Origin of the sequence: Streptomyces sp. 2A115, assembly GCF_052245575.1 — a bacterium.
Taxonomy (GTDB): domain Bacteria; phylum Actinomycetota; class Actinomycetes; order Streptomycetales; family Streptomycetaceae; genus Streptomyces.
Genome location: NZ_JBQQCG010000015.1, coordinates 1 through 57,085 on the forward strand (window position 1 = coordinate 1; position 57,085 = coordinate 57,085).

Below are 57,085 nucleotides of genomic sequence, written 5' to 3' on the forward strand. Positions count from 1 at the left end.
GAGCCCGTCCTCCGCGGCCTCGCGCACGGCCGCGGAGAGTTCCTCGACGGAGGCCGGCGTGACCTCCCGGGCCGGCCGGGCGGTGACGTTCCCCGCCCAGTTACGCCACGTGCCGCTCTTCCCGCTCTTCCCGATCACCACTGCCGTCGCCATCTGTCGAGTCCTTCCTGGATCCATCCGGTCTGATCCGGTCTTCACAAGCTGGGTACGGGAGACCGCACAAGGTGGGCATGGGAGGCCGCACAAGGTGGGTGTGGGAGGCCGCCGCAAGACGCAGGCGATGATGGACGATGGCGGGCCTGGCCTGCGGTCTCAGAGGAAGGCGTGTCCTTCGCCTCGGTAGGTCGGGACCTGCTCGACGATCCGCGAGCCGGACACGAGGTGCAGGACGTTCACGCGCTCGCACAGTTCACCGGCCTTGGCGTGCCGGAACCACACGTGATCGCCGAGCCGCAGCCCGTGCGCCGCCGCGCCGAGCACCGGGGTCTGCACCTCCCCCGCCCCTTCCAAGGGGTTCATCCGCAGGCCCTGGGGCCAGCTCAGGGTGGGCAGACGGTCGGTGCCGGCCGGGCCGGAGGCGACCCATCCGCCTCCGAGGACGGTGGCGATTCTCGCGGTCGGGCGGCGTACTACGGACATCACGAAGTACGCGGCGGGCCGGGGCCGGAAGCGGCGGTAGTAGTCGAAGAGCCCGGGCCCGTACAGGCCTGATCCGGCGCCGATCTCGGTGATGACGCGCTCGGACGCGGTCTGCTCGATCGAGCCCGTCCCGCCGCCGTTGACGAACTCCAGCGGTGCGACGGCTTCGACGGCGGCGATGGCCGCGGCGCGGCGCTCGGCGAGTTCGCGGGCGGAGAGCCGCTGCATCGCACGGACTGCCATGCGTTTGAGGGGAGAGCCGGGCTGGTTGTCGCCCACGCCCGCGATCTGCCCTTCGTAGGACATGACGCCGACCAGTACGAACCCGGCTCGGGCCACGATCGCCCGGGCGAGTGCCGCGGCTTGGAACGGGGTGTGGACGGGAGAGCGGTACGGGCCCAAGTGGAGGCGGCCGCCGGCCAGTTCCAGGGACGCGTCCAGGTCGATGCAGAGGCGGATGTCGGGCCGGGAGGGACCCGTGACCTCGTCGATGAAGTCCAACTGGGCGACCGAGTCGATCATGAGCGTGATACGTGAGACCGCACGGTCGTCCGCCACGAGCCGCTTGAGCGCGGTGCGGTCCGTCGTCGGGTATCCGATGACGACGTCCGCGTGCTCCTCGGCCAGCCACAGGGCTTCGGGCAGGGTGAAGGCGAGAATGCCGTGGTATCCCGGCAGTTGGGCCGCGCGTTTGATCAGGTCGCGGCTGCGGACCGACTTGCTGGCCAGCCGGACGGTGGCCCGTCCGCCCGCTCTGCGCGCCAGGTCGGTGGCGTTGGAGTCGAAGGCATCCAGGTCCACCACGGCGAACGGCGGATCCAACTGCTTGGTGGCGTCGGCGAGTTGGGCCATACGCGCCTCGCTCAGACCCGTGATGGCGGAGGCAGCCGATTTCACGTCCGACCGTGACGCCGTATGTGTGCTCACACCCGCACCCTTTCCGGGCTGCCGCAGAGGTCGGGAAGCTGATCGGTCCGCGCTCCGGGACTCCGGGACGCATGGCTTGTCTCCGCGCTTCGGCTCATGGCCACAACCTTTCGGCTCATGGCCACAACACTCTCTCGGTCGCACGTCCAGGTCAATCGTCCGACACCAGATTGAACCCGACTGTTACCGGCGGTTGCCCAGCCGAAACACGGTGCCCCGCCTCGGTCCGTGGTTCGGCCGACCTCAACAGCTGCCGGGTCGAAGACTGGAACGCTGCCTGAACGAGGGCCCGGGCGGTCGACCTCTGTTGACCACGACCTCGTGGTGGGTTTGCATGAGGCCCATGACGCTTGGACCACGTGGACCACGGAGTCCGGAGAATCCGATCCTGGCCGTCGCCTCGCAGGACGCGTGGACGGCATGGCTGGGCGAGAACCACGCCGAGGTGCCGGGGATCTGGCTGAAGATCGCCAAGGTTGATTCCGGACTGACCGGCGTCAGCTATGCCGAGGCTCTCGAATCGGCGCTCCGCTACGGCTGGATCGACGGGCAGAAGAAGAAACTCGACGACCGCCACTGGCTCCAGCGCTTCACTCCGCGGCGGCCGGGCAGCAAGTGGTCGAAGATCAACCGGCAGAAGGCCACGGAACTCATCGAGCAGGGCCTCATGCACGCGGCCGGCCTGCGCGAGGTGGAGAGGGCCAGGGCGGACGGCCGCTGGGAGGCGGCGTACGCCGGCCAGCGCACGGCGTCGGTACCCGATGACCTTCAGGCCGCCCTGGACGACAACCCGGAGGCCCGCGACTTCTTCGCCACGCTCGACAGCCGCAACCGGTACGCGATCCTCTATCGGATCCAGGACGCGAAGAAGGCGGAGACGCGGGCCGCCCGCATCGCGAAGTTCGTGGCGATGCTCGCCGAGCGGAAGACGATCCACTAGGGCCCGGGCCCGGGCCCGGATCACACTCCCCCAGTATCGTGTGAGCGTTCGTCTTCGCGCTCGTAAGCAGGTCGCTCGTGACCAGCAGTGCGCTGCCCGGCCCCTCGGGGAGCAGCGGCAGGACCTGCGCGGGCTGGTCCACGTCGTCGGCGAGCACCAGCACCCTGAGGTGGGCGGTCTTCGTGCGGAACACGGCCGTACGCTCCGCGAGCGTCACCGGGATGTCCGACTCCTTGGTTCCCAGCGCCCGCAGAGCCCTCGCCACCGCTTCGGAGACGTCACCGCCCGTCTGGTCCGGGACCAGACGTCACCGCCCGTCTGGTCCCGGAGCTCGGCGAAGTCGATGCAGATCTGCCCGTCCGGGAACAGGTGGTCGGTCAGCTCCGCACACCGCCGGGCAGTCGTGGTCGTGCCGATGCCCCGCATCCCCTGGCTCTGCACGAGGACGACACCCCGGGATCCGCTCCCACCTGGATGCTGTGCCCGTAGACGGCCCCGGACAGGTCATTGACGGCAGCGGCATCGGACGGCCCCCCGGGAGAACCACCGCGCCCGCGCTCGGGCTCCGCCAACTCGCCTTCCACGCCTCCCCCTTGTGCCCCGGAATGCGCACTCACCGTGCCCAGCGCAGATCAACGCATCACCGGCGACGTGGAGTTGCGAGGAGCCTCGGGGCAAGTCCCCCTGAGCGGCGGGCCCCACCGACTCCTCTAACCTGTCGGCCATGAACGTACCGGGTCACATGGTCGACGGGCGGTTCGAGCTGATCGCGCGGCTCGGGAGCGGAGGCATGGGGACCGTGTGGCGGGCACGCGACAGCGTGCTGCACCGAGAGGTCGCACTGAAGGCCGTACGGCCCGACGCGGCGGCATCCGACGCCGTACGCGAGCGGGTGTTGCGGGAGGCCCGGGCACTCGCCCGGCTGTCCCACCCCAACGTGGTGACGATCCATCACATCGTGGACGACGACCCGCATCCATGGCTCGTGATGGAGCTGGTGGACGGCGTCTCGCTCCAGGAGCGGCTCGACGACGGCCCGTTGCCCCCCGCGCAGGCGGCCCGCGTCGGCCGTCAGGTGCTCGCCGCGCTGCGCGCCGCCGACGCGGCCGGCGTCCAGCACCGGGACGTCAAGCCCGCCAACATCCTGCTGCGCGCCGACGGCACCGCCGTGCTCACCGACTTCGGCATCGCCGCCCTCCAGGGATCGACCTCGCTGACGGCCACCGGCGAACTCATCGGCTCCCCCGAGTACATCGCCCCCGAACGGATCCGCGGCAACGACGACGACCCGGCGTCCGACCTCTGGTCCCTGGGGCTCGTCCTGTACGTCTGCGTCGAGGGCGTCAGCCCGCTGCGCCGCGGGACCACGCTGGGCACCCTGGCCGCGGTCCTCGACGAGTCCGTGCCGCCGCCGGTACGCTCCGGCCCGCTCTCCCCCGTACTCCAGGCCCTGCTCGTACGGGATCCCGCGGCCCGCCCCGACGCGGCACGACTGGACGGGATGCTGGCACAGGTCGAGTCGGGTACGGCACCGCTCTGGACGCTGCCGCCGACAACGGCGACTCCACCGCCCGGCCCCACGACGACTCCCACGCATGTCCTGCGCGCGCCACCGCCCGCGTCCGCGCCCGTACCCACCCGGTTGGACGGCGGCGACCACCCGACGCACGTGCGGAGCAACCGCGGCGACCGGGACAACGGCCCGCGTAACAGCAGGCCCATGGCTGTCGTCGTCACCATCGCCGTCGTCGCGGTCGCCGTCGCGGTGACCACGGCGACGGCTCTCGTCCTGACCCTGCGCGCCTCGCCCGACGACGACACGAAGGCCGGCGGAGACAGGGGCGGCCCGCCGACGGGCGCATCGTCCGCCCCGGCCACAGCACCGGCGCAGACGCCTACGTCTACGCCCTCGGCGTCCGCCCCGACCCCCACCGCGTCCCCTTCGAAGGCGACCAACCCGGCCCCCGCCCCAGGGGGCCAGGGCCGCTGGATCGCCCAGCTCTTCTCCGAACCGGTCGGCTCCGGCACGGCCGCGCGGGACAAACGACTCGGCACCATCCGCCAGTCCGTCCCCGAGGCGGTCTATGTCCGCAGCGACGACTTCGCGTCACTGCGCCCGGGCTTCTGGGTCATCTACGCTCCGGGACCGTTCGCCAACGGCCGCGCCGCCCTGGCCTTCTGCGGCGAACGCGGCCTCACCACGCCCACCACCTGCATCGGCCGCTACCTCAGCACGACCGCGTCCGACTACGGCCTCCAGTGCCGCCCCCCGGCCGCCAACCCGACGGGCCGCTGCACCCGCCCGTGATGACCTGGCCCGGGGCCCGCCCCTGACCGCACCCTTGACCGGTCAGCGGTAGACGCGAAGGTAGTCGGCGGCGAAAGTGACCGGACCCGGGCCGGAGGGGGCCGGGTGGTACTGGCCGGCGCTCAGCGACAGGTTCAGGATCAGGTACGCCGACCAGTCGGCGCCCACGCCGGTGCCGTCGGAGAAGACCCGCTCGCCGTTGACGTACCAGTCGACGCAATGCTCGCCGTAGCAGTTGCCGATGGTCACCCACTCGTCCGGGGCGACCGCGTCGGCATCAGTGTGGTACGTACAGGCGTCGTCGACGTGGTTGGACAGCTCCAGCAGGTTCGGGTTGTCCGGGTGGTACTCGAAGGAGTCGACCTCGTTGCCGCCGTCCTTCCAGGTCCACAGCGCCGGCCAGGCGCCCGTCCCGGAGGGCAGTCTGACGCGGGTCTCGATGTAGTCGCCGGTCCTCACCTGGAAGCCCTCGGCGGAGTACTCGGTGGTGAGCAGGCCGGTGTGCCAGGCCTGCCGGCCGTTCTCGAGGGTGTGGCCGGCCGGGGTGGCGGTGAAGGTGACCACGCCGCCGGAGACGGTCACACAGCCGGGGATGAGCCAGTCGAGCTTGTTGTCGTCCGGGTTGTGGTTGCCGTAGCGGTAGGCACTGGTTCTGTCGCCGACCCACTTGGAGCCCCAGGCGATCGGGGTGTCGAACTCCTCCGACCAGGTGAGCGACTTGCCGGTGACGACGGCAGGAGGCGCGGTCGGGGCGAACTTGGCGCTGTCGGCGGTCATGGCGGTGATGGTAGGGCTGTGGAGCGGCCGGCCGGCCAAGGTTCCGGCTGACATGCCGAAATTCCTCTTTCGGATTACCCATGCAATAGAAGCCGGACGCACCATACGATCAATCGATTCACCGACCAGATGTGAATCCTTCTGCCGGCACCCGCACGCAAGGCATTTTTCACTCCCCCGACCTTCATGCGTATGGAGTAACGCGTCGCTTTTACAGAGGGCATGGACTGCTAAGTTCTCCAGCCGTCGGATCAGAGATAATTTTCAACCGAGGTGAATCATGAAGAAGGCAATTTTCACCACTGCGGCGTTGGCCATCGGCGCGGGTCTCGTGGGTGGCTCCGCCGCCGCGGCGTCGGCGGCCGCGGCACCGGCCCCGGCCCCCTCGGCCGGTCTGCTCGGTCTCATGTCTCCGACCAAGGTGACTCCGGCTGTCGTGCCCGCGGCCGACACCGTGACGCGACTGGCCCGCAGCGGCAAGATCGCCAACGGTAGCGCGTTCGACCAGAAGAGGCCGGAGGGAGTCTCTGGCGTATATCTGGACGGTATGGACCGGCACGCCGCCAAGAAGCCCACGATTCCGGTGAAGAACCCGGCCGGAAACGGCGCCGTTCAGCTCCGCCCGCTGCAGGCGCCGACCGCTGCCGGGCTCGGCACCTTGCTCGGCAGGTGACGAGACGGAAACTGTAGGAGTCGGCCGTACCGGCGAAAGCCCTCACTGCTTCACGATGCTTTCGCTGCCATGTGGTCCCGCCTGTTCGCGGGACGCAGGCGGGCCCGGAATTCTGAGGCTCTGATCCGTTTCTCGGCGGCCGGAGACCGACACCGCAGACGTCGCGGGGCGGATCGGCCCGCTGCCGGTCCTGGTTTCACACACGTCCGTCACCTCGGAGACGCGGGCCCGGACGCTGGATCCGGACCAGCAGCTCCATATCCGGACTCGGCGGACCCGAACACCGCCCGGGACCCGCGAACCATCTGTGCGGCCCACCGGCCCTCTCCCTTCCGGTGGGCCGCACACACGTCGGCGCTCGTTCCGTACGACCCTGTGCGGCCCGGCGGACGGGGCATTTCTCCAAGCGACCGTCGACCGCGGCCTTTCGGATTGCTGGGCACGCTGATGAGTCGCACGGATTCCACATCCACATCCATTCCCGCACGGCCAGCCGGGACGCGCGATATTGCGCCATCCGATGGAATCAGACCTGTTTAGACGCTCTTCCCGTGACTTATGCCTGCATATCAAGGTTTCCTGGTATGCAAGCGTGCGCAACGGTGAATTCAGGAAGGAACCGAGTTGCCCAGGAAGTTCGCGGTCATCACTGCCCTTACCCTCGGCGCTGTCGTGAGCAGCATCGGCGCTGCCTCGGCCGGCGACAACGAAACCAAGGTCGCGGGAGGTGGCGGCTTTTCGTCGTCCCCGGTCGTCGTGAACGCCCCCCAGCAGGGCGTTGTCATCATCAACGGCACGCTCATCGACGGTCGTTGCATCGCACCGTGGTCCAACGGCGCAGTTCTCGGCGGCGTCGTCCCGCCGAACTCGCACTACGCCGCGTGCAACACGGCGAAGGTCGACCAGTCGCAGAACGCTCCGTACAAGGGCGGCCTGCTCTTCTGACTCCTGTCCCGAGCAATTCGGAGCAGGTGAATCCCCCAAACGTAGCCCGGAAAGGCGCAACTCATGCGTAACAAGGTTACGGCCATTTCTGCCCTCGCCGCAGGCATCGTCCTCGCGGTGAGCGGCACTGCCGCGGCCGATAACTGCACCACCGTCAAGGGCGGTGACGGCTTCTCGTCATCCCCGGTCGTCGTGAACGCCCCCCAGCAGGGCGTTGCTGTCGTCAACGGCTCGGCCGTCGACCTCCGTTGCGTCGCGCCGTGGTCCAACGGCGCCGTCCTCGGCGGCGTGGCCGCCCCGAACTCGCACTACGCCGCCTGCAACACGGCGCATGTCGACCAGTCGCAGAACGCCGTTTACAAGGGCGGCATTCTCTTCTGACTCCTGTCCCGAGCATTTCGGACCAGGTGAATCCCCCCAACCGCCCTACCGAAAGGCGCATCTCATGCGTAACAAGGTTACGGCCATTTCCGCCCTCGCCGCGGGCATCGTCCTCGCGGCCGGCGGCACCGCCGCGGCCGACGACAACACCACCACCGTCACCGGCGGTGGCGGCTTCTCGTCGTCCCCGGTCGTCGTGAACGAACCCCAGCAGGGTCTCGTCATCAGCAACGGCACGCTCGTCGACGGCCGCTGCATCGCGCCGTGGTCCAACGGTGCCGTCCTCGGCGGCGTCGTCGCGCCGAACTCGCACTACGCCGCCTGCAACACTGGGAAGATCGACCAGTCGCAGAACGCCCCGTACGTGGGTGGCTTCCTCTTCTGAGCAGTGCTTCACCTGATGGCGGCCCGCCGGAGTTCCGGCGGGCCGCCATCGGCTTTTCCGTGCCCTCGTTCCAGCGATGCAGATCCGGATGATCCGGTGGGTGCGGTTTGGTCGGTCCGGCTGTCGCCGGCCCGGTCGCATTCCGCGAAGGGGCCGTCGAGCAAGGCGTGGTCGGGGTCGGCTTCGCAGGGCGCGCAATAGCCCGGTAGCTCGGGCGGCGAGCAGGTTGCAGGCGTGTGCCGTGCCGGTGGAGATGCCGAAGCCGACTGCTCAGTGAATTCCGCCGAGTTCCACGGAAGGAAGCCCGCGGGGCCTGCCCGCGTCAGACGCAGACAGGCCCCGCGGTCAGGAGTCGACCGGCGAAGGCCGACGGGCATGTCACCGGTTCAGGAAGGTGCGCCAACTAGGAGGGAATAGCACCCTTTCCGCCTATGACATCCCCGCCGGCACGCCGCAAATCGGCCGACGCCGACGGATGTACCACCTCAAGAGATGGCCGGTTTCTCAGTGGAAGACCCCGATGCACTCAGTGGGGCCGTTTCCAATGGGATCAACGATGCTTTGCCGCCCAGGTCATCCTGAATCGTCCGTTTGGCCCAACGGACGAAAGCCGATTGCACTCCCCGTATATGCCGAAGGGTCGGCTCCGAGGAGTGCGGAGCCGACCCGAATCGTGGAGCCGAGGAGCGACGAGGCCATGGACGAGATGGCGTCGGTCGTCGGTGGAGGCGGTGATGAATCGCCTGCCTGATTACCTACTTGCCGAGCGGCAGCCCGCCGAGCAGCTTGCCGTCGACGGGGTTCGGCAGGGTACCGCCGAAGACGGGGGTCTTCACGACTCCCGACTCCTTCACGCTGCCCTTCACGCCGTCCTTCACACCGTGCGCCGTACCCGTGACATTCTCGGCCACGAACCCCGTCGGCACCTTGGCTGCCGAGGGGAGGCTGCCCGCGACCATCTTTCCGTTGTCCACGAGGCCCTGCGCCGGCATCTCCCCCGCGACGGCCGGCACCGTGACGCCGGCAATGGCAATGGAGCCGACAACGACGGCGGCAGCCTTGAGAGTCTTCATCGTGTGCCTTTCTTTCGAAACTCGTCTTCCGTAACCCGCGGTCGCCAGACGAGGTTTCATTCTTCGGGCGTCGCGAGAGACTCGGTCTCAGTTCTCCCGGGCTAACGAGGGTGGAGCCTTCTGGAAACTCTGTCGCCAACAGGTTCCAGGAACTCATACGAAAAGACCCGTTGTGCCGACCGCGGTCGGCACAACGGGTCGAGGAGACCGGTGACTGCTTCGCCTCAGGCAACGGTCCCGGTATCAGGAGGCCGGCAGGCCGGGCAGATTCTCTGCGCGCATTCCGCTGCCGAGCAGCGTGGCGGCGGAAACGTTCACGAGGGCGGTCACGACCTTGTCGGCCGCCGGTCCCACCTGGTCGGCCTTGCCCGAGGTCGCCGCACCCAGCAGGACGTCGACTGCCTTGCCGAGGGCGTCGAGTTGGTCGTCCCTGAGGTCCGCGGGCAGCTGCACCGGGGAGGTGGCGCTCGCGGACGGCGGGGTGGCCGGCGGCTGGGCCGGTGCCGCGTCCTTGGCCTGCGCGATGGCGCCCTTCGTGGCGTCGCCGAGCTTCTTCGCCTCTTCCTTGGAGAGCTGGCCGTTGTCGGCCTTGAGCACGGCGTTCAGGAGATTGGTCGCCGGGGCCAGTACGGTGCCGAGGTCGCCCAGCGCCTCGGACTGACGCAGGAGCGCGTCCGCCTTCGGGACGGGTGCCCGGGACACCGTGCGAGCGACACCGCCCTCCGAGTCGGGAGCATTCGCAAGGGCGGTCCCTGCCGCCCCGAGTACGAGTGCCGCGCAGAGGGCCGAAGTGGCGATGCGCCGTGTGGGCTGTACACGCATGGGGTTTCCTTCGAGTGAGTTCCGATCGTGTGACCACCGTGAAACCGGCACACCATGCCCGCAACCGATCGCAGGCATCTTCTGACGAACCATCCGGTGTCAGAACATCGTCCGCGCTGATGAGAGGCCGTTTCGTAGTCGGTCACCCCGAATGGGGCATGGCCCCGCCAATCGGATGGCCACCCGGAATCACACCGCGCCGCGACTCCAAATGGGTGATCCAGGCGAGAAATAGTCCATTGAAGCGCCACCATTCCGACACACTTGACTGGTTCGCAGGTAATTACGGATAAGCGGCTAGAGTTGCTCACCGCCTGAGTCCGGCGAAGCCGGTTGTGGATTTTATATTGCGAACACGAGCCGCACATCCTGTCGTCGGCTCGGACTCTTTTGTTCGGAAGGGCTTCCTCGGTTATGGCACGCGCAGCGCACATCCTGCATGTCACTCAGCCCGTCGAGGGCGGTGTCGCGCGGGTCGTGACGGACCTGGTGGCGACCCAGCTCGCCACGGGGCTGCGGGTGACCGTGGCCTGTCCGGAGGGTGGCGCGCTGGCGGACACCCTGAGCGCGCTGGACTGCACCGTGCTCCGTTGGGACGCGACCCGCTCACCGGGGTGTCGACTTCCGGGCGAGGTACGGCGGTTGGCGCGGATCCTGCGCGACCTGCGGCCGGACCTGGTGCACGCGCACAGCGCGAAGGCGGGACTCGCGGCCCGGCTCGCGGGACGCGGCCACGTCCCGACCGTATTTCAGCCGCACGCCTGGTCGTTCGACGCCGCGGACGGAGTCGTCGCGCGCCTCGCGCTGGGCTGGGAGCGGTTCGGGGCGCGGTGGGCGGCGCGCGTTCTGTGCGTGAGCGAGGCGGAGCGGCGTACCGGTGAGCGGTGCGGAATCACCGCCCTGTGGCGCGTGGTTCCCAACGGTGTCGATACGCGCAGGTTCCGGCCGGAGGGCAGCAGCGCCCGGTCCGGGGAGGGTCCGCTCGTCGTGTGCGTGGGCCGGTTGTGCCGCCAGAAGGGGCAGGACGTGCTCCTTGAAGCGTGGCCCGAGGTTGCGCGGCGGGTGCCCGGCGCGCGGTTGGTGCTGGTCGGCGACGGGCCGGACGCGGACCGGCTGCGCTCTGCCGCGCCCGCCTCGGTGGAGTTCGCCGGCGCGGCGCCCCATGCCGGCCCCTGGTACCGGGCCGCCGACGTCGTGGTCCTGCCGTCCCGCTGGGAGGGCATGGCGCTCGCCCCGCTGGAGGCCATGGCGTGCGCCAGACCGGTCGTCGTCACTGACGTGGACGGGGCACGCGAGAGCCTTCCGCCCGGCCATCCGTCGCACTGCCTGGTTCCGCCTGAGGACCCCGACGCGCTGGCGCGGGCGCTGACGGCGCTGTTGCGGGACGAGCAGCTGCGCGCGGCACTGGGCGCACAGGGCCGCAGGCACGTGCTGGCCGCCCACGGCCTACGGCACGCCACGGACGCAGTAACCGATGTGTACCGCGAACTGCTCGGCGTCGTTACCACGCCGGTCGTCGTAACCACCGAGAGCAGGAAGTACATCACCACATGACTGCGGAAAGTACCGTTCCCTCTCCTGCGGGCCGGCAGCCGTGGGCGGCGGAGAGCGCCGTCTCCGTCCTCGACCCGCGCGGCCTCGCCGCCGGGCGCGGGCTGCCCGTCGGACGGGGATCCCGTCGTCCGCGGCGGACCTCCCGGGCAGCCCTGTTGCTCGTCGACGGCGGCGCCGCCCTGCTGGGTGCCCTGGCAGTGCCCTGGGCGTACAGGTACCCGTTGGTCATCGCCCTGCTGGCCCTCGGCGTGATCGGTCTGAACCGACGGGCCGCGCTGTACGACACCCACGTCGTCCCCGGTGTACTCGACGAACTGCCCGCCGTCTGCGGACGGATCGCCGTCGGCTGGGCGGCTGTCGCGGCGCTCTCCCCGCTGCGGCCGCTCCCGATGACCGTACTGCTCACCGCTTTCGCCGTGCACTGCGCGGCGGCCTGCGCGGGCCGCGGAGCGGTGCACGGGCGCCGGCGCCGGGCACTGCGGCGCCGGCCCTGTCCCGCCCTCGTGGTCGGCCCGGCCTCGGCGGGCCGACGTGTCGCGGCCGCGTTGCTGCGCCACCCGGACTGCGGGGTACGGCCGGTGGGCCTCGTCGCCGACGCCCCGGGAGGTTTCGCCGATTCCGGCGACGGGCCCGTGGTGCCGGTGCTCACCTCAAGTCAGGACGCGCGTCGGGCGGTCATCCAGAACGGTGTGGAGACAGTGCTCGTCGTGGGGGCCACCACTCGTGTGGAGAAGGCGGCTCTGCTGCGGGAGCTCACCGCGTACGGATGCGTGCTGTGGGAACTGTCCGAGGGCACGTCCTCGCCGTCGTACGGCCCCGAGGGGCGGCGCGCGGGAGCGGGACAACTGGCGGGTTTCTCCCGCAGGTTGCTGTGTCCGAGAGGCCGGCACCGGGGCGGAAGCGCGGGCAAGCGGGCGCTCGACGTGGTGCTGGCGGGCGCGCTGCTGTCGCTGGCCGCGCCGATGCTGCTGGTGTGCGCGGTCGTGCTGCGGGTTCTGGACGGGCCCGGCGTGGTGTTCCGGCAGGAGCGGATCGGCAAGGACGGGCGCCCGTTCACCATGTTGAAGTTCCGCACGCACCGGCCCGCCAGCGCGCACGAGGCGGCGACCCGCTGGAGCGTGGCGAACGAGCAGGAGATGAGCCGCTTCTGCCAACTGCTGCGTCGCACCTCGCTGGACGAGCTGCCGCAGCTGTGGAACGTCTTCCGCGGTGACATGAGCCTGGTCGGCCCGAGACCCGAACGGCCTTACTTCGTCGCCAAGTTCAGCCAGGTACATCCGCGCTACCCGGAGCGTCACCGCATGCGGACCGGCATCACCGGGCTCGCCCAGATCCACGGGCTGCGCGGCGACACCTCCATCGAGGACCGGTGCCGCTTCGACAACGCCTACATCGACAACTGGTCGCTGTGGCAGGACATCTGCATCCTGATGCGTACGGCGGTCCAGTTCCTGCGGCCGACGGGGAGCTGAGCGCCGGTGAGCACTTCCTCGGCGCTCTCTCCCCCACTCGTGTCGCCGCTGCCGGCGCTGCGCCGGGCCGCTCCCGTGCTGCCCGTCGTGGCGGTGATCGCCCTGCTGGGACTGCCGGTCGCGGCGGGCAGCGACGCCACGCCCGCCGACGCGGCCTCGGGTCTTGTCGTGCTCTGGGCCGCCGTACGCACCGTCCGGCGGGCGCGGCGTCCGCTGACGCGGACGGCGGCGGTCGTGTTCGGGCTGCCCGTGGTGGGCATCGCGGTCGCCGCGGCCGGGGCGGCCACGCCGGGCGACGGGATCACGGGGCTGGCCCGCTACCTGCAGGTTTTCGTGCTCGTCCCGCTCGCGGTGGTGCTGCTGGTGCGCGACCGGCGCGACGCCCGGCTGGTGCTCTGGTCGCTGACGGGCCTCGCGCTGTGGCAGGGGGCGCTCGGAGTGCACCAGTTCCTCACCGGAACCGGGGCCTCGTATCAGGGGGCCTACATCCGGGCTGTGGGGACGTTCGGGCCGTCCGACGTGATGGGGATGTCGACCGTCGTGGCGTACGGACTGGTGGCCGCGACCGGTCTCGCTCTCGGGACGCCGGCGCGGCGGCAGCGGGTCATGGCGGTCGGATGTGCGCTGGCGCTGCTCGTGCCGCTCGCGCTGTCCTTCAGCCGGGGTGCCTGGATCGCCACGGTCGTGGCATGCGGGGCGCAGCTCCTGCTGGCCGGGGTACGGCGGGCGGCGAAGGTGTTCACGGCGGTGGTCGCGGCCTCGGTGGTGCTGGTGGGCGGGTTCGGCGTGGGCGCGGCGGTGCTGCAGGAGCGGCTGACCAGCATCACGCAGGTCGCCGACACACCGGACCAGTCGGTCGTCGACCGGTACACCATGTGGGCGGCGGCCTCCGACATGTGGCGCGGCCACCCGGTGACGGGCGTGGGGCTGAAGGCCTTTCCCGCACACCGGGACGGCCATGCCTCGCTCGCGCTGTCGTCGGGCAGCGACACGGAGGGAGCGGGCCAGGCCTTCCGGCGCCAGCCCCTGCTCTCGCCGCACAACATGTACCTCCTGATCCTCAGCGAGCAGGGCCTGCTGGGCCTGCTCACCGTGGCGGGCAGCTGGCTGGCCCTGCTGGCCTGCGCGCTGCCCCGGCTGCGTCGGGCCGGACGCGCCCGGGACTGCGCGCTCGCGGCCTGCGGGCTGCTGCTGTGGCAGCTCGTGAACTTCCTGTACGCCGACATCGGCGGGCCCTCCACCGTCCTGACGGCCGTCTGCTTCGGCCTCGTCGCCTGGTGGGCGCTGGCACCCGACGCGACGACGGGCCCGGCCGCTGAATCAGGCCCACGATGAGGCCCCGCCCAGCGGCGACCGAGGGCGCGACCGACCACACGACCGGCCATGCGACCGGCATGGGCGGCCGCCCGCTCCCGGCCGACGGCGGCCCCGGTCCGGCGGGCGCCCGGCGAGCGGGCACTCCCTCGGGCCGCTTCCTCGCGAGGGCGACGTTGCTCTCCGCCGCGCTGTCCATGGCCGGAGCGCTCCTCGGGCTCGGCCGGGACCAGGTGCTCGCGCACCTCTTCGGCGCCGGTGAGGACACCGACGCGTTCCTGGTGGCCTGGACCCTGCCCGAAGTGGCGTCGACGCTGCTGATCGAGGACGGCATGGCGTTCGTACTCGTGCCCGCGTTCAGCATGGCACTGGCGCGGCGGGCGCGCGGGATCGACCCCGACCCCGTGCACGCCCTGGTCACCGCCTCGCTGCCGCGGCTGTACCTCGCCCTCGCCGCCGCGTCCGCCGCGCTCGCCGCCGGGGCGCCGCTGCTGGTCTCCGCCCTCGCGCCCGGCCTGCCCGACCCGTCCCTGGCCGTGTCCTGCACCCGGCTGACCGCGAGCTGCGTGCTGAGCTTCGGGCTGGCCGGGTACTGCAGTGCGGCGCTGCGGGCGCACCGTTCGTATCTCGCCCCGGGCGCGATCTACATCGCGTACAACATCGCGATCATCTCCGCGATGTTCGTCCTCAGCGACGGTTGGGGCGTGCGGTCCGCCGCTCTCGGTGTCGCCTTCGGCGGGTGCCTCATGGTCGCCGTACAGGCACCGTCCCTGTGGCGGCGGATCGCCGGGCGGCCCGGCCGGGCCGCCTCCGCGTACGACGGGGACGACGGAGGCGACGGGGGCGACGGACGGCACACCGGGCGGCGCGTCGGGCGGGCGACGCCGCTTCCGGCACAAGCCCTGGCGCTCGGCCTCGTCTGCGCGGTCCTGCTCTTCGCCCTGTGCCGCCAGTCGCAGGTCCTCATCGAGCGTTACTTCGCCTCCGGGCTGCCCGCCGGCGCCATCTCGCACCTCAACTACGCCCAGAAGGTCGCCCAGTTGCCGATGTCGCTGTCTCTGATGGTGTGCGTCGTCACCTTCCCGGTGGTGGCGCAGGCCATCGCCGAGGGCGACCTGCGGCGGGCCCGGGACCAGATCGAGCGGGACGTGGCGCTGATGGCCTGCCTCGTCCTGCTCGGCGCCGCGGTGATCGTGGCCTGCGCGCCGCAGATCGTCCAGCTCCTCTTCCAGCGCGGGGCGTTCACGGCGCAGGACACCGCCGCGACCGCCGCGGTCATGCGGGTGTACGCGGCCGGGCTGCTCGGGCAGACGCTGGTGGGGGCGCTCGTGCGGTCGTACTTCGCGGCCGGCCGGACCACCTGGTTCCCGCTGGGCGCGATGGGCATGGGCGTGCTCACCACCGTCGTCGTCGGCGCCTGGGCCGTTCGGCCCTGGGGTGCGCAGGGCATCGCCGCCGCCAACGCGGCCGGCATCACCCTCACCGCGCTGCTCCTGCTGCACGGCCTGGGGCCGCGCAGCGTGCCCGTACGCGTCCGCCGGGTCGTCGCCGAACTGGCCCGTCTGGTGTGCGCGGCCGTGTGCGCCACCGGAGCCGGGCTCGTCTGTGCGGGGCTGTTCGCCTCGCCCGCGGCGTCCGTCGCCGTCTGCTGCACCTGCGTGACCGCTGTCTTCCTGTTGCTGGCCTGGATCCTCGACGCGGCGGACGCCCGGTCCCTCCTGCTTCCCGTCGTGCGCTTTGTCCGTCACTCCGTCACACGAAAGCTGGGCCATGGTCGCTGATGTCTCCCCCCCACCGCGCACGGACGAGCCCGATCCCCTTCCGCCCTCGAAAAGACGCGCCAAGCGGGGCCCCGCCGTCTGGGTGGCCATGTACCACTCCGTCTCGGACTGCCCGGACGACCCGTACAACGTCACCGTCACCCCCGCGCGCCTCGACCGCCAGCTCGCTTGGATCTCCGGCCGCGGCCTGCGCGGGGTGAGCGTCCGGGAACTGCTCGCGGCGCGCGCCCACGGCGCGGAGCGCGGCCTGGTAGGGCTCACCTTCGACGACGGGTACGCCGACTTCGTCACCACCGCGCTGCCCGTGCTGTACCGCCGGGGTTTCACAGCGACCGTGTTCGTGCTGCCCGGGCGGCTCGGCGGCGAGAACGCGTGGGAGCGGTTCGGACCGCGCAAGCCGCTGCTCGACGTGGACGGCATCCGCCGTGTCGTGGCCGCGGGCATGGAGATCGCCTCGCACGGTCTGACCCACCTCGATCTGACCAAGGCCACGGACGACGTGTTGCACACCGAGGTCAGCGACAGCCGTCACCAGCTCACCGGGATCACCGGCGGCGACATCGAGGGCTTCTGCTACCCGTACGGGTATCTCGACGAGCGCGTCGCCGCCGCCGTGCGCCGGGCCGGCTACCGCTACGCCTGCGCGATCTCCCCGGGGTCGGCCGACTACGGCGACTTCGCGCTGCCCCGCATCCACATCGGGCAGGCCGACACCCCGGCACGTCTGGAACTGAAGCGACGCCTGGCCCGGGTCTACGGCCGCGCTGTGGAGGCCGAGTGAGGGCCCTGCACGTCATCACCGGCCTCGGCGTCGGCGGAGCGGAACAGCAACTGCGCCTGCTGCTGCGCCACCTTCCCGCACAGTGCGACGTGGTGACCCTCACCAACCCCGGCCCGGTCGCCGCGGGCCTGGCCGCCGACGGCGTCCACGTCACCCACCTCGGGATGGGCGGCAACCGCGACCTCGGCGCGCTGCCACGCCTGGCCCGGCTGATCCGCGCCGGCGGCTACGACCTCGTGCACACCCATCTGTACCGGGCCTGCCTCTACGGCAGGATCGCGGCACGTCTCGCCGGAGTACGGGCCGTCGTGGCCACCGAGCACTCGATCGGGGACACCCGGCTGGAGGGCCGGCCGCTGACCGCGGGCGTCCGCGCGCTGTACCTGGCCGGCGAGCGCCTCGGCCGCACCACGGTCGCCGTCTCGCCGACGGTGGCCGAGCGGCTGCGTCACTGGGGCGTGCCCGGGCCGCGCATCCGCGTCATCCCGAACGGCATCGACGCACCCTTGTTCCGCTTCGACGAGGTACGCCGCAAGGAGGCCCGGGCGTTCCACGGGCTGCCGGAGGACGCGTACGTCGTCGGCGGGGTGGGGCGCCTCGCCCCGGGCAAACGCTTCGACCTGCTCGTACGCGCGCTGCCCCGGCTTCCTGGCGACGTACGGCTGCTGCTGGTCGGCGGCGGGCCCGAGGAGGAGGCGCTGCGGCGCACCGCCCGGGGGCTGGGGGTCGCGGACCGGGTGGTGCTGACGGGTGAGCGGCCGTATCTGCCGGACCCCCGTGACGGCGCACCCGACCTGGTCGCCCTGCTGTCCGCGATGGACGTGCTCGCCTCACCGTCGGTGGAGGAGGCCTTCGGCCTGGCCGTGGTGGAGGCGCTGGCGGCCGGGCTCCCCGTGCTGTACGCGAGCTGCCCCGCCGTCGAGGACCTGCCGTCGGACGCGGCACCCGGTGCGCGGCGCGTCACCGGCGGCGCCGGGGCGTACGCGCGGGAACTGCTGCGGCTGCGGGCGGCGGGACCGGGCGAGCGAACCGCCCCGGCCGCCGTGCACCGCTACGACATCGCGTGCAGTGCCCGGCAGTTGATGGATGTGTACACGGCCGCTCTGTCCGGCTCGACCCTGGAAGTGAGTTCCCCATGACCGACACCCCCCCTCAGCGTGCCCGGGCGCCGCGCCGTACGCGCGCTCGTGTGAAGCGGCTGCCCTCGTGGTGGCTGCTGCCGGCCGGCGCGCTGCTCGGTGCCGCGGCCGGCGGCGCGTACGGACTGGCGAAGCCGCCGCAGTACACGGCGACGAGCTCCGTCGTCGCCGTGGCGGCCGGCCGGTCCGACGTCGACTGCGCCGATGCGCTCGGCTTCGCTCAGGCGTACGGCCGGGTGGCCCCGCAGCTCGCTGTTCTCGGGGACGCGCCGGTGGCGGCGGGCGTACCGACCGCGACACTGCGCGAGAGCGTGCAGATCGCGACCTCGCCGGACGCGCCGATGGTCGCGGTCTCGGCGACCTCGTCGAGCCCCGGGCAGGCCGTCGACATCGCCGACGCCGTGTCCCGCACGCTCGTCACGCAGGCCGGCCACACCAAGAAGAACACCGGCATCAGGCTCGAGCGCCTCTCCCGTGCCCTGAAGCCCACCGAGCCGTCGTCCGCGTCCCCGGAGCTGACCTCGCTCGTGGGCGCGAGCGCCGGAGGTCTGCTGGGCGGCCTCGCGCTGCTGGCCCGGCCGCGGCGGGCGGCGGACGACGACCCGGGCCGGGCCCCGGTGCCCGGCCCGGCCCACGCCGCCGACGCCCGCGGGCCGCTCGGATGACCGCGTCCGGCCGTGCGCTGTCGGTGGAGGTGTGCACCGACGAGCGCGCGTTCGCGGAGCTGGCCGGAGAATGGGAACGCCTGTACCGGGCCTGCCCGTCGGTGACGCCGTTCCAGAGCCATGCCTGGCTGCACTCGTGGTGGCTGTCGTACGGCACGCCCGGCAGGCTGCGGCTCGTCCTGGTGCGCAGGAGCGGTGAACTGGTCGCGGCGGCACCGCTGATGCGCGTGCACCACCCGCTGCCGGCGGTGGTGCCGGTCGGCGGCGCCATCACCGACTTCTGCGATGTGCTCCTCGACGAGGCGGTGGCCGCGCAGGGCGCCCAGGCACTGGCGGACGCCCTGGCCGGCATGGCCCGCACCGCCCTGATCGACTTCCGCGAGGTGCGGCCGGGCGGCGCGATGGAGCGGGTCTACCTCTGCTGGCGCGGCCCGCGTCACCGGATGCGCGACTCCGCGTGCCTGGAGTTGCCCGCCGTACCCATGGGCGAGCTGGTCGGGCGGCTGCCCTCTTCGCGCGCCCGGCGGGTCCGCAACAAGGTGAACCAGCTCGCCCGCCTCGGCGTCGAGTCGCGCGTCGTGAGCCACGACCAGACCGAGGCCGCGCTGCGTCGGCTCCTCGAACTGCACCGGCTCCAGTGGCAGGACAGGAAGGTGTCGCCGGAGCACGTGCGGCCGCGGTTCCTGGAGCATCTGGTCCGCTCCGTGGTCCCGATGGCCCGGTCCGGCGGGGCCGCGGTGACCGAGTTCGTGTTCGAGGGCGCGGTGGTGGCGGCCAGTCTGAATCTGCTGTCGGGAGGGTTGGCGGGCCTGTATCTGTACGGCTTCCACCCTCAGTTGCGCGAGCGCAAAGTGGATGTGGCGACGATGCTGCTGCACGCGTCCGGCGAGCACCTCGCGGCCGGCGCCGAGCCGGGGGTCCTGAGCCTGCTGCGCGGCGACGAGCCGTACAAGTACCGCTGGTGCCCCGAGACGGTCGTCAACCAGCGTTTCCTGCTGGCCCGTCGGCGTACCGTGCCGCTGCTGGCGGCCGCCGTCTGCGACACCGCCGCGCGGAGCCGGGCCAAGAAGGTCCTGCGCGGGGAGCCCGGGCCCCCGGATCACCGGTAGCGCTCCGCCCACTGGAGGCAGGCGGCGAGCTTGCCGCCGATCAGGTGTTCCAGCCATTTGGCGAGGTCCAGCGGCGTGCAGGTGGGCGGCTTGGAGGGCGTCGGCACCGGTGTCGGTACGGGTGTCGGGTTCGGAGTCGGCAAGGGCACCGGAACCGGCACCGGTGTCGTGGGCGGCTGGACCGGAGCCGGGGGCATGGGCGGAGAGGGGATCAGGCCCGGTGGTGTCGGCTGCGGCGTGAGGTGGTGGGACAGCAGCACGCGGTACAGGGCGGAGGCCCGGGCATTGTTGGCACACAGCCACACGCCGTGCGGGCAGTAGTCGGTGATCGTGTTGTAGAGCGGCTTGTGTTCGTCCATCCACGCGAGCATGCGCAGCATGTATCCAAGGCTGTCGCCGTTGCGGAACAGACCCCATTCGGGATACGAGAACGGCTTGCCGTGAGCCCGTGCGAAGTCCACGTGGTGCTGCAGGCCGTAGGGCTCGGACACCTGCTGGTCGAACGAGATTCCGTGCGGCTGGTCGTACGAGTCCATGCCGACGATGTCGACGACGTCGTCACCGGGATAGCACTCCGGCCACGGAATGGCGTCCCTGCCCCGGTTCGGGGCGAAGTCGAACTTGAACTTCTGCCCGGGAACCGAGCGCATGACGTTGACGATGCGCCTCCAGTACCGCTTCCAGCTCTCCGGGTCGGGGCCGCAGCGATGGGTGTACGTCTCGCCGTTCATCTCCCAGCCGAGCACGAGGACCGTGTCCGTCGCGCCCAGGTCGACCAGTCGCTGGGCCAGCGTCCGGAAGTGGTGGTCGAACTCGCCGTCCGCGGCCTGCCGCAGCAGATGTCTGACGACCGGGTCGGGGACACCCTCCTCGTTGCGTTCCATCATCGGAACGTTGAGCACGAGCAGCCGGTCGTCCTTGGCCTGCCGCCACTCGGCCCAGCTGTCGAGGAAGCCGTGCGCGCCCTCGATGTTGCTCCACAGGTCTCCCGGCAGATACGTGTGCCCCACGCGCAGTTCGGCGCCGCCCAGCCATCTGCTGAACTCCTTCATGCGCTCGAGACCCGCGGGTCCGTAGTGGAGGTACGCGCCGAACGCGGGCCTGCGCTCGTGCTTTCCCGGGGGCGAGTGCGCCGCGTCCGTGGGCGGGGAGGACGAGCCGGGTCGGGCGGGCGGCGCCGCCGGGCGCCCGTCCTGCGTCGCCGAGTCCGTCACGGGCGCGGAGCGCCGCAGGCCGGGGTGGAGTTCGGCGTCGGCCAGGAGCGCCGGGCCGGGAAAGACAGCCGCTGACACGACCACTCCGGCGGTGATGATCGCCAGTCGCCTGAGGGCGGGCCGGCGGCGCTCAGGGGCCATCCATCCTCCTTGGTGCAGCTCCTCCGGCGGAGTGACGCGTACTCACATATACGCCTAATTGCACCAAAAGAGTCAGGAGGCTCGGCGTGGGTCGCCCGCACGAGTGACCGCAAACGGGTCTTCAGCCGCCGTACAGCGCCTCGACGTCCTTCGCGTACGCCGTCAGCACCGCGTGGCGTTTGACCTTGAGGGACGGGGTCAGCAATCCGTTCTCCTCGGTGAACTCCCCCTCGACCAGCGTGAAGGCGCGGATGGACTCGGCCCGGGAGACGGCCTGGTTCGCGTAGTCCACGACCTTCTGGACGTCGTCGCGCAGACGGGGGTCGCGGACGAGCTCGGACATCGGGGTGTCCGCGGGCATCCCGCGGACGTAGAGCCAATGGGTGAGGTCCTCGCGGTCCAGGGTGATCAGAGCGGCGACGTAGGGACGCTTGTCGCCGACGACCAGGCACTGGCCGACCGGGGGGCGGCTGCGGAGGCGGTCCTCCAGGACGGCGGGGGAAACGTTCTTGCCGCCGGAGGTGACGAGGATGTCCTTCTTGCGGCCGGTGATGGTGAGGTAGCCGTCCTCGTCGAGGGCGCCCAGGTCACCTGTCGCGAACCAGTCGTCGGCGAGTACGGCGTCGGTGGCCGCCGGGTCGTTCCAGTACGCGCCGAAGACCACGCCGCCCTTGATGTGGACCTCGCCGTCGTCGGCGATGCGGATCGCCGTGCCGGGGACGGGGAGGCCGACCGTGCCGGGGCGGGGGCGCAGGGGCGGCACGATGGTCGCCGCGGCCGTGGTCTCCGTCAGGCCGTAGCCCTCGTAGACGATGATTCCGGCGGCGTAGAAGAAGAGGTTGAGGTCGCGGTCGAGCGGGGAGCCGCCGCTGATGGCGTAGCGCGTGCGGCCGCCGAGTTCCCTGCGGATGCGGCGATAGACCAGCAGGTCGTACAGGGCCCAGGCGGCGTACAGGCCGGGGCCCGGCCCCTTGCCCCGGTCGAGGAGCTTGTCGAGGTGCGCCGCTCCGAAGCGGACGCCGATGCGGTCGGCGCGGTCGAAGGAGGCGGCGCGGCCGATCCGCTCGGCGGTGGCACGGCCCGTGCCGTGGATCTTCTCGAAGAGATACGGGACGCCGACCAGGAACGTGGGGCGGAACTCCCGCAGGGCGGGCCGCAGTTCGTCCGGTTTGATGCTCGGGAAGTGGCCCAGTTCGATGCGGGCCGCCAGGCAGGCGATCTGGATGGTGCGGCCCAGGATGTGGGCGAGGGGCAGGAAGAGGAGGGTCGAGGCGATCTGGCCCGTGATCTCTTTGAAGATGGGGTGCAGGAGCTCCACCGTGTTCGCGGCCTCGGCGTGCAGGTTGGCGTGGGTGAGGACGCAGCCCTTGGGACGGCCGGTGGTGCCGGAGGTGTAGCAGATCGTCGCGACGGCGTCGGGGGTCAGGGCGGTGCGGCGCTTGGTGACCTCCTCGTCGGGGATGTCGCGGCCCAGGGCGGTCAGTTCGGCGATCGCGCCTGCGTCCAGCTGCCATACGCGCGGGCGTTCCGGGTGGTGGGCCGTGCCGGTCTCGACCGCCTGCGCGTTCTCGGGGGTCTCGACGACGACGAAACGGGTGCCCGAGTCGTGGACGATCCACTCGATCTGCTCGGGTGAGGAGGTGGCGTAGACCGGGACGCTCCGGCCGCCCGCGGCCCAGATCGCGAAGTCGAGGACCGTCCACTCGTAGCGGGTACGGGACATGACCGCGACGCGGCCGCCCGGTTCGAGCCCCGCCGCGATCAACCCCTTGGCGACGGCGGTGACTTCACGGGCGAAGGCGGCCGCGGTCACCGGGTGCCAGGTGCCGTGTTCCCCGCGGCGGAGGACCACGGCGTCGGGGGCCTCCGCCGCGTTGGTGAAGGGGAGGTCGGCGATGCTGCCGGTGGTGACCTCCGGGGCGAGGGACGGCATGCGTGCCTCGCGGACCACGCCCTGGTCGTCCTTGGTGAGCTCGACCCTGGTGCGGTCCGCCAGGTCGGTGCGTTTCTTCGCCTGTTTCAGGTCCTTGCGTACGCCCATGACGGCTCCCCGGTCGCGGCTCGCGTTGCGGTGGCCCGTACTTACTTGCGAGTCAACTTACTCAGGCGTAGGGGATTTTCAACCTGGTTCGGGAATGTCCGGTCTGTCGCACGGGCCTCAGACGCCGACCCGTTCCCGTTGGCCACGCTGGTCGTCGATACGTCGTCGCATGGCGCGGGGCGACGGTCCGGCGCCGCCCGACCTCCTCCGCAGGGAACCCTGTGCGCCTGCACCGCCTCTGGTCCGGCCTCATCACCGCGACCAGCCACAGCGGGCCCGCGGCTTCCGCACTTCCCGCGAGGGCGCTCAGCCCATGAGCCGGTTTGCCTGGCGGATCGCCTCGGCGAGTTGGCGGATCGCCTTGTTCTCGGTGGTGAACGCCAACTTGTCGGCGCGTTCGGCCAGTTCGGTGAGGGTAGGGGCGGCGGGGAGAGGGCTCCAACGGCTGTCGGTGTAGCTGTAAGTATCGCTCTCGCCGTAGGTTTCGCTGCCGCCGGAACGTAGGGCGTTCGCGAAGTAGGCGGCGGTGGCCGTCACTTGGAGACCGTCGTCCGCGTCCCAAAGGGGCTGGTCGAGCGAGTCGGCCTCCAACTGGCCCGACTCCTCGTGCGGAGCGCGGGTCTTCGGGTCGAGCCAGCGGACGCTCGCCGTGGCGAGGTGGCCGGAGGCGCCCGGCTTGGTGCGTACGGCGTAGAGGGCCGTGACCGTGTGGCCGGGGCCGATCTCGCCGCCGTCCACGCGGTCGTTGCGGAAGTCCTCGTCGGCGACCCGGCGGTTGTCGTAGCCGATGAGCCGGAACTGGTCCACCGTCTCCGGGTCGAAGGCGACCTGTGCCTTGGCGTCGCGGGCCGTGAGGTCGATGTTCCGCGGGAGCTGCTCGCTGAAGACCTTCCGGGCGTCCTCGGCGTTCGACACGTACGTGGTGTGGCCGTCGCCCTTGTCGGCGAGGCGCTCCATCAGGGCGTCGCCGTAGTCGCTGCCCACGCCGACCCCGAAGAGCGTGATGCCGTGCTCGCGGCGGGCGTCCGCGATGCGGTCCAGGATGGCGTCGGCGTCGGTCTCGCCGGTGTTGGCGAGGGCGTCGGAGAGCAGTACGACCCGGTTGGTGGCGCCCTCGCGCAGGCCCTCCACTGCCGTGCGGTAGCCAGTGGCGACGCCCGCGCCGAGGTTGGTCGAGGCGGTGGGCTCGAGGGTGTCGATCGCCTCGTGGACGCGGCCGCGGTGGTCGCCGAGGCGGGTCATCGGCAGGACGGTCTCGGCCTCGTCGCTGAAGGTGACGATCGCTACCGAGTCGTCGTCGCGCAGCCGGTCCGTCATCACGCCGAGGGATTCCTTGGCCAGGTCCAGACGGCCCGGTTCGGCCATCGAGCCGGAGACGTCGATGACGAAGGTGAGGGCGGCGGGCGGGCGTTCGCCCTCCTCGTACGGCGTGGCGGCGCGGGTGGCGAGGCCGACCCTCACCAGTCGCCAGTCCTCGCCGCTATCACCGTCCGTGCGGGCGCCGTCCACCGTCACCCTGAAGCCGTTGCCGTCCGGACGTTCGTAGTGCTGGGGGAAGCTGTTGATGAACTCCTCGGGGCGGATCGTCGACGGGTCGGGCCTGCGGCCGTCGGCGAGGGCGCGGCGCGCGTACCCGTACGAGGCGGTGTCGACGTCCAGGGCGAAGGTGGACAGGTAGTCGGCGGGAGGTGGGGCGGTGTCGCGGAGCTCGCCCTTCTGGTCGCCCTGGGCGGTGCCGTCCTCGGGAGCCGCCGGGCCCGTCGGCTGTCCGGGAGCGGGGGCGGGCGCCGGGAAGCCGTCGCTGTCCTGGGCCTTCTCGCCGCCCCTGTACGAACTGTCCTCTCCGCTGCCTCCGCCGCACGCGGTGAGGAGGAGGCCTGCGGCGACGGTCGCGGCGAGCAGGGTGCCTCGTCCGCGGTGCCGCCGTCCTTGCCTGCCGTGATGCCGTTCGTTGCGCCTCATGTGTGCCCCCTAGGTGACCTCTGTGAGCCGACGTCTGTGACTGTGACGTGGGAGGAGGCCGAAAGGAGCGGTCCAAGGCGTTGCGGAAGAGTCTCGATGCGGCCACGGTGGGCGGCTGTTGAGACCGGGGGGTGATCCTCCGGAGACCTGGCGGTATCCGGAGGACCCTCGGGGCAGGACTACGACACCGCGTCCCTCACGACACCACGTCCTTCCGGGCGAACCCGCGGAACGCCAGGGCGAACAGCACCAGGGCGTACGTTATGGAGATCGCCGCGCCCTGGATCATGCCGCCCCACTCCGGTCGCGGCTGTACGGCGTCGGCCCACGCGAACTGCCAGTGCGCGGGGAGGAAGTCGCGCCAGTCGCCGAGGGCGGTGACCGCGTCCAGTACGTTCCCCACGATCGTCAGGCCCACCGCGCCGCCCACCGCGCCCAGCGGGGCGTCGGTCTTCGTCGACAGCCAGAACGCGAGCCCCGCGGTGACCAGTTGGGACACGAAGATGTACGCGATCACGGCCACCAGGCGCCCGGCCGCCGTGCCCGAGGAGAGGGTGCCGCCGGTGGGGATCTCCAGCGGGCCCCAGCCGTACGCCGCCGTGCCCACCGCCAGCGCGACGACCGGCAGCAGCACCATCGCGGCGAGGCTCAGGCCGAGGGCGACGACGAGCTTGGACCACAGCAGGCGTGCCCTGGGCACGGGTGCGGCGAGGAGGTAGCGCAGGGAGGACCAGCTCGCCTCCGAGGCGATGGTGTCTCCGCAGAACAGGGCCACGGGGATGACCAGCAGGAAGCCCGCGGAGACGAAGAGGTTCGTCGCGGCGAAGTTCGCGCCCGACGCGGTGGCCGTGTCCATGAGGGTGACCCGGCCGTTGTCCGGGCCCGGCGTGCCGCCGATCGCGAAGGCCACGACCAGCACGAGGGGCAGGGCGGCGAGGATCGCTCCCATCACCAGCGTGCGGCGCCGCTTCAGCTGCCGCATCAGCTCGACGCGCAGCGGCAGCGTCCGCCCGGCCCGGTAGCCGTCCGCCACCTCGGCACGCTCTACAAGGGTGCTCACTCGGAGCCTCCGATCAGGGTCAGGAACGCGTCCTCGAGACGGCGGTGGGGGCCGAGTGCGGCAACCGGGACTTCCAGCCGGACGAGCTCGACGAGCAGCCGGGCGGCGGCCGTGGAGCTGTCGGAGCCATCTGCGCCCTCGCCTCCGGCGGCGAGGCTGCCGGCGATTCCAGGGCCGACGCCAGGGGCGGTGGACTCGGCTTCGCCGACGCCCGAGGCCGCTCCTGCGGCTGCGGCCACGGCCGCGGCCGGCTCGCTGCCCGGCGTCCGCCCGCTCGGCGCGACCAGCCGCACCAGCAGCCCGTCGTCCGTCCGTACCGCCGACTCCACGCCCGGCAGGGCCGCCACCTTCTCCACCAGCGGCTCCGCGATGTCTCCGGCGAGGCCGACGAGGAGGGTGTCGCCCGAGCCGATGATCTCGCTCACCTGGCCGGCCTGGACGAGGCGGCCCCGGTCCATGACCACCAGGTGCGTGCAGGTCTGCTCGACCTCGGCGAGGAGGTGACTGGACACGATGACCGTGCGGCCGGCCGCGGCGTAACGGATCATGACCTCGCGCATCTCGCGGATCTGGGGCGGGTCGAGGCCGTTCGTCGGTTCGTCGAGGATCAGGAGGTCCGGGAGGCCGAGCATGGCCTGGGCGATGGCGAGGCGTTGGCGCATGCCCTGGGAGTAGGTGCGGACGGCGCGGGCCAGCGCGTCACCGAGGCCCGCGATCTCCAGTGCCTCGTCCAGGTGGGCGTCCTCGGACGGGCGCCCGGTGGCCTGCCAGTACAGCTCCAGGTTGTCGCGGCCCGAGAGGTGCGGGAGGAAGCCCGCGCCCTCGACGAAGGCCCCGACGCGGGAGAGGACCGGCGAGCCCGGGCGGATGGCGTGCCCGAAGACCCGGATCTCGCCGTCGTCGGGCTTGATGAGGCCCATGAGCATGCGCAGGGTCGTCGTCTTGCCCGCGCCGTTCGGACCGAGCAGGCCGAGCACCTGGCCCTTCTCCACGCGGAAGGACAGGTCCCGTACCGCGTACTGGTCCGCCGACTTCGCGTACCGCTTGCTCAAGTCCGTGATCTGGAGCGGGACTTCGGCGAGTCCGGGGTCGGGGGCGGGAGCCACGGTCGTGCGGCGCCGGCCCGTCAGCAGCAGCGCCAGCGCGATCACCGCTCCGGCGAGCGGCAGCCACCACACCCAGGCGGGCAGCGGCGCGGCCGCGGTCTCCACGCCGGTCGCGGTCGGCACCGCGAGGTCGCCCTTGAGGGAGACCGTGTACGTCGCCGGGGCCGTCGGAGACGCGTAACCCAGGTCGGTCGAGGCGAGGACCAGGCGGAGCCGGTGCCCCTCCTGCACCTCGTGGTCGATGGCGGGCAGGGTGAGCCGCACGTCCTTGCCGACCTCGCCGCCGGTCTGCACCCGGATCGGCGCGACGAGCTGAGACGGCAGGACCTGCTGCTCGCCGCCGGGACCGACGTCGTACACCTTCCCGAAGAGCACGGCCTCGTCGCTCGTCGACTTCACGTGCACCGTGACCGTCGGCGACCCGGTGATCCGCAGGTCCTCGCGCAGCGCCTCGGACTCGAAGCGCGCGAACTGCCCGGGGAAGTCGAGTGAGATGCCGACTCCGAGGGACGACAGCTGGGAGAGGCCGCCGGCACCGCCGAGCCCGGGGAGGGCCGAGATGCCGGGCGGGCTGGCGCCCGCGGGGTTGGCGAACTCCTGCTCGCGCCCCCTCAACGCCACTTGGCGCTCTCCGTCGGCCAGTCCGGGATACGTGTCCCCGCTCGCGCCCCTCAACTGGGCGGCGCCGTCCGTCGAGTCGATGCCCCCGGTGCGCGTGACCCGGAACGCGGGTCCCGTGTCGGCGTTCTCGTCGTCCTTCAGATAGCGGTCGAACCATGAGTCCACGCGCGCGTGGACCCGGTCCGTCTCCATGTCGCCGCCGTCGTGACCGCCCGAGATCCAGTCGACGTCCACCGGCGCCCCGTTGGCCCGGATCGCCTTCGCCATCGCGTCGGCGTGGTCGAGCGGGAAGAGGGAGTCGGACTGGCCCTGCATGATGAGCGTGGGCACCTTGATGCGGTCGCCGACGGCGGAGGGGCTGCGCTCCTCCAGCAGGTCGACGGCCTTCGCGTCGGGCACACCGGACTCCGCGACCCGCTCGTACATCTCGCAGAGCTGGGTCTCGAACTTCTCGCAGCCGCCACCGGTGTTGATGAAGATCCCGGCCCACAGCTTCTTGAAGACGCCGTTCGGGAACAGCGCGTCCGCCAGGTTCCAGTACGTGATCGCCGGGGCGATCACGTCCACCCGCTGGTCGTAACCGGCCGCGAGCAGTGAAACGGCGCCCCCGTAGGAGGCGCCGGCGACGCCCAGGCGCGGGTCGCCGCTCTTGTCGAGCCGGACCTCCGGCCGCTTGGCGAGCCAGTCGATCAGCTTGGAGACGTCGGCGACCTCGCCCTTGGGGTCGTTCAGACCGATCTTCCCGTTGGACTCGCCGAAGCCGCGTGCCGACCACGTCAGCACCGCGTACCCGTCCCGCGCGAGGTCCTCCGCCTGGGACCGTACGTCGTCCTTGCTGCCGCCGAAGCCGTGCCCGAGCAGGACGGCGGGCCGGCGTCCCGAACCGGCGGTGAAGTACGAGGTGTCGATTCTCACCCCGGCGCCCGTACCGATGACTTGATCGGCGCGGCGTACCGCGGGCGCCTCGTCGGAGGCGGCGGCCGTCCACGTCCCGGCGCCGGCGAGCACCACGACGGCGGCCGCGGCGGCAATCCACCGTCGCGGCCCTCGCAGTACGGGCATTCGAAGATCCATGCCTCAACGGTACGGGCCGCCACCGACAACCGATGCAGCCACCGGTCGGAAGTGGTGGACATCCCAGAGGCGTACGGGCCCCCTCCGGCATACCGCGTCCGTGGTACGAACGCCCCATGGAGATTCGCCGCGCCACCACCGCCGACGAACTGGCCGCCGCCGAGTACCTCTTCGACCACCCCATACGCCCCGAATGGGCCCGGCGCTTCCTGGCCGCCCAGGGCCACCATCTCTTCCTCGCCTACGAATACGAAGGGGACGGCTCCGTCGAGAGCCCTGTCGGCTTCGTCAGCGGCGTCGAGACGGTCCACCCCGACAAGGGCACCGAGATGTTCCTGTACGAACTGGGGGTCGCCGAGCCCTACCGGCGGCGCGGCACCGGCCGCGCGCTCGTCCAGGCCCTGGCCGCGCTGGGCCGTGAACTCGGCTGTTACGGAATGTGGGTGCTGGTGGACACCGGAAACGACGTCGCCCTTGCCGCGTACCGCAGTGCGGGCGGCAAGGACGACGGGACGTGCGCGGTGGTGACGTGGGACTTCACGTAGTGAAGTCTGTGGTCGCGTCTCAGTGGTTGCGCGGGAAGCCCAGGTCCACGCCCGTCGGTGCCTCGGACGGGTCCGGCCAGCGGGTCGTGACGACCTTGCCGCGGGTGTAGAAGTGCGTGCCGTCGTTGCCGTAGATGTGGTGGTCTCCGAAGAGGGAGTCCTTCCAGCCGCCGAAGGAGTGGTAGCCCACCGGCACCGGGATCGGCACGTTCACGCCGACCATGCCCGCCTCGATCTCCAACTGGAAGCGGCGGGCGGCGCCGCCGTCCCGGGTGAAGATCGCGGTGCCGTTGCCGAAGGGCGACCCGTTGATCAGCGCCACGCCCTCGTCGTACGTGTCGACGCGCAGCACGCACAGCACCGGGCCGAAGATCTCGTCCTTGTACGCGTCCGAGTCGGTCGGCACCTTGTCGAGCAGCGAGAGCCCGATCCAGTGGCCGTCCTCGTAGCCCTCGACCGTGTAGCCGGTGCCGTCGAGGACGACCTCCGAGCCCTGCGCCGCCGCGCCCGTCACGTAGGACGCCACCTTGTCGCGGTGGGCGGCCGTGATGAGCGGGCCCATCTCGGACGTCGGGTCGTTGCCCGGACCGATCTTGATCTTCTCGGCGCGCTCGCGGATCTTCTCGACCAGCTCATCGCCGATGGCGCCCACCGCGACGACGGCCGAGATGGCCATGCAGCGCTCGCCCGCCGAGCCGTAGGCCGCGGACACGGCCGCGTCCGCCGCCGCGTCCAGGTCGGCGTCCGGCAGGACCAGCATGTGGTTCTTGGCGCCGCCGAGGGCCTGTACTCGCTTGCCGTTCGCGGAGGCCGTGGTGTGGATGTAGCGGGCGATCGGCGTGGAGCCCACGAAGGACACGGCCTTCACATCCGGGTGCGCGAGCAGCCGGTCGACGGCCACCTTGTCGCCGTGGACGACGTTCAGCACGCCGTCCGGCAGTCCGGCCTCCGCGAACAGCTCCGCGAGCCTGACGGACGCCGACGGGTCCTTCTCGCTCGGCTTCAGCACGAAGGTGTTGCCGCAGGCGATGGCCAGCGGGAACATCCACATCGGCACCATGGCAGGGAAGTTGAACGGCGTGATGCCCGCGACGACCCCGAGCGGCTGGCGGATCGAGGCCACGTCGACCCTCGACGCCACCTCGGTCGACAGCTCGCCCTTCAGCTGCACGGTGATCCCGCACGCCAGGTCGACGATCTCCAGGCCGCGCGCGACCTCGCCGAGCGCGTCCGAGTGGACCTTGCCGTGCTCGGCGGTGATCAGCTCGGCGATCTCGTCGCGGTGGGCGTCGAGGAGCGCGCGGAACTTGAAGAGGATCGTGGATCGCTTGGCCAGCGACGAGGTGCCCCAGGTCGCGTAGGCGTCCTTCGCGGCGGCGACGGCGGCGTCGACCTCCTCCACGGTCGCGAAGGGGACCTTCGTGGTGACGGCGCCGGTCGCCGGGTCGGTGACCGGACCGTACATACCCGACGCGCCCGCGGCGCCTTCGACGAGCTTGCCGCCGATCCAGTGGTTGACGATCTTCGTCATGCCTGAAACTCCCTCACAGATGGCGGCGTCGGGTGGCAACGCGCCGGTCGTACTCGTCGCGCGCCTTGACCGCCGACGGTCGGGTCGCGGTCTCGGCCACAGGAACATCCCACCAGGCCTGGGCCGGGGGCGCGCCCGACACTCTGTCTGCCGTTTCGGTCTCCACGTAGACACATGTGGGAGTGTCGGCCGCCCGCGCCTCGGCCAGCGCCGCCCGCAGATCGCGGACCGTCTTCGCGCGCAGGACCCGCATGCCCAGGCTGGCCGCGTTGGCGGCGAGGTCGACGGGCAGCGGCCGCCCCGTGTACGTACCGTCCTCGGACCGGTGGCGGTACGCGGTGCCGAACCGCTCGGCGCCCACCGTCTCGGAGAGGCCGCCGATGGACGCGTATCCGTGGTTCTGCAGGATCACGACCTTGATCGCGATCCCCTCCTGGACGGCGGTGACGATCTCGGTCGGCATCATCAGGTACGTGCCGTCGCCGACCAGCGCCCAGACGGGACGTTCGGGCGCGGCGAGCCGTACGCCGATCGCGGCCGGGATCTCGTAGCCCATGCAGGAGTAGCCGTACTCGACGTGGTACTGGTCCCGGGACCGGGTGCGCCAGAGTTTGTGCAGGTCGCCGGGGAGGGAACCGGCCGCGTTGATCAGGATGTCGTCGCCGGTGACCAGCTCGTCGAGCAGGCCGAGGACCTGGGGCTGGGTGGGCCGGATGTCCAGGTCCTCCGCCTCGTAGGCGGCGTCGACGCGGTACTCCCAGCGCTCCTTGTCGTCCGTGTACTCGGTGACGTACGCGGGTTCGGCGCGGTGGCCGTGCATCGAGAGGGCCTGGGTGAGCGCCTCGAGTCCCGTGCGGGCATCGGCGACCAGCGGCTGCCCGGAGAGCTTGTGGCCGTCGAAGGGCGCGATGTTGAGGTTCAGGAAGCGCACGCCCTGGGCGGCGAAGAGGGTGCCGGAGGCGGTGGTGAAGTCGGTGTAGCGGGTGCCGACGCCGATCACCAGGTCGGCCGTGCGGGCGAGTTCGCAGGCGGTCGCGGTGCCGGTGTGCCCGATGCCGCCGACGTCGGCCGGGTGGTCCCAGGCGAGGGAGCCCTTGCCGGCCTGCGTCGAGGCGACCGGGATGCGGGTGAGGTCGGCGAACTCCTTCAGCGCGCCCTCGGCCTCGCTGTGGTGGACTCCGCCGCCCGCGACGACCAGAGGGCGCCGGGCGTCCCGTACGGCCCTGACGGCGGCGGCCAGCTCCTCCGGGTCGGCGCCGGGACGGCGGACCACCCAGACGCGCTCGGCGAAGAACTCCTCCGGCCAGTCGTACGCCTCCGCCTGCACGTCCTGCGGCAGCGCGAGCGTGACGGCGCCGGTCTCGACCGGGTCGGTGAGCACGCGCATCGCCTGGAGGGCGGCCGGGATCAGGGCCTCGGGGCGGGTGACCCGGTCGAAGTACTTCGACACCGGGCGCAGACAGTCGTTGACCGACACGTCGCCCGCGTACGGGACTTCGAGCTGCTGGAGGACCGGGTCGGCGGGACGGGTCGCGAAGACGTCACCGGGCAGGAGGAGGACCGGGAGGTGGTTGATGGTCGCGAGGGCGGCGCCCGTGACCAGGTTCGTCGCGCCCGGTCCGATGGAGGTCGTGACGGCGTGCGCGGAGAGGCGGTCGGACTGGCGGGCGTAGCCGACCGCCGCGTGCACCATGGACTGCTCGTTGCGGCCCTGGTGGTACGGCATCTCGTCGCCGTACTCGACGAGCGCCTGCCCCAGCCCGGCGACGTTGCCGTGTCCGAAGATGCCCCAGGTGGCGCCGATCAGGCGGCGTCGTACGCCGTCGCGTTCCGTGTACTGGGCGGCGAGGAACCGCACCAGCGCCTGCGCGACCGTCAGCCTTGTCGTCGCCGTTGACGTCTTCGGCTCTGTCATCGATGGCCCTCTGTGCTTTCTGCGTGTTCCGGGGCTTTCTACGTGTCCCGGGTGGAAGCGGATCCGCCACTCTCATACGTCTCCGCGACCCGTTCGTCTCTGTGGCCCGCCCGGTCACTTGGTGGGAACCTCCGGCGCGGGGCCGTAGCGGGCGGGGAGTCGTCGCTCGCACTTCGCTCCTGCCAGGGCGAAGCGGTCTCCCGCGCCGGAGGCGATCTGTACCCGGGCGTCGCGGGGCGTGTACGCGAAGCCGGTGATTCCGGCTCCGCCGAATACGCTCTTCCCACCCAGGATTTCAGGAACTTTGCCCTCTTCGCCCTCACAGCACCGCTCCCGCCTTCAGAGCCTGCTCGACCTCGGGAGAAGTCGGCATCGCGGAGGAGCACTCCAGGCGGGACGCGACGATGGCGCCCGCGGCGTTGGCGTGGCGCATGGTGCGCTCCAGGTCCCAGCCGGCGAGGAGGCCGTGGCAGAGGGAGCCGCCGAAGGCGTCGCCGGCGCCGAGGCCGTTGAGGACCTTCACCGGGAGCGGGGGGACCTCCGCCGAGTCGCCGTTCCTGTGCACGGCCAGGACGCCCTTGGGGCCCTGCTTGACCACGGCGAGCTCCACGCCCGCGTCGAGGAGGGCGCGGGCGGCGGCGTACGGCTCCCGCTCCCCCGTCGCGACCTCCACCTCGTCGAGGTTGCCGACGGCGACCGTGGTGTGGCGGAGGGCCTCGGCGTAGAAGGACCGGGCGGCCGCAGGCTCCTGCCAGGCCGTGTCTTTCCAAAAAGCGGGACGCCAGTCCAGGTCGAAGATCGTCGTACCGGACTTGGCCCGGTGGGCCAGCGCCGCGAGCGTCGCCGTGCGGCTGGGCTCCTCGCTCAGGCCGGTGCCCGTGACCCAGAAGACACGAGCCTCGCGGATGGCGTCCAGGTCCAGTTCGTGCGCGTCGATCTCCAGGTCCGGGGCCTTCGGCTGCCGGTAGAAGTACAGCGGGAAGTCGTCCGGTGGGAACACCTCGCAGAACGTGACCGGCGTCGGCAGCCCGGCCACCGGCGTCACCCAGCGGTCGTCGACCCCGAAGTCCCGCAGCGCCTCGTGCAGATACGTCCCGAAGGGGTCGTCGCCGGTACGCGTCACCACGGCCGTACGCCGCCCGAGCCGAGCCGCCGCGACCGCCACGTTGGTCGCCGAGCCACCCAGGAACTTCCCGAAGGACGTCACCTGCGGGAGCGGGACCCCGGTCTGCAGCGGGTAGAGGTCCACGCCGATCCGCCCCATGGTGATGAGGTCGTACGCGCTGGACTCCGCGGACTCGGCCATCGACTTCCCTTCGTATCGGCTGCCCCCAGGTCTAGTCGCGTTTCCAGAGCCCTGTCAATTGGTTGTCCGGACATTCGGACCAGGCCTTGACACCCTTCCCGGGCGGCCCCGAAGCTGGCGCTCATGTCGTCGTTGTCACCTCAGTCATCGCCTCAGTCATCGGCTCCGTCCTCACTGTCGCGCATCCGGATCGGTTCGGCTCCCGACTCCTGGGGCGTGTGGTTCCCGGACGACCCTCAGCAGGTCCCCTGGCAGCGCTTCCTCGACGAGGTCGCCGAGTCCGGATACGAGTGGATCGAGCTGGGCCCGTACGGCTATCTGCCGAGCGATCCGGCCGTCCTCGCGGACGAGACCGCGCGCCGGAACCTGAAGGTCTCGGCGGGCACGGTCTTCACCGGCCTGCACCGCGGCCCGGACGTGTGGGACGCCACGTGGGCGCACGTCTCCGACATCGCCGCCCTCACGCAGGCGATGGGCGCCGAGCACCTCGTGGTCATCCCGTCGTTCTGGCGCGACGACAAGACGGGCGAGGTACTGGAGCCGGACACGCTCACCGCCGAGCAGTGGCGTCAGCTCACCACGCAGACCGAGCGGCTCGGGCGCGAGGTGCGCGAGCGCTACGGGCTGAAAATCGTCGTCCACCCGCACGCGGACACCCACATCGACAGCGAGGAGAACGTGACCCGTTTCCTCGACGGCACGGACTCGTCGTTGGTTTCGCTGTGCCTGGACACCGGTCACTACGCCTACTGCGGCGGTGACAACGTCAAGCTCATCGAGACGTACGGGGAGCGGATCGGATACCTCCACCTCAAGCAGGTGGACCCCGCGATCCTCGCCGAGGTCCGCGCGAACGAGATCCCCTTCGGCCCGGCGGTGGCCCGCGGTGTGATGTGCGAACCGCCGTCCGGCGTGCCGGCGTTGGAGCCCGTGCTCGCTGCCGCGCAGGGCCTGGGCGTGGAGTTGTTCGCCATCGTCGAGCAGGACATGTATCCGTGCGAGCCGGACAAGCCGCTGCCTATCGCGCGGCGGACGCGGTCCTTCTTGAGGTCTTGCGGGGCGTGAGCGCTCCGCTGGGTTGAGCCGTGTGGATGCGGGGTGTCTGGGGACGGTTGGTGTGTGCGGGTTGGTGGGGGCTGGGCGCGCAGTTCCCCGCGCCCCTAGAGGGGCGCCCCCGGCCGCCAAGGTTGTGCGCCCCCTCCGGTGAGTAATGCGTCACTCGTGTCACAAAGAACCTCTTTCTGTCACACATGTCGCGTGTACGCGGACACCGCGTCACACCCGGGCGACAGCCACTACCTCACCGTCACGCTGTGTCGTTCACCGGTACACAGGCTTGTGATCGCCAGCGCAGCGCCCGGCTCCCCCGACGGCCGCCCCTCGGCCGACGCCGTGGCGCGCGCGGGGAGGTGCTACGGATGACCGACCGAAGGCTCTGGTCCTACAAGGAGATCGCGGCGCACATCAAAGTGCAGCCGGACACCGTGCGGTCCTACCGCAAACACGGGCTGCTGCCCCCGCCCGACCACGTGGAGAGCGGCAAGCCCTACTGGTACGCCGACACCGTCCGCACCTGGGTCGCCTCCCGCCCCGGCAACAGGGGTCGCAGGCGCCGCAGGGACGGCTGAGCCCCGCGCACGGCACACCAGCGGGTCCTCACACGGCGGACGTGCGGGGACCCTCACACGGCGTCCATGCGGGACCCTCGCATCGGCAGATCACCGCCACGGCTCGATGACGGTCACTCCCGCCCCCGGTGCCGTCCCCATCGCCGCCAGCGCGGCGGGGGCCTCGTCCAGGGGGATGGTGGACGTCACCAGCAGGTCGGGCCGCAGCACCCCGGCCCGTACCGACTCCAGCATCGGCGGATACGCGTGGGCGGGCATGCCGTGACTGCCGAGGAGTTCGAGTTCGAGGCCGATGACGCGGGCCATCGGCAGCACGGGGTCCTGAGGGAGCAGACCGACCTGTACGTGCCGGCCCCGGCGGCGCAGGCCGTTCACCGAGGCCGCGCAGGTGACCGGGGAACCGAGGGCGTCGAGCGAGAGATGGGCTCCGCCGCCGGTCAACTCCCGAACAGCCTCCGCCGCGCCCCCGCCCGCCGACGCGTCCACGCACTCCGCCGCCCCGAACTTCCGCGCCAGGTCCAGCGCCCGCGGCGAGAGATCGACCGCGACGACCCGCGCCCCGGCAGCCGCCGCGATCATCACGGCGGACAGCCCGACGCCCCCGCACCCGTGCACGGCCACCCACTCCCCCGGCGCCACCCGCCCCTGAGCGACCACCGCGCGGAAGGCCGTGGCGAAACGGCATCCCAGCGAGGCCGCCGTCCCGAAGGACAGCTCGTCCGCCACGGCGACGAGGTTCACGTCGGCGTGATCCAGGGCGACGTACTCCGCGAAGGACCCCCAGTGCGTGAACCCGGGCTGGGTCTGCCGCTCACACACCTGCTGATCGCCCGCCGCACACGAGGCACAGCTTCCGCAGGCGCACACGAAGGGCACGGTGACACGATCTCCGGGCCGCCAGCCGGTCACCAGGCCGCCGACCGCCTCGACGGTCCCGGCGAGTTCGTGTCCGGGTACGTGCGGCAGCGTGATGTCCGGGTCGTGCCCCTGCCAACCGTGCCAGTCGCTGCGGCACAACCCGGTGGCCTCCACCCGCACCACCACGCCATGCGGCGCCGGCACCGGATCCGGCACGTCCCGCACCTCGGCAGGCTCCCCGTACCGCTCGAACACGACTGCCCGCATGCGCCTCGCCCCTCAGTCCGAAGATCGCCCTTCCGGACCGAACGCTAGCCGCGTGCCGTGACCTGACTCATCCGGACCCCTCTTGGAGAAGTACCCCGAGGGGGTATAGCGTGAGGTTCTGTGAGCCTCTCCTGGGCCACGCAAGCCCCACACGCCACCACAGAGGAGCAACGACATGACCGCCCAGATCGACACCCCGGGCACCCTCACCACCGTCTACCAGGTGAGTGGCATGAGCTGCGGGCACTGCGAAGGCTCGGTCTCCGGTGAGATCTCCGGGATCGCCGGTGTCACCTCGGTGAAGGCCGTCGCCTCCACCGGCCGGGTCACCGTGGTCTCCACCGCTCCGCTCGACGAGGAGGCCGTACGCGCCGCCGTGGACGAGGCCGGTTTCGAGCTCGCCGGCAAGGCCTGAGCAGCGCGCGGGCACGTCTTCCTCTGGAGCACGGACACATGACCAGCACCACCGCGGAGTCGGCGGAGTCCGCCGAGCCCGCAGAGTCACCGATAGGCACGGTCTCGGAAGTCGAGCTGACCATCGGCGGGATGACCTGCGCCTCCTGCGCGGCCCGCGTCGAGAAGAAGCTCAACCGCATGGACGGCGTGACCGCCACGGTGAACTACGCGACGGAGAAGGCGAAGGTCGCCTACCCCGAAGGCGTACAGATCACCGACCTGATCGCCACGGTGGTGAAGACGGGCTACACGGCCGAGGAGCCCCCGCCCCCGCGGACGGAGACGCCGGAAGCCACAACCGGAGCCGAAGCCGCCGCCGAGGCGACTGAAGACCCCGAACTGACCTCCCTGCGCGAGCGTCTCACCGTCTCCGCGCTCCTCGCCGTCCCCGTCGTCCTGCTGTCGATGATCCCGGCGCTCCAGTTCGACAACTGGCAGTGGCTCACCCTGACACTCGCCGCGCCCGTAGTCGTCTGGGGCGGGCTGCCCTTCCACCGGGCGGCCTTCACGAACGCCCGGCACGGCGCGGCCACCATGGACACGCTCATCTCCATCGGCACGCTCGCCGCGTTCGGCTGGTCCCTGTGGGCGCTCTTCTTCGGGCACGCCGGAATGACGGGCATGCGGCACAGCTTCGAGTTCACCGTCTCGCGCACGGAAGGCGCGTCGGCGATCTACCTCGAAGTCGCCGCGGGCGTCGTCACGTTCATCCTCCTCGGCCGCTACCTGGAGGCCCGCTCCAAGCGGCGCGCGGGAGCGGCGCTGCGTGCGCTGATGGAACTGGGCGCCAAGGACGTCTCCGTCGTACGAGCCGGCCGTGAGGTACGCATTCCGGTGGACCGGCTTTCCGTGGGCGACCGCTTCGTCGTACGCCCCGGCGAGAAGGTCGCCACCGACGGCACCGTCGTGGAGGGCTCCTCGGCGGTCGACGCGTCCATGCTGACCGGCGAGTCGGTGCCGGTGGACGTGACCGTCGGGGACTCCGTCACAGGGGCGACCGTGAACGCCGGCGGGCGCCTCCTCGTCGAGGCGACCCGGATCGGCGCGGACACCCGACTCGCGCGCATGGCACGGCTCGTGGAGGACGCGCAGAACGGCAAGGCCGAGGTGCAGCGCCTCGCCGACCGGATATCCGGGATCTTCGTCCCCGTCGTGCTGCTGATCGCGGTCGCTACGTTCGCCGGCTGGCTCGGCGCCACCGGCGAAACGGCCTCCGCGTTCACCGCGGCCGTCGCCGTGCTGATCATCGCCTGCCCGTGCGCCCTGGGCCTCGCCACCCCGACCGCGCTCATGGTCGGCACGGGCCGCGGCGCCCAGCTCGGCATCCTCATCAAGGGCCCCGAGGTCCTGGAGTCCACGCGCCGCGTCGACACGGTGGTCCTGGACAAGACCGGAACGGTCACCACCGGTCGCATGACCCTCCAGGAGGTGTACGCGGCCGACGGCACCGACGAGAAGCAGGTACTGCGGCTCGCGGGCGCCCTGGAGCACGCCTCCGAGCACCCGATCGCCCAGGCGGTGGCGGCGGGCGCGGAGGAGCGAGGCGAGATGGGGGTCCCCCCGGCCGAAGGCTGGGGGAGGGCCGGGACCCTGCCCCCGGTGAACGGCTTCGAGAACGTGGCCGGCCTCGGCGTCCGCGGCACGGTCGAGGGCCACGAGGTACTGGTCGGACGCGCCCGCCTCCTCGAAGAGGCCGGGATCGCGCTGCCCGACGATCTGGTCGCGCTGAAGACGCGGGCCGAGGAGGAGGGACGTACCGCCGTGGCCGTCGCCTGGGACGGGGTGGCACGCGGTGTCGTGACCGTCGCCGACGCGGTCAAGGAGACCAGCGCGGAGGCGGTCCGCGCGCTGCGCGCCCTGGGGCTCACGCCCGTCCTGCTGACCGGCGACAACCGGACGGTGGCCGAGTCCGTGGCCCGCTCCGTCGGCATCGACACGGCCCACGTGATCGCCGAGGTGCTGCCCAAGGACAAGGTCGATGTCGTCAAAAGGTTGCAGGCCGAGGGCCGGGCCGTGGCGATGGTCGGCGACGGCGTCAACGACGCGGCCGCACTCGCCACCGCCGATCTGGGCCTGGCCATGGGCACGGGCACGGACGCGGCGATCGAGGCGAGCGACCTGACGCTCGTACGGGGGGATCTGCGGGTGGCCGCGGACGCGATCCGCCTGTCGCGCAAAACCCTCTCCACGATCAAGGGCAACCTCGTCTGGGCCTTCGGCTACAACGTGGCGGCACTGCCGCTCGCCGCGGCGGGACTGCTGAACCCGATGATCGCCGGGGCCGCCATGGCCTTCTCCTCCGTGTTCGTGGTTACGAACAGCCTTCGCCTGAGGGCATTTTCGTGACGAAGACGTAAGAGTCCCCCTAGAGTCCGACGCGTCCCTTCACATAAGCTCTTCACAAGGCTCGCGCATCATCCTTACGCTTGGGCTCCCCCCGGCATATCGGGGCTCTTGCGTATCTTCAGGGCATATGCAAGAGACGCAGATCACAGTGATGTGAACGTAACCATCGAAGGGGTTCGTGAGTCTAGATTGACGATGCTGGAAACGTCTTGGGGGGCGTTTCCGACATCTGAGGACGTCTTGGGGGACGTTCTCGGAATTGCGTTGCCGGGGCACGTACACCGGGGAGCTTTGAGCGGCCCTCCCGTACGTACGCGTCCCGGCAGACCGCACCGCGGTACACGGGCTTTTGCTCGTTACGCTCGTTTTGCTCGCAGCGATTCAGGCGCTGCCTTCAGGCGCCCGGCCGGATCCCGTGGGGGGAATCCGCACCGGGACATGGGAAGGCGCCCCGACTCCGGCCCGTGGGGGGACCGGCAGCGGGGCGCCTTCTCGCTTTATTTTTGAGCTCGGTTCGCCTCTGGGGCGCCCCTTCGGCGCACTGGCTGTAGGGCGCCGTAGGTCGCGGGAGCGGTGCTAGCGCTGCTCGACCGGGACGAAGTCTCGGAGGACCTCGCCCGTGTAGATCTGGCGCGGGCGGCCGATACGCGAACCCGGCTCCTTGATCATCTCGTGCCACTGGGCGATCCAGCCCGGCAGGCGGCCGAGGGCGAACAGGACCGTGAACATCTCGGTCGGGAAGCCCATGGCCCGGTAGATCAAGCCGGTGTAGAAGTCCACGTTCGGATAGAGGTTGCGCGAGACGAAGTAGTCGTCGGAGAGCGCGTGCTCCTCCAGCTTGAGCGCGATGTCCAGCAACTCGTCGGACTTGCCGAGAGCCGAGAGGACGTCGTGCGCGGCGGCCTTGATGATCTTCGCGCGCGGGTCGAAGGACTTGTACACCCGGTGGCCGAAGCCCATCAGGCGGACGCCGTCCTCCTTGTTCTTCACCTTGCGGATGAAGGAGTCGACGTCGCCACCGTTGGTCTTGATGCCCTCGAGCATCTCCAGGACCGACTGGTTGGCGCCGCCGTGCAGCGGGCCCCAGAGTGCGCTGATGCCGGCGGAGATCGAGGCGAACATGTTCGCCTGCGACGAGCCGACCAGACGCACGGTGGAGGTCGAACAGTTCTGCTCGTGGTCCGCGTGCAGGATGAGCAGCTTGTCGAGCGCGGAGACGACGACCGGGTCGAGGTCGTACTCCTGCGCCGGGACCGAGAAGGTCATGCGCAGGAAGTTCTCGACGTACCCGAGGTCGTTGCGCGGGTAGACGAAGGGGTGGCCGATCGACTTCTTGTACGCGTACGCGGCGATCGTCGGAAGCTTGGCGAGGAGGCGGATCGTCGAAAGGTGGCGCTGCTTCTCGTCGAACGGGTTGTGGCTGTCCTGGTAGAACGTCGACAGCGCGGAAACCACCGACGACAGCATGGCCATCGGGTGGGCGTCACGCGGGAAGCCCTGGTAGAACCGCTTGACGTCCTCGTGCAGCAGGGTGTGCTGCGTGATCTCGTTCTTGAAGGTGGAGAGCTCGTCGACCGTGGGCAGCTCGCCGTTGATCAGCAGGGAGGCCACCTCAAGGAAGGTGGAGCGCTCGGCCAGCTGCTCGATCGGGTAGCCGCGGTAGCGGAGGATGCCCTGCTCACCGTCGAGGTAGGTGACGGCGGATTTATAGGCGGCGGTGTTCCCGTAACCGCTGTCCAGCGTCACCAGACCGGTATGGGCGCGGAGCTTCCCGATGTCGAAGCCCTTGTCGCCGACGGTGCTGTCGATCACCGGGTAGGTGTACTCGCCGTCGCCGTACCGCAGTACTACAGAGTTGTCGCTCACGTCATCCCTCACCGACGTTGTGCCTCTTCTTCGAGGTGCCCTGACTGTCTCTACCATCCCCCATTTGGCGCAGGAGAGTGCACTCGGGGTCGACCATTGGGCCTATTGGCGGCACTCAGTGCCGCCAATCTGTTCATCCTGCCCCTCTTCGCCCTGGTTCCGAAAGGGCTGTGTGACCTTTACGACTCATTTGATCGATCATTTTTCACGTTGCGGACGGATGCCTCCGGCGGTGGGGCGGTTGGGTGGTTGTTCGGGTGCGGGTGCCTCCGGCGGTTGGGTGGTTGTTCGGGTGCGGGTGCCTCCGGCGGTGGGGCGGTCTTTTGGGTGCGGGGTGGTGGGGGCTGGGCGCGCAGTTCCCCGCGCCCCTGGGGTGTGTGGGGGGTCGGGGACGTGCCGGGACATCCGAGCGCCACTCTGAGGTAGTCGGGTTGGCCGGGAAGCGCGGCGCTCGGACGCCCCGGCACGTCCCCTCACGCCGGAGGCCGGGTGCCGGCCGGTGGGGGCTGACGCCCCTTTAGGCCGCGGGGAAATGCGCGACCAGCCACTGATGGCCCGCATGTACGAACCGGCCTGAGGGTGCTCTTTCAGGGGCGCGGGAACTGCGCGACCAGCCGCTTACGACCTGCACCATACGAACCGGCCCAAGGCACCCCGGTAAGGTCTCGGCGTGATCGAATTCGCGCGGAACGTCCGGTTGTGGTTCGCGCCCGAGCGGATCAAGGAAGAGGGGGGCACCCCCGACTACCGGTTCTCGCTGGCGAACGAGCGCACGTTTCTGGCATGGCTACGGACGTCACTCGCCCTGATCGGCGGCGGCTTCGCCGTGGATCAGTTCCTGCCGGATCTGCGCTGGGCGTGGCGCGTGGGGCTGGCACTCGGACTACTGGCGGCAGGCGCACTGTGCGCGTTGCGAGCGGTGAATCACTGGGTTCGCTGCGAGCGGGCGATGCGCAGGGGTGAGGACCTGCCGGTGTCCCGCTTTCCGGCGCTGCTGAGCATCGGTGTGGCCATCGTGGCCATCGCGATGGTGGTGGTCGTGCTCGTCAGGGGGGACGGGTGACGCTGCCCGCCGAGAACTCCGGCCCCACCCGGGATCCCGGCCTGCAGCCGGAGCGTACGCGGCTGGCGTGGCGGCGTACGACGCTGGCGAGCACCGTGGTCGCCGTGCTCGCCGGGAAGTCGGCTCTGCAGGGCGGGCCGAGTGCGGCGGGGTTCGTGGTGGGCGCCGTGTGCTGTGTGCTCTGGCTGGGTTTTCTCACCGTCGCCCATCGCCGGATCCGCGCGCTGGCCCTGGCCGAGGGCGGCCGCCCGGCGGCGCTCACGCCGAAGCACGCGAGTGCCGCCGTCCTCTGCACGGTCGCTCTGGCGGTCTGTGCGGCAGCCCTCCTCTTCTGAAGGGTCGGAGCGTCTGGGGCACATACGGTCCGCCCATTGCTCCATCGACCCTCTGGGGTACTCGGACACCACTCGTGACCGATTAGGCGGATATGTTGGCATTTGGGTCGCTAACCTGACCGTCGTCACCCCCACCGCGCCTCCGAAGGTGAGCACCATGACCACGCTCCACCAGGAACACACCGCCCACGACCACACGCACGGCCCGGACTGCGGGCACCCGGCCGTGACGCACGGCGACCACGTCGACTACGCGCACGACGGGCATCTGCACCGGCCGCACTCCGGACACTGGGACGAGTGCGAGCCGAGCGGACACGTCGCCCACGAGGGGCACGGCCACGAACACGGCGAAGGCTGCGGGCACCCGGCCGTGACGCACGGCGACCACGTGGACTACGTTCATGACGGTCACCGCCACGCACCGCACGACGGGCACTGGGACGACCACTAGGGGGTGCTTCGAAAGTCCCGCGCGGCACCCACGGGACTGTCGAAACGCCCCCTGGACGACCGCCGGGCACGGAACCCAGGGACCCCCGAGTCGTCGGCGACGACGCGGGGGTTTCTTCGCGACCGAGACGACGATCACGTTTTGCCCCCACACTGGACTGCATACCGACCGGTCGGCATCATGTGAGGGATCCGATTCCGGCGTACGGAGGAATACACGATGAGCTCAGACCACCCGCCAGGTCTCGATCTCGGCCGGCTGCGCGGCCTGCTCGACAGCGAGCGGCCGGGACTGGTCCAGGACGCCCTTACCGGCCGACTGATCGAGGGCGGGCGGTCGAACCTGACGTACGCGGTGTCGGACGGCGCGAACAAGTGGGTCGTACGGCGGCCTCCGCTGGGCCATGTACTGGCCACCGCCCACGACATGAGGCGCGAGTACCGGGTGATCAGCGCGCTGTATCCGACAGCCGTGCCGGTGCCGCGTCCGCACTTGTTGTGCGAGGACGAGGAGGTGCTGGGCGCCCCGTTCTACGTCATGGACTTCGTGGAGGGCACGCCCTACCGGACCGCCCAGCAGCTCGTGCCGCTCGGCCCTGAGCGCACCCGGGCGGCGGTGCTCGGGCTCGTCGACACGCTGGTCGAGCTGCACGCGGTGGACCCCGCCGAGGTCGGGCTCGCCGACTTCGGGCGGCCCGAGGGTTTCCTGGACCGGCAACTGCGGCGCTGGGGCAAGCAGTTGGCCGCCTCCCGCAACCGTGAGCTGGCCGGCATCGAGGAGTTGCACGCCGCGCTCGGGCGCGAGCTGCCACACTCCCCCACGGCCACCGTCGTGCACGGCGACTACCGGCTCGACAACGTGCTCATCGGTGAGGGGGACCGGATCACGGCCATCCTCGACTGGGAGATGTCCACGCTCGGTGATCCGCTCACCGACCTGGGGCTGCTGGTGATGTACAGCATCCCGCTCGGCGCCCCCGACTCCCCCGTCTCCACGACCGCCGAGGCCGCCGGGCACCCTGAGCCCGCCGAGCTGATCGAGCGGTACGCCGCGCGCTCGGGGCGCGACGTGTCCGCCGTGGCCTGGTACACCGCGTTCGCCTGGTTCAAGCTCGCCGTGATCCTGGAGGGCATCCACTACCGCTACACGCTCGGCCAGACGGTCGGCGCGGGCTTCGACCGCATCGGCGAACTGGTCCCCGTCTTCATCGCGCACGGCCTGACCACTCTCCAGGAAGGCTGACAGGACTATGGACTTCGCTTTCGACGCGCGCACCGAGGAGCTGCGGGCCAAGCTGCTCGCCTTCATGGACGAGTACGTCTATCCGGCCGAGGCCGTCGCCGAGGAGCAGCGAGGCCGTCTCGCGTCACCGTGGGACACCCCGGCCGTGGTCGGGGAGTTGAAGGCCGAGGCCCGCCGTCAGGGCCTGTGGAACCTCTTCCTGCCGGACTCCGAGTACGGGGCCGGGCTGACGAACCTCCAGTACGCGCCCCTCGCCGAAATCGCCGGTCGCTCCCCGCAGTTGGCGCCGACCGCGCTGAACTGCGCGGCGCCCGACACCGGCAACATGGAGGTGCTCGCCCAGTTCGGCGACGAGCAGCAGAAGAAGCAGTGGCTGGAGCCGCTGCTGGCCGGTGAGATCCGCTCGGCGTTCGCGATGACCGAGCCGGAGGTGGCCTCGTCCGACGCCACGAACATCACCACGCTGATCGAGCGAGCCTCCGACGGCACGGACGAGTACGTCGTCAGCGGTCGCAAGTGGTACATCTCCGGGGCCATGAACCCGGACTGCAAGATCTTCATCGTGATGGGCAAGACGGATCCGGACGGCGCCGACATCCGGCGACAGCAGTCCATGGTGCTCGTGCCCCGCGACACACCGGGTGTCGAGATCCGCCGCGCCATGCAGGTGTACGGCTACGAGGACCACTCCCACGGCGGGCACGCGGAGGTCGTCTTCGACCACGCGCGCGTGCCGGTCTCGCATCTGATCGGCGAGGAGGGCGGCGGGTTCGCCATCGCCCAGGCGCGGCTCGGGCCGGGACGTATCCACCACTGCATGCGGCTGATCGGCATGGCCGAGCGGGCCATCGAGCTGATGTGCCGGCGTGCGGTGTCCCGGAACGCCTTCGGCAAGGCGCTCGCCCAGCAGGGTGTCGTCCACAACTGGATCGCGGACGCGCGGGTCGCCGTCGAGCAGCTGCGGCTGCTGGTGCTGAAGACGGCCTGGATGATGGACACCGTCGGCAACCAGGGTGCCCACGCGGAGATCCAAGCCATCAAGATCGCCACGCCTCGCACGGTCGTCGACATCATCGACAAAGCGATTCAGCTGCATGGGGCGGCTGGAGTGAGCCAGGACTTCCCGCTGGCCGAGCTGTGGGCGACCGCCCGGACGTTGAAACTCGCTGACGGTCCGGACGAGGTGCATCAGCGGTCGCTGGCACGGCGGGAGCTGAAGAAGTACGTCTCGTAGGCGAAAAACGGTCTTCTTCGTCCTGGCCCGTGGGGCCCACCGTCTCGGGGCGGTGGGCCCCACGGGTGTTCCTGGACCCTTTCAGGCCATCAGCTCCACACCTGGCCGTATTTCTTCACCCATCCTCCAACCTCACACTCATAAGGTGATGCGTGTCAGGTGAGCCGGGTCTCGCACGCTCACCCGTCTGAACCCCCGCTGAATCAAGGAGTTCGTATGACACCCCCCGCGGGCACCACGACCACCGCACAGCCGTCGGCCGATCAGCAGCCGCCCTTCTTCCCCGCACCGCGCACCTGCCCCTTCGGCGTTCCCGAGCAGTACACCGAGTTCCGCGAGGCCGGCGGCCTGCACAGGGTCACCATCTGGGACGGCACCCAGCACTGGCTGGCCACCCGGTACGAGGACATCCGTGCCGTGCTCACCGATCCGCGCTTCTCCGCCGACGTACGCCACCCGGACTTCCCGCTGGTCCACTCCAACCAGCGCGAGCACGAGGGCGGACTGTTCCTGCGCCTGGACGACCCCGAGCACGCCCGGCTGCGGGGGATGCTCACCCGCGAGTTCAGCGTGCGGTGGACCCGCGCGATGAGCGACCGACTCCTCGCCATCACCGACGAGTTGATCGACGCGATGCTCGCCGCGGGCGGACCCGCCGACTTCGTCAGGGACTTCGCGCTGCCCCTGCCCTCGCGGGCGATATGCGTGATCCTCGGTGTGCCGTACGAGGACCACGAGCTGTTCCAGCGGCACGCCGACGCCGCCACCGACCTCGACATGTCGCACGAGGAACGCGCCCGCGCCAACGCCGAAGCGTTCGCCTACTACAGCGAGTTGGTGGAGCGGAAGCGACGCGAGCCGGGCGACGACATGGTGAGCCGGCTGCTCGCCGACCACACCGGCCCCGATGGCTTCGCGCCCGAACAGCTGCCGGTCCTGGTGGCCATCCTGGTCGGGGCCGGCCATGAGACCACCGCCAACATGCTGAGCCTGGGCACCCTGGCCCTGCTCCTCGACCCCGATCAGCGCGAACTCCTCTGCAACCGGCCGGAGTTGGCGCCGAGCGCCGCCGAGGAGATGCTGCGCTACTGGGGCATCGTCTCCACCGACCCGCGCCGTGTCGCCGTCGAGGACGCGGAGGTCGGCGGGCAGCCGATCCGCAAGGGCGAGGCGGTCATCGTCTCGCTCGTGGCGGGCAATCGCGATCCCCGCGCCTTCGGCGCCGACGCCGACCGGGTCGACATCACGCGCAACGCCCGCTCACACATGGCGTTCGGCTTCGGCACCCACCAGTGCCTGGGCCAGAACCTCGCCCGAGTCGAGCTGCAGATCGCCTGGCCCCGCCTCTTCGAACGCGTCCCCCGTCTGCGCCTGGCCGTGGCGCCCGAAGAACTGCCGTTCAAGACGAACGCCATCGTCTACGGGCTCAAGTCCCTACCAGTGACCTGGTGACAGCCGACGACCCGACGGGGGTGGGCGGGCCCGCCCACGGTCACGGCACCCGGCTGAGCGGCCGGGCCGCGCTGGTCACCGGGGCCGGCGGCGCCGGTGACCCGCACCCGCCCGCCCTCGACCGACGGCGGGCCGGTGAACAGGTCACCGAGAGGCGTCCGGACCGCCCCCGCGGCGGCCGGGGACGTCCCGTACCCGCGGAGGTGCTGCACAATGGCGCAGGTGAACGAGGCGACAACGAGCACCACCGCCGCCGCGGCCGGCGGGCGCAGACGCAACCCGCGGGGCCAGGGCGAGAAACTGCGGCACGAGATCCTGGCCGCTGTCGGACGCCTCCTCGACGAGAAACTCGGCGACAACGCCCTCCCGGTCTCGCTGCGCGAGGTCGCGCGCGAGGTCGGCATCGCCGCCCAGAGCATGTACCTGCACTTCTCGGACAAGGACCAGCTCGCCCTCGCGGTCGCCGAGGACGGCTACCAGCGCGTCGTGACCGCCATGCGCGAGGCCGACGCCGGGGCCGCGGCGGCGGGTGCCGGTGCGGACGTCCGGCTGCGGGCCCAGAGCGACGCCTTCTGCGACTTCGCCCGCACCAACCGCGGGGTCTTCCGCCTGATGTTCGGGCACGACGCGGCCCGGTTCGGCCCGGCCGGGCACGGCCACCCCGCCCGTGTCCTGTGGGAGCAGTGGCTGGCCGCGGTCGTCGCCTGCGAGGAGGCGGGGGCGCGCTGGCCGGACGGCGCCCGGCACACCGCCACGCACCTGTGGTCCGCGCTCCTCGGCCGCGTCGCCCTGTGGGCCGGCGCGCTGGGCGAGGACGACCCTGAGGCCCTGCACGCCTTCACCGACCGCACGGTCGAGGCGCTCCTGCGGGACGCCCGGTAGCCGCCCTCACCACTCACCTCACGGTCGCAGCGCCCGCAGCAGCAGATCGGCCAGGTGGTCCGCGACCTGCTGCGGGGTGAGCGGGCCGTCGGGGCTGTACCACGTCGACAGGTGGTGGACCGAGCCGAAGTGGTAGTCCACGACCAGGTCCGCCGGCGTCGCCTTGGAGAAGACGCCCGCCTCCTGGCCCTCCTCGATCAGAGCCCGGAAACGCTCGTGGTAGCGGCGCCGCTCGGCACGTACCTGCTTGTTCTTCTCGGGGCTGAGGTGGTGCATGGAGCGCCAGAAGATCGACGCGTCGTCGAGGTTGTCGATCGTCGTGACGACCACGTCCGCCGCGGCACCCCGCAGCCGCTCCTCGACGGGTGCGTCGGCGTCCGCGAAGGCGTCCAGACGCTCCTGCTGCAGGCGCAGCACGCGCGCGTACACCTCGTGCAGCAGATCGTCCTTGGAGCCGAAGTAGTGGTACAGCGCGCCTTTGGTGACGCCCGCCGCCTCGACGATCTCTTGGACCGAGGTGCGGTCGTAGCCGCGCTCGGCGAAGAGCCGAGTGGCGGCGGCCAGCAGCCGCCGCGGGACGGGCGTACCGTCGCCGTCCGTCGTCCTGGCCACTGCTGCCACCTGCCTTCCAGTTTTCTTCCGTGCGCTACTTACCGTCCTGCGAGCGGTAACGCAGCTCCCGACGGAGGATCTTCCCACTTGCCGTTTTCGGCAAGTCGGGCAGGATCTCGACCTGCCGCGGGTACTTGTAGGCGGCCAGTCTCTCCTTGCAGTAAGAAGCGAGCGCATCCGGGTCTTCGTCACACCCCGGCCGCAGACTGATGTACGCCTTGACGGTCTCGCCGCGGTAGCCGTCGGGCACCCCGACAACCGCCGCCTCGCGGACCGCGGGGTGCGTGTAGAGCACGTCCTCGACCTCTCGCGGCCACACCTTGAAGCCGGACGCGTTGATCATGTCCTTCTTGCGGTCGACGACGTAGAGCCAGCCCTGGGGGTCCATGAAGCCGATGTCGCCGGTGCGCAGCTCGCCGTCCGGGAAGCTCTCCGCGGTGGCGTCGGGGCGCCTCCAGTAGCCGGGCACGACCTGCGGGCCACGTACGAGGATCTCGCCCTGCTCCCCGAACGGCACCTCCTGGCCCTGGTCGTCGACGATGCGTACGACCGTCTCGGGGCCCGGCACGCCGACGGCCAGGGTGCCGGACGCCGGGTCGACGGGAGCCTCCAGGGCGGGCGGCACGGACGCGCAGGGCGCGGAGCACTCGGTGAGTCCGTAGCCGTTGCGGATGTACGGCCCGAAGCCGGCCCGGAACTTCTCCACGAGGGCGGGCGGCAGTGGTGCGCCGCCGGATGAGATGTTCCGGAAGGACGAGAAGTGGTCGCGGGTGACGGCGGGGTGGGCGGCCAGCGCCATGAAGGCGGTCGACGGGCCGACCGTGTAGTGCGGCCGGTGCTCGGCGAACGCGTCGAGGACGACGCCCGCCTCGAAGCGGTACGCGAGGACGAGCAGGCCCGCGCTGTTGAGGCAGGCGGCGAACTCGCAGACCATCCCCGTGATGTGGAACAGCGGCGCCATCGCGAAGTAGACGGGCGCCTCGGGCAGTCCCAGGCCCGTCCGCTGCCGCTCGGCGTTGTACATGATGTTGCCGTGCGTGTTGGTGGCCCCCTTGGGGGCACCGCTGGTTCCCGAGGTGTAGCTGATGAGCGCCACGTCGGCCGGGACCGGGTCGCGGTCCTCCGGGGGCTTGTGGCCCTGCCGGGCGACGGCCACCAGGTCGTCTGCGTCCGGGGCCTGCGGCAGCCGCTCGAAGGCCAGCACGCGCGCGTCGTCGCGCGTCTGGAAATCCAGCTCGCAGCCCGTCAGCACGATATGCACGGACGAGTCGGCGGCCGTCTCTCGCAGATACGACTCCCAGGCCCGGTCGGAGCAGATCAGCGCGGCCACCTCACCGTCCCGCAGGACGTGGGCGACCTCCCCGGACTTGTACATCGGGTTGACGGGGACGACGGTCGCGCCCGCCTTCCAGGCGCCCAGCACGGCGAGCACGAAGTGCGGCGAGTTCTGGAGGAGAACGGCGACGCGGTCGCCCCGCTCCAGGCCCCGGGCGGCGAGATGCCCGGCGACGGAGTCGGTCAGCTCGTCGGCCTCGCGGTAGGTGAGGCGCCCGTCGAAGTAGGCGAGGAGGGCACGGTCCGGGGTTTCCGAGACGGCCCGGCGCAGGGCGTGCACCGCCGAGTCCGCGGGGCTGACCGCCGCGCGCTGGGCATCGTTGAGGAGGGCCAGCCACGGCTTGGCCTCGTAGAGCGAGGTGGTCACCTGCCCTCCGCCTCCCACTTCTGCTGGATGTGGCTCATGCCCGTCAGCCAGCGGTCGGGGTCGGTGGCCCGCGCCCGGTAGTACTCGGCGACCTCGGGGTGCGGCAGGATCAGGAAGCGGTCCTCCTCGATCCCGGCGAAGAGCGCGTCCACGACGCCCTCGGGCTCGATGGCGGTGGGCTTGAGCACGAGGTCGCCCGCGCTGCCGGTGCCCGCGAGCATGTCGGTGCGAACTCCCTGCGGACAGATCGCGTGGACCTTCACGCCACGGTGTCGGTACGTGAGCGAGAGCCACTCGGCGAAGGCGTACGCGCCGTGCTTGGTGACGCTGTACGGAGCCGCGCCGATCATGGTGAGCAGACCGGCCGCCGACACCGTGGAGACGAAACGGCCGCTGCCGCGCTCCAGCCAGCCGGGGAGCAGCTCGTGGGCCGCGCGCACGTGCGCCATCACGTTCACGTCCCAGGCGAGCGCCCAGACCTGCTCGGGCGCCGCTTCCGTACCGCCGGAGGCGAGGCCCGCGTTGGCGCAGTACACGTCGACCGTGCCGCCGAGGGCGTCCCGCGCCTCGGCCACGATGGTGGAGGCGTCACCCGGGACCGCGATTCCGCCGATCTCGTCGGCGACGACCTTGGCCTTCGCGGCGTCCAGGTCGTTGACCACGACCCGGGCCCCCGCGTCGGCGAAACGCCGGGCCAGCGCGGCCCCGATCCCCCCTCCCGCCCCGGTCACGACCACTCCGGCATCCTGCACGGCTTCCACCATCGGTCTCCTTCGACGCGACGCGAATCGGCTCAGCTACACCGCCAGACTAACCAGTCGGTATGGCGCCCCGTAAGGGGCGCGGGGCTGTGTCACTGTGCGGCTCCGCCGCGTGGGCGCGACCGGCCACAGAACGACCCGCAGCCTACGAACAACCGGCGGGAGCGCTTAGCGTGCTTCCACCAGCCTTCCGAAATCACGGAGGTCACACCATGCACCTCTCCAGACGGGCACTACTCGCCGGCACCACCACCGCGGCCGCGTTCTCGGCGGGCCCGTCCACCGCGGCCACACCGCCGGAGGCGGCCCGGCGCCTTCGGACCGGCTTCGAGCGCCTGGCCCAGGACGGCTACGCGCAGCTCAGCGGCGAGCGCACCGGCATCGTCACCAACCCGACAGGCATCACCCGAGACGCACGCCACATCGTCGACGTCATGCACGCCGACGACCGGGTGAACCTGGTCGCCGTCTTCGGCCCCGAGCACGGCTTCCGAGGGACCGCGCAGGCGGGTGGCTCCGAGGGCCGCCACGACGACCCGGCGACCGGACTCCCGGTCTACGACACGTACTTGAAGAGCGGTCAGGCGCTGGCCGACATCTTCACCGCCTCCGGCGTGGACACGATCGTCTTCGACATCCAGGACGTGGGCGCGCGCTTCTACACGTACATCTGGACGCTGTACGACTGCATGGAGGCGGCCCGACTCGCGGGCAAGCGCTTCATGGTGCTCGACCGGCCGAACCCGGTGACGGGGCGGGCGGCCCAAGGGCCCGTACTTCACAAGGAGTTCGCGACCTTCGTCGGGCGACAGCCGATCGCGCAGGCGCACGGGATGACGGTGGCGGAGCTGGCGCGGCTGTTCAACGGCGAGTTCCTGACCGCGCCGGTCCCGCTGGACACGGTGCTGATGTCGGGGTGGAAGCGCTCGGAGTTCTACGACGCCCACGGGCTGCCCTGGGTGCCTCCGAGCCCGAACATGCCCACGCCCGACACCGCCCTCGTGTACTCCGGAACGTGTCTCTTCGAGGGAACGAACCTGTCGGAGGGACGCGGCACGACCCGCCCCTTCGAGCTGCTCGGCGCCGAGGGGATCGACCGGCGGTGGGCCGCCGAGGCCGGTCGACTCGGGCTGCCCGGTGTGCACTTCAGGGAGGCTTACTTCGCGCCAACCTTCTCGAAGTTCCAGGGCAAGACCATCGGGGGCGTACAGATCCATGTCCACGACCGGGCCGCGTACGACCCCGTACGTACCGGGATCGCGCTCCTCGTGACCGCCAAGCAGGTCTGGAGCGGCTTCACCTGGCGCTCCGACAACTGGATCGACAAGCTGACGGGCTCCACCCGGGTACGAACGATGATCGACGCGGGCGCCACCGCCGAAGAGGTCGTGGCGGCCTGGCAGAGCGAGCTGGCGGCGTTCCGGCGGCTGCGCGGGAAGTACCTCCTCTACCGCTGAGATCTATCGCTCAGACCTACCGCTGAGATCTCCGGCTGAGACGTAGGTTCGGGCTGGTCGGGGGAGACGTGACGTATGGCCAACCGTCCCCGTCGGCGGGACGATGCGGGCAGATCGCATCGGGCTACGGGGGCGAAGGGGGCTCGTCATGACGGATCCGAACGTGGGCGTGACGCCTTACTGGGAGCTGACGTTCGACGCGGACGGGGACGTGAACGGAAAGCAGCGCGACCGGCTGCTCCAGCAGGTGGCGGAGCGGGGTGTCAAGGACCTGATCGTGTTCGCGCACGGCTGGAACAACACCCGGTCCTTGGCTACGCGGCTCAACGACCGGTTCTTCGAGCCGATACCCGGGCTCGTGCCGAAGGCCCGCATCGGATACGTGGGAGTGGTGTGGCCGTCGATGCGGTTCACGGACGAGCCGATCCCCGACTTCGCGCGATCCGCGACAGCGAACGCTGAACCAGGACTGGCCAAGGACACGCTGAACGCTCTGCTCAGGGTCTTCCCGGGGCGGGCCACCCTGATCGACCAGATCGCCCGGATGCTCGACCAACAGCCGGACGGGAACGTCGCGTTGGAGGAGTACGGGCGGCTGGTCCGACTTCTCGTGGAGCTGCGCCCGGAGGCGCCGCAGGCCGCGTTCGCCGCCGACACGCTGGCGGACGGCGGTGGCCCGCAGCACGAGCCGGGGATGCTCCTCGGGGGCACCGCGGACGTGTGCCGCGAGTTCGCGCGGGCGCTGACCGAGGTCGAGGCCGGGACGGGCGCAGGGGCCGGTGCCGGTGCCGGGGCCGACGGTGAAGGCGTCCAGGCCGCGTTCGGGCTGCCCCCGGTCTGGGACGGAGCTCATGAACTCCTGCGTCAGGCAACGTACTTCGCCATGAAGCGGCGCGCGGGCACGGTCGGTGAACGAGGGCTCGGACGGGTGATCGGGCGGCTCGCGCAGGCGGCGCCCGGTCTGCGGGTGCACCTCGTGGGGCACAGCTTCGGCGGACGCCTGGTGTCGTTCGCGCTGCGCGGACTGCCCAAGGGCGTACGGACCGTGAAGTCCGTGACCCTCCTCCAAGCCGCCTTCTCGCACTACGCGTTCGCGCCCCGGCTGCCGCACGACACGCGGAGCGGCGGCGTACTCCGCGGCCAACAGGACCGTGTCGACGGCCCTTTGGTCTGCTGCTTCTCCCGGTTCGACTCGGCCCTCGGCACGATCTACCCGCTGGCCTCCCGTATGGCGGGCGACGACCGGTCGGCCGCCGGCCTCGCCCTCCCCCGCCTCCTCGGCGCCAAGTGGGGCGCGCTGGGCCACGACGGGGTGCAGGCGGTGACCGGCACCAGGACGTTCACGCTCGCCGACGTCCTGCGCACGAAGTTACCCGTGTCGGGGTGCGTGAACGTCGACACGTCCGCGGTGGTGAAACGCGGCGGGCCTCCGTCGGGGGCCCACAGCGACATCTGCCACCGGCAGCTGGCCCAGGTGGTGCTGGCGGCGGGCCGCATTCGCTGACCCGCCGCCGGCCAGGACCCGCTCCTGAGGCTGTCCCTGGAGCTGTCCTGCGGCGTCACCGGCGCTGCGCCCAGGGGCGTCACCGGTGCGACGTGAACTCCACCACCTGCTGGTAGGTCGGCCGGTTCTGCCAGGTGATCTTGTTGTGGTTGATGCCGCCGAGCGCCCGCTGGACGACCGAGTCGGCACACCACTGGTCGCCCGCCGAGCAGCTGTCGTCGCCGGGGTAGACCTGGGCCGCGGTCTTGCCGGCCGCCTCCTTGAGCGTGCTGATCAGGGTGTCCCGGCAGGCGCTGAGGCTGCCGGCGCCGCAGTACGGCTTCGCCAGGCCGCCCTGCACCGACTCGCCGAGCACCGCCCGGATGTCCTTGTGGACATAGCTCCACCAGCCGTACTGGAAGGAGCTGCCGGCGTGCGAGCCGGTCGGCCCGTGGCCGGCCGAGGGCGCCTCGTCCACCGGCAGGTTGTTCGTCATGGCGGTGTACAGATCGCTGCCGAGGCCGGGTTCGAACTCGGCCTTCACCAGCAGCGGCCACCAGGCGTCCAGGATGCGGATCGCGTCGGCGTTGGCGTACGCGTGCGAGCCGTTGGAGGTCTCCTTGCGCTTGGCGCCCGCCGTGACCCAGTCGGACAGCTTCGTCACCGCCGCCGCGGCCGCCGGGTCCGTGACCGTCGCACTGTTGATGACCTTCAGCAGCTTGGGCAGCACGTCCTCGGCGCGCAGATCGGCCAGCGCGGCGTCGGCCATCGCCTTGGTGAGCGACGCCCTGGTCACCCCGCCCGCGGTCACCAGCTTCTTCACGCGGTCCTCCAGGAGGTTGCCGCGGTGGACGGAGCCGTTGCCCCACGGGGCCGTGGTGTAGTCCTTGGCCTGCTTGTTGTTCCAGGAGATGTAGTAGTCCTGGTCGATGGAGTTGGGGTGGGCGGACGCCGGGGTGTAGTCGGCGGTGTTCGTCGTCGGGGTCCAGTTCCGCCACTCGTACGCGGGCCGCGCCCAGACCGGGAACTCGGCGTCGACGCCGGTGGCGCGCACCGGGTTGTCGCCGCTGTTGTAGTACGCGGTGTGCTCCGAGTCCGCGTAGAACCAGTTGAACGTGTAGTTGATGTGCTGCACCGCGGCCTGGAAGGTCCCTGGGCTCTGCACGTAGTCCGGGTCGTTGAGCATCTGGAAGCCGATGATCGAGTCGGGCTCGTGCATGTAGGAGGAGCGCAGGGTGGTGTACGCGACCTTCTTGCCGTCGACCGTCGCGCGGTGCGTCACCGGTCCGTACTTGGTGCGCCAGACCTGCATGCGGTACGAGCCCGCGGCGGTGCCGTCGGCGGTGGTGGGCTTCCAGGAGTTGGTCTGCTCGATCTTCTCCATGGGCGTGCAGGCGCCGCGGTAGAGGTAGTGGGTGTCGTCCTGGCACAGCTCGACCGCGTACGTGTCGATGATGTCCTGACCCGAGGTCGTCGCGCTCCAGGCGTAGTCCTGGCCGCGGCCGAGTTCGACATACATGCTCAGGCCGGCGAAGGAGGCACCGCGGGCGCTGAGGCCCGGGCCCTGGATCTCCTGGAGCATGAGGAGCTGGGGCGCGAAGTAGCCGGTCTGCGGGCCGAAGACGGCGATCGGGTTGCCGCTCGCGGTGTGGTCGCCGCTCACCACAAGGGCGTTGGACATGCCGCGCTTGGCGGAGCTGAGGGCGGTGGCCGTCGCCGTGGCGGAGGTGCCGGTGGCGGTGGAGCCGGCCGCGCTGCCGGTGCGGTCGTGGACCAGCGGCTCCTCGGTCACCGAGCCTGCGTCGGGCAGGGCCTCGCCCTGTGCGTCGTCGGGCTTGGAGGCGTACGGGAAGCTCTCGCCGTCGTGGAGGGTCATCACCGCCTCGGGGTCGTTGCGCTCGCGGAAGGACTCCCAGACCTTGGTGCCCTCGGCGACCCCGTACTTGGACTGGGCGGCGAGCAGTGAGATGGCGTTGTTGACCTCACCGCCGCCTCCGGAGCCGAACAGCGCGCCGATCACGGAGGCCAGCGCGACCAGGTCGGTGAGCTTGAAGTGCTGGATGGTCCCGGCGTTGGTGACGGAGTCCTTGTGACCGGTCAGGACGTACTCGCCGGGGAAGTAGCGGCCGCTGTCGGAGGCGTCGATGTAGGCGTTGATGCCGTCTACGTAGGCCTTCACATCGGCGAGGGCCTGCTTGCCGCGCTCGCCGTTCGTCGAGATCGTGTTGTCGATCTGGGCCTGCAGATCGGCTTCCGTGTACGGGGCGTGGCGCCAGAACTCCTGCTCCAGGCCCTGGTTGGAGGGGTCCCCGCCCGCGAAGGGGGTCAGCTGGCCGCGTCCGACGTGCCGGAAGACGTCCATCAGCCACAGCCGGTCCTGGGCGGCCGCGTACCCGGCGCCGAACTCGGTGCCGTAGCGGGTGGTGCCTGTGATGTGCGGCACACCGGTCTTCTTGTCGCGGACGATCGTCACGTCGGCGCGGCCGGCGGGCTTGGTGGTCGACTGGACCTGGTCGGCGGGGACGCCGAACGACGCGTCGTTGAAGAAGTCGTTGATCTTGGTGTCGGTGAGGGCGGGATATCCCGACGCCAGGTTGTTGTAGGGGGCCAACTGGTCGCCGGCGTGGCCGGGCTGACTTCCGAAGGCCTGGTTGAGGAGGATCTCGGCGAGGCTGGCGTTGCCGTTCTGACCGGGCGGAAGGATGTCGGAACACTGCCCCCCGCAGTGGTCGTCGGCGGCCGCGGTGACCTTCGGGTCGGCTGCGGCGGCGGTGGCCTTCGTGTCG

Annotated in this window: 46 protein-coding genes and 3 pseudogenes (1 of these 49 cut by a window edge); 28 read left to right on the top strand and 21 right to left on the bottom strand. The window is 70.9% G+C overall.

What is annotated here, in order from left to right; all coding sequences use genetic code 11:
* Positions 1–153 (bottom strand): annotated as a pseudogene (locus ACTWQR_RS15410) (D-arabinono-1,4-lactone oxidase); the annotation flags it as partial.
* Positions 154–312: 159 nt separating this feature from the next.
* Positions 313–1,566 (bottom strand): amino acid deaminase/aldolase, encoded by a 1,254-nt coding sequence (locus ACTWQR_RS15415; RefSeq protein WP_443227609.1) that lies wholly within the window; start codon positions 1,564–1,566, stop codon positions 313–315.
* A gap of 343 nt (positions 1,567–1,909) precedes the next feature.
* Between ACTWQR_RS15415 and ACTWQR_RS15420 the strand changes: the two genes are divergently transcribed.
* Together ACTWQR_RS15420 and ACTWQR_RS15425 are read left to right on the top strand one after the other, a co-directional pair.
* Complete coding sequence (locus ACTWQR_RS15420; protein ID WP_443227610.1) at positions 1,910–2,506, top strand: YdeI/OmpD-associated family protein; 597 nt, start codon at positions 1,910–1,912, stop codon at positions 2,504–2,506.
* Between the two features lie 724 nt (positions 2,507–3,230).
* The gene (locus ACTWQR_RS15425) at positions 3,231–4,814 is read left to right on the top strand and encodes a serine/threonine-protein kinase (RefSeq protein WP_443227611.1); all 1,584 of its coding nucleotides are present in this window, start codon (positions 3,231–3,233) and stop codon (positions 4,812–4,814) included.
* A gap of 42 nt (positions 4,815–4,856) precedes the next feature.
* Here the strand turns inward: ACTWQR_RS15425 and ACTWQR_RS15430 are convergent, their stop codons facing one another.
* Entirely contained in the window at positions 4,857–5,591 is a 735-nt protein-coding gene (locus ACTWQR_RS15430; RefSeq protein WP_443227612.1) for a glycoside hydrolase family 16 protein, read from the bottom strand.
* A gap of 280 nt (positions 5,592–5,871) precedes the next feature.
* On the opposite strand from ACTWQR_RS15430, the gene ACTWQR_RS15435 reads away from it, so the two are divergent.
* The 4 genes from ACTWQR_RS15435 to ACTWQR_RS15450 all read left to right on the top strand — a co-directional run bounded on the left by ACTWQR_RS15435 (position 5,872) and on the right by ACTWQR_RS15450 (position 7,975).
* On the top strand, positions 5,872–6,264 hold the full coding sequence (locus ACTWQR_RS15435) for a hypothetical protein (protein WP_443227613.1): 393 nt from the start codon (positions 5,872–5,874) through the stop codon (positions 6,262–6,264).
* 672 nt (positions 6,265–6,936) lie between these two features.
* Positions 6,937–7,209, top strand: coding sequence for a hypothetical protein (locus ACTWQR_RS15440; RefSeq protein ID WP_443227614.1), 273 nt, complete (start codon positions 6,937–6,939; stop codon positions 7,207–7,209).
* A 63-nt stretch (positions 7,210–7,272) separates the two neighbouring features.
* Positions 7,273–7,590, top strand: a complete 318-nt coding sequence (locus ACTWQR_RS15445; protein ID WP_443227615.1) for a hypothetical protein — start codon at positions 7,273–7,275, stop codon at positions 7,588–7,590.
* Between the two features lie 64 nt (positions 7,591–7,654).
* Entirely contained in the window at positions 7,655–7,975 is a 321-nt protein-coding gene (locus tag ACTWQR_RS15450) for a hypothetical protein (RefSeq protein ID WP_443227616.1), read from the top strand.
* Between the two features lie 101 nt (positions 7,976–8,076).
* On the opposite strand, the pseudogene ACTWQR_RS15455 reads toward ACTWQR_RS15450, so the two are convergent.
* The 3 genes and pseudogenes from ACTWQR_RS15455 to ACTWQR_RS15465 all read right to left on the bottom strand — a co-directional run.
* Positions 8,077–8,245, bottom strand: a pseudogene (locus tag ACTWQR_RS15455) (IS5/IS1182 family transposase); the annotation flags it as partial.
* A gap of 485 nt (positions 8,246–8,730) precedes the next feature.
* Positions 8,731–9,048 carry a hypothetical protein gene (locus tag ACTWQR_RS15460; RefSeq protein WP_443227617.1) on the bottom strand — a complete coding sequence of 106 codons (318 nt, stop codon included), beginning with the start codon at positions 9,046–9,048 and terminating at the stop codon, positions 8,731–8,733.
* Between the two features lie 243 nt (positions 9,049–9,291).
* A complete protein-coding gene (locus ACTWQR_RS15465; protein ID WP_443227618.1) occupies positions 9,292–9,870 on the bottom strand; it encodes a hypothetical protein in 579 nt (192 codons plus the stop codon).
* Between the two features lie 414 nt (positions 9,871–10,284).
* Here ACTWQR_RS15465 and ACTWQR_RS15470 point away from each other — a divergent pair, with 414 nt between their 5' ends.
* From ACTWQR_RS15470 to ACTWQR_RS15505, 8 genes are read left to right on the top strand one after another with little or no spacing between them, the layout of a single operon-like run.
* Entirely contained in the window at positions 10,285–11,424 is a 1,140-nt protein-coding gene (locus ACTWQR_RS15470) for a glycosyltransferase family 4 protein (protein WP_443227619.1), read from the top strand.
* Positions 11,421–12,896, top strand: a complete 1,476-nt coding sequence (locus tag ACTWQR_RS15475) for an exopolysaccharide biosynthesis polyprenyl glycosylphosphotransferase (RefSeq protein WP_443227620.1) — start codon at positions 11,421–11,423, stop codon at positions 12,894–12,896. The genes ACTWQR_RS15470 and ACTWQR_RS15475 overlap by 4 nt, the downstream gene beginning before the upstream one ends.
* A 6-nt stretch (positions 12,897–12,902) precedes the next feature.
* The gene (locus tag ACTWQR_RS15480) at positions 12,903–14,231 is read left to right on the top strand and encodes an O-antigen ligase family protein (protein WP_443227621.1); all 1,329 of its coding nucleotides are present in this window, start codon (positions 12,903–12,905) and stop codon (positions 14,229–14,231) included.
* Positions 14,228–15,991 carry a murein biosynthesis integral membrane protein MurJ gene (murJ, locus tag ACTWQR_RS15485; RefSeq protein ID WP_443227622.1) on the top strand — a complete coding sequence of 588 codons (1,764 nt, stop codon included), beginning with the start codon at positions 14,228–14,230 and terminating at the stop codon, positions 15,989–15,991. The genes ACTWQR_RS15480 and murJ overlap by 4 nt, the downstream gene beginning before the upstream one ends.
* The gene (locus ACTWQR_RS15490) at positions 15,981–16,772 is read left to right on the top strand and encodes a polysaccharide deacetylase family protein (RefSeq protein ID WP_443227623.1); all 792 of its coding nucleotides are present in this window, start codon (positions 15,981–15,983) and stop codon (positions 16,770–16,772) included. The genes murJ and ACTWQR_RS15490 overlap by 11 nt, the downstream gene beginning before the upstream one ends.
* Positions 16,769–17,911 carry a glycosyltransferase gene (locus ACTWQR_RS15495; protein WP_443227624.1) on the top strand — a complete coding sequence of 381 codons (1,143 nt, stop codon included), beginning with the start codon at positions 16,769–16,771 and terminating at the stop codon, positions 17,909–17,911. Before ACTWQR_RS15490 ends, ACTWQR_RS15495 begins: the two co-directional genes overlap by 4 nt.
* Complete coding sequence (locus ACTWQR_RS15500; protein ID WP_443227625.1) at positions 17,908–18,576, top strand: lipopolysaccharide biosynthesis protein; 669 nt, start codon at positions 17,908–17,910, stop codon at positions 18,574–18,576. The genes ACTWQR_RS15495 and ACTWQR_RS15500 overlap by 4 nt, the downstream gene beginning before the upstream one ends.
* On the top strand, positions 18,573–19,685 hold the full coding sequence (locus ACTWQR_RS15505; RefSeq protein ID WP_443227626.1) for a GNAT family N-acetyltransferase: 1,113 nt from the start codon (positions 18,573–18,575) through the stop codon (positions 19,683–19,685). Before ACTWQR_RS15500 ends, ACTWQR_RS15505 begins: the two co-directional genes overlap by 4 nt.
* Here the strand turns inward: ACTWQR_RS15505 and ACTWQR_RS15510 are convergent.
* From ACTWQR_RS15510 to ACTWQR_RS15530, 5 genes are all read right to left on the bottom strand, one after another.
* Positions 19,676–21,040, bottom strand: coding sequence for a glycoside hydrolase family 26 protein (locus ACTWQR_RS15510; RefSeq protein WP_443227627.1), 1,365 nt, complete (start codon positions 21,038–21,040; stop codon positions 19,676–19,678). The genes ACTWQR_RS15505 and ACTWQR_RS15510 overlap by 10 nt on opposite strands.
* A gap of 121 nt (positions 21,041–21,161) precedes the next feature.
* Entirely contained in the window at positions 21,162–23,081 is a 1,920-nt protein-coding gene (locus tag ACTWQR_RS15515) for an AMP-dependent synthetase/ligase (RefSeq protein ID WP_443227628.1), read from the bottom strand.
* A gap of 306 nt (positions 23,082–23,387) precedes the next feature.
* Entirely contained in the window at positions 23,388–25,043 is a 1,656-nt protein-coding gene (locus ACTWQR_RS15520) for a YfbK domain-containing protein (RefSeq protein WP_443227629.1), read from the bottom strand.
* Between the two features lie 196 nt (positions 25,044–25,239).
* Positions 25,240–26,103: an ABC transporter permease gene (locus ACTWQR_RS15525; RefSeq protein WP_443227630.1), complete on the bottom strand. Its 864-nt coding sequence runs from the start codon at positions 26,101–26,103 to the stop codon at positions 25,240–25,242.
* Complete coding sequence (locus ACTWQR_RS15530; protein WP_443227631.1) at positions 26,100–28,904, bottom strand: alpha/beta fold hydrolase; 2,805 nt, start codon at positions 28,902–28,904, stop codon at positions 26,100–26,102. Before ACTWQR_RS15530 ends, ACTWQR_RS15525 begins: the two co-directional genes overlap by 4 nt.
* Before the next feature lie 116 nt (positions 28,905–29,020).
* Between ACTWQR_RS15530 and ACTWQR_RS15535 the strand changes: the two genes are divergently transcribed.
* Positions 29,021–29,449, top strand: coding sequence for a GNAT family N-acetyltransferase (locus tag ACTWQR_RS15535; protein WP_443227632.1), 429 nt, complete (start codon positions 29,021–29,023; stop codon positions 29,447–29,449).
* Positions 29,450–29,468: 19 nt separating this feature from the next.
* Here ACTWQR_RS15535 and mmsA read toward each other — a convergent pair whose 3' ends face one another.
* The 4 genes and pseudogenes from mmsA to iolC form a co-directional block, all read right to left on the bottom strand.
* A complete protein-coding gene (mmsA, locus tag ACTWQR_RS15540; protein WP_443227633.1) occupies positions 29,469–30,980 on the bottom strand; it encodes a CoA-acylating methylmalonate-semialdehyde dehydrogenase in 1,512 nt (503 codons plus the stop codon).
* 13 nt (positions 30,981–30,993) lie between these two features.
* On the bottom strand, positions 30,994–32,895 hold the full coding sequence (gene iolD / locus ACTWQR_RS15545; protein WP_443227634.1) for a 3D-(3,5/4)-trihydroxycyclohexane-1,2-dione acylhydrolase (decyclizing): 1,902 nt from the start codon (positions 32,893–32,895) through the stop codon (positions 30,994–30,996).
* A gap of 117 nt (positions 32,896–33,012) precedes the next feature.
* Positions 33,013–33,189 (bottom strand): annotated as a pseudogene (locus ACTWQR_RS15550) (5-deoxy-glucuronate isomerase); the annotation flags it as partial.
* A 25-nt stretch (positions 33,190–33,214) separates the two neighbouring features.
* Positions 33,215–34,201: a 5-dehydro-2-deoxygluconokinase gene (gene iolC / locus ACTWQR_RS15555; RefSeq protein ID WP_443227635.1), complete on the bottom strand. Its 987-nt coding sequence runs from the start codon at positions 34,199–34,201 to the stop codon at positions 33,215–33,217.
* Between the two features lie 123 nt (positions 34,202–34,324).
* Here iolC and ACTWQR_RS15560 point away from each other — a divergent pair, with 123 nt between their 5' ends.
* Both ACTWQR_RS15560 and ACTWQR_RS15565 read left to right on the top strand, forming a co-directional pair.
* Positions 34,325–35,266: a sugar phosphate isomerase/epimerase family protein gene (locus ACTWQR_RS15560; RefSeq protein WP_443227636.1), complete on the top strand. Its 942-nt coding sequence runs from the start codon at positions 34,325–34,327 to the stop codon at positions 35,264–35,266.
* Between the two features lie 353 nt (positions 35,267–35,619).
* Positions 35,620–35,829 carry a helix-turn-helix transcriptional regulator gene (locus ACTWQR_RS15565; RefSeq protein WP_443227637.1) on the top strand — a complete coding sequence of 70 codons (210 nt, stop codon included), beginning with the start codon at positions 35,620–35,622 and terminating at the stop codon, positions 35,827–35,829.
* A gap of 90 nt (positions 35,830–35,919) precedes the next feature.
* Here ACTWQR_RS15565 and ACTWQR_RS15570 read toward each other — a convergent pair whose 3' ends face one another.
* Positions 35,920–36,954: a zinc-dependent alcohol dehydrogenase family protein gene (locus ACTWQR_RS15570; RefSeq protein ID WP_443227638.1), complete on the bottom strand. Its 1,035-nt coding sequence runs from the start codon at positions 36,952–36,954 to the stop codon at positions 35,920–35,922.
* A gap of 175 nt (positions 36,955–37,129) precedes the next feature.
* Between ACTWQR_RS15570 and ACTWQR_RS15575 the strand changes: the two genes are divergently transcribed.
* Together ACTWQR_RS15575 and ACTWQR_RS15580 are read left to right on the top strand one after the other, a co-directional pair.
* Complete coding sequence (locus ACTWQR_RS15575) at positions 37,130–37,369, top strand: heavy-metal-associated domain-containing protein (RefSeq protein ID WP_443227639.1); 240 nt, start codon at positions 37,130–37,132, stop codon at positions 37,367–37,369.
* Positions 37,370–37,407: 38 nt separating this feature from the next.
* Entirely contained in the window at positions 37,408–39,756 is a 2,349-nt protein-coding gene (locus ACTWQR_RS15580) for a heavy metal translocating P-type ATPase (RefSeq protein WP_443227640.1), read from the top strand.
* Positions 39,757–40,332: 576 nt separating this feature from the next.
* On the opposite strand, the gene ACTWQR_RS15585 is transcribed toward ACTWQR_RS15580, so the two are convergent.
* The gene (locus ACTWQR_RS15585; protein ID WP_443227641.1) at positions 40,333–41,622 is read right to left on the bottom strand and encodes a citrate synthase; all 1,290 of its coding nucleotides are present in this window, start codon (positions 41,620–41,622) and stop codon (positions 40,333–40,335) included.
* Positions 41,623–42,292: 670 nt separating this feature from the next.
* Here ACTWQR_RS15585 and ACTWQR_RS15590 point away from each other — a divergent pair.
* From ACTWQR_RS15590 to ACTWQR_RS15620, 7 genes are all read left to right on the top strand, one after another.
* Positions 42,293–42,685, top strand: a complete 393-nt coding sequence (locus ACTWQR_RS15590; protein ID WP_443227642.1) for a YidH family protein — start codon at positions 42,293–42,295, stop codon at positions 42,683–42,685.
* Positions 42,682–43,020 carry a DUF202 domain-containing protein gene (locus tag ACTWQR_RS15595; RefSeq protein ID WP_443227643.1) on the top strand — a complete coding sequence of 113 codons (339 nt, stop codon included), beginning with the start codon at positions 42,682–42,684 and terminating at the stop codon, positions 43,018–43,020. The genes ACTWQR_RS15590 and ACTWQR_RS15595 overlap by 4 nt, the downstream gene beginning before the upstream one ends.
* 157 nt (positions 43,021–43,177) lie before the next feature.
* On the top strand, positions 43,178–43,474 hold the full coding sequence (locus ACTWQR_RS15600; protein WP_443227644.1) for a hypothetical protein: 297 nt from the start codon (positions 43,178–43,180) through the stop codon (positions 43,472–43,474).
* Between the two features lie 219 nt (positions 43,475–43,693).
* Entirely contained in the window at positions 43,694–44,716 is a 1,023-nt protein-coding gene (locus tag ACTWQR_RS15605) for a phosphotransferase family protein (RefSeq protein WP_443227645.1), read from the top strand.
* 7 nt (positions 44,717–44,723) lie between these two features.
* Positions 44,724–45,950, top strand: coding sequence for an acyl-CoA dehydrogenase family protein (locus ACTWQR_RS15610; protein ID WP_443227646.1), 1,227 nt, complete (start codon positions 44,724–44,726; stop codon positions 45,948–45,950).
* A gap of 216 nt (positions 45,951–46,166) precedes the next feature.
* Positions 46,167–47,402 (top strand): cytochrome P450, encoded by a 1,236-nt coding sequence (locus tag ACTWQR_RS15615; RefSeq protein WP_443227647.1) that lies wholly within the window; start codon positions 46,167–46,169, stop codon positions 47,400–47,402.
* A gap of 213 nt (positions 47,403–47,615) precedes the next feature.
* Positions 47,616–48,284: a TetR/AcrR family transcriptional regulator gene (locus ACTWQR_RS15620; RefSeq protein WP_443227648.1), complete on the top strand. Its 669-nt coding sequence runs from the start codon at positions 47,616–47,618 to the stop codon at positions 48,282–48,284.
* A gap of 18 nt (positions 48,285–48,302) precedes the next feature.
* On the opposite strand, the gene ACTWQR_RS15625 is transcribed toward ACTWQR_RS15620, so the two are convergent.
* Genes ACTWQR_RS15625 through ACTWQR_RS15635 form a run of 3 tightly spaced genes read right to left on the bottom strand, consistent with a single transcriptional unit; the run spans position 48,303 to position 51,362 of the window.
* On the bottom strand, positions 48,303–48,896 hold the full coding sequence (locus ACTWQR_RS15625) for a TetR/AcrR family transcriptional regulator (protein ID WP_443227649.1): 594 nt from the start codon (positions 48,894–48,896) through the stop codon (positions 48,303–48,305).
* A gap of 34 nt (positions 48,897–48,930) precedes the next feature.
* A complete protein-coding gene (locus ACTWQR_RS15630; RefSeq protein WP_443227650.1) occupies positions 48,931–50,598 on the bottom strand; it encodes a class I adenylate-forming enzyme family protein in 1,668 nt (555 codons plus the stop codon).
* Entirely contained in the window at positions 50,595–51,362 is a 768-nt protein-coding gene (locus ACTWQR_RS15635) for an SDR family oxidoreductase (protein WP_443227651.1), read from the bottom strand. The genes ACTWQR_RS15630 and ACTWQR_RS15635 overlap by 4 nt, the downstream gene beginning before the upstream one ends.
* A gap of 209 nt (positions 51,363–51,571) precedes the next feature.
* Here ACTWQR_RS15635 and ACTWQR_RS15640 point away from each other — a divergent pair, with 209 nt between their 5' ends.
* Both ACTWQR_RS15640 and ACTWQR_RS15645 read left to right on the top strand, forming a co-directional pair.
* On the top strand, positions 51,572–52,816 hold the full coding sequence (locus tag ACTWQR_RS15640) for an exo-beta-N-acetylmuramidase NamZ family protein (protein ID WP_443227652.1): 1,245 nt from the start codon (positions 51,572–51,574) through the stop codon (positions 52,814–52,816).
* Positions 52,817–52,964: 148 nt separating this feature from the next.
* Positions 52,965–54,320 (top strand): serine-threonine protein kinase, encoded by a 1,356-nt coding sequence (locus ACTWQR_RS15645; protein ID WP_443227653.1) that lies wholly within the window; start codon positions 52,965–52,967, stop codon positions 54,318–54,320.
* A 79-nt stretch (positions 54,321–54,399) separates the two neighbouring features.
* Here the strand turns inward: ACTWQR_RS15645 and ACTWQR_RS15650 are convergent, their stop codons facing one another.
* Positions 54,400–57,085: the 3' portion of a penicillin acylase family protein gene (locus ACTWQR_RS15650; RefSeq protein ID WP_443227654.1), read on the bottom strand. Its footprint extends 131 nt past the window's final position; 2,686 of the gene's 2,817 nt are visible here — the last part of the coding sequence; its start codon lies off the right edge, out of view; its stop codon occupies positions 54,400–54,402.

Coding starts and splice junctions, on each gene's coding strand:
- ACTWQR_RS15420 (WP_443227610.1), top strand. CDS start 1,910: ATGACGCTTGGACCACGTGGACCACGGAGTCCGGAGAATCCGATCCTG.
- ACTWQR_RS15425 (WP_443227611.1), top strand. CDS start 3,231: ATGAACGTACCGGGTCACATGGTCGACGGGCGGTTCGAGCTGATCGCG.
- ACTWQR_RS15430 (WP_443227612.1), bottom strand. CDS start 5,591: ATGACCGCCGACAGCGCCAAGTTCGCCCCGACCGCGCCTCCTGCCGTC.
- ACTWQR_RS15435 (WP_443227613.1), top strand. CDS start 5,872: ATGAAGAAGGCAATTTTCACCACTGCGGCGTTGGCCATCGGCGCGGGT.
- ACTWQR_RS15445 (WP_443227615.1), top strand. CDS start 7,273: ATGCGTAACAAGGTTACGGCCATTTCTGCCCTCGCCGCAGGCATCGTC.
- ACTWQR_RS15450 (WP_443227616.1), top strand. CDS start 7,655: ATGCGTAACAAGGTTACGGCCATTTCCGCCCTCGCCGCGGGCATCGTC.
- ACTWQR_RS15460 (WP_443227617.1), bottom strand. CDS start 9,048: ATGAAGACTCTCAAGGCTGCCGCCGTCGTTGTCGGCTCCATTGCCATT.
- ACTWQR_RS15465 (WP_443227618.1), bottom strand. CDS start 9,870: ATGCGTGTACAGCCCACACGGCGCATCGCCACTTCGGCCCTCTGCGCG.
- ACTWQR_RS15470 (WP_443227619.1), top strand. CDS start 10,285: ATGGCACGCGCAGCGCACATCCTGCATGTCACTCAGCCCGTCGAGGGC.
- ACTWQR_RS15475 (WP_443227620.1), top strand. CDS start 11,421: ATGACTGCGGAAAGTACCGTTCCCTCTCCTGCGGGCCGGCAGCCGTGG.
- murJ (WP_443227622.1), top strand. CDS start 14,228: ATGAGGCCCCGCCCAGCGGCGACCGAGGGCGCGACCGACCACACGACC.
- ACTWQR_RS15490 (WP_443227623.1), top strand. CDS start 15,981: ATGGTCGCTGATGTCTCCCCCCCACCGCGCACGGACGAGCCCGATCCC.
- ACTWQR_RS15500 (WP_443227625.1), top strand. CDS start 17,908: ATGACCGACACCCCCCCTCAGCGTGCCCGGGCGCCGCGCCGTACGCGC.
- ACTWQR_RS15505 (WP_443227626.1), top strand. CDS start 18,573: ATGACCGCGTCCGGCCGTGCGCTGTCGGTGGAGGTGTGCACCGACGAG.
- ACTWQR_RS15510 (WP_443227627.1), bottom strand. CDS start 21,040: ATGGCCCCTGAGCGCCGCCGGCCCGCCCTCAGGCGACTGGCGATCATC.
- ACTWQR_RS15515 (WP_443227628.1), bottom strand. CDS start 23,081: ATGGGCGTACGCAAGGACCTGAAACAGGCGAAGAAACGCACCGACCTG.
- ACTWQR_RS15520 (WP_443227629.1), bottom strand. CDS start 25,043: ATGAGGCGCAACGAACGGCATCACGGCAGGCAAGGACGGCGGCACCGC.
- ACTWQR_RS15530 (WP_443227631.1), bottom strand. CDS start 28,904: ATGGATCTTCGAATGCCCGTACTGCGAGGGCCGCGACGGTGGATTGCC.
- ACTWQR_RS15535 (WP_443227632.1), top strand. CDS start 29,021: ATGGAGATTCGCCGCGCCACCACCGCCGACGAACTGGCCGCCGCCGAG.
- mmsA (WP_443227633.1), bottom strand. CDS start 30,980: ATGACGAAGATCGTCAACCACTGGATCGGCGGCAAGCTCGTCGAAGGC.
- iolD (WP_443227634.1), bottom strand. CDS start 32,895: ATGACAGAGCCGAAGACGTCAACGGCGACGACAAGGCTGACGGTCGCG.
- iolC (WP_443227635.1), bottom strand. CDS start 34,201: ATGGCCGAGTCCGCGGAGTCCAGCGCGTACGACCTCATCACCATGGGG.
- ACTWQR_RS15560 (WP_443227636.1), top strand. CDS start 34,325: ATGTCGTCGTTGTCACCTCAGTCATCGCCTCAGTCATCGGCTCCGTCC.
- ACTWQR_RS15565 (WP_443227637.1), top strand. CDS start 35,620: ATGACCGACCGAAGGCTCTGGTCCTACAAGGAGATCGCGGCGCACATC.
- ACTWQR_RS15570 (WP_443227638.1), bottom strand. CDS start 36,954: ATGCGGGCAGTCGTGTTCGAGCGGTACGGGGAGCCTGCCGAGGTGCGG.
- ACTWQR_RS15575 (WP_443227639.1), top strand. CDS start 37,130: ATGACCGCCCAGATCGACACCCCGGGCACCCTCACCACCGTCTACCAG.
- ACTWQR_RS15580 (WP_443227640.1), top strand. CDS start 37,408: ATGACCAGCACCACCGCGGAGTCGGCGGAGTCCGCCGAGCCCGCAGAG.
- ACTWQR_RS15600 (WP_443227644.1), top strand. CDS start 43,178: ATGACCACGCTCCACCAGGAACACACCGCCCACGACCACACGCACGGC.
- ACTWQR_RS15605 (WP_443227645.1), top strand. CDS start 43,694: ATGAGCTCAGACCACCCGCCAGGTCTCGATCTCGGCCGGCTGCGCGGC.
- ACTWQR_RS15610 (WP_443227646.1), top strand. CDS start 44,724: ATGGACTTCGCTTTCGACGCGCGCACCGAGGAGCTGCGGGCCAAGCTG.
- ACTWQR_RS15615 (WP_443227647.1), top strand. CDS start 46,167: ATGACACCCCCCGCGGGCACCACGACCACCGCACAGCCGTCGGCCGAT.
- ACTWQR_RS15620 (WP_443227648.1), top strand. CDS start 47,616: ATGGCGCAGGTGAACGAGGCGACAACGAGCACCACCGCCGCCGCGGCC.
- ACTWQR_RS15635 (WP_443227651.1), bottom strand. CDS start 51,362: ATGGTGGAAGCCGTGCAGGATGCCGGAGTGGTCGTGACCGGGGCGGGA.
- ACTWQR_RS15640 (WP_443227652.1), top strand. CDS start 51,572: ATGCACCTCTCCAGACGGGCACTACTCGCCGGCACCACCACCGCGGCC.
- ACTWQR_RS15645 (WP_443227653.1), top strand. CDS start 52,965: ATGACGGATCCGAACGTGGGCGTGACGCCTTACTGGGAGCTGACGTTC.